Origin of the sequence: Brachybacterium endophyticum (assembly GCF_003130585.1) — a bacterium.
GTDB classification, from domain to species: Bacteria; Actinomycetota; Actinomycetes; order Actinomycetales; family Dermabacteraceae; genus Brachybacterium; species Brachybacterium endophyticum.
On the sequence record NZ_QFKX01000005.1, the window covers coordinates 283,812 to 339,445 of the forward strand.

The following is a 55,634-nucleotide window of genomic DNA, read 5'->3' on the forward strand; positions in this document are numbered from 1 at the left end:
AGACCCTGGGGCAGAAGCAGTACATCGACGCCATCGAGAGCAGCACGGTCACCTTCGGCATCGGCCCCGCCGGGACCGGCAAGACCTACCTGGCGGTGGCGCTCGCGGTGCGCATGCTGCTGTCCAAGCAGGTGGATCGCATCATCCTCACCCGGCCCGCGGTCGAGGCGGGGGAGCGTCTGGGCTTCCTGCCGGGTGGCCTCAACGAGAAGATCGATCCGTACTTGCGTCCGCTCTACGACGCCCTGCACGACATGCTCGACCCCGAGTCGATCCCGCGCCTGATGGGCGCGGGAACCATCGAGGTCGCCCCGCTGGCGTACATGCGCGGGCGCACGCTGAACGACGCCTTCATCATCCTCGACGAGGCGCAGAACACCAGCCCCGAGCAGATGAAGATGTTCCTCACCCGCCTCGGCTTCAACTCCACCATGGTCGTGACCGGGGACGTCACCCAGGTCGACCTCCCGGGCGGCCAGCCGAGCGGTCTGAAGGTGGTCGAGCAGGTGCTGCGCGGCATCGACGACATCTCCTTCTGCCGCCTCACCCCGCGCGACGTGGTGCGCCATCGCCTCGTCACCGACATCGTCGAGGCCTACGGACGCTGGGAGGTCGGCAGCAAGGGCGGCGGCCACGGCGAGGGCGGCTCGCGCCGCCACGGATCGAAGGGCGGTGCCCGATGAGCATCGAGGTCCGCAACGAGACCACCACCCGGGTCGACGAGCGGGAGTTCGTCGACCTCTCCCGCTTCGTCCTCGAGCAGATGCACATGCACCCGCTCACGGAGCTCTCGATCCTGTTCATCGACGAGTCGGCGATGGAGCAGCTGCACATCCAGTGGATGGACGAGCCCGGCCCCACCGACGTGCTGAGCTTCCCGATGGACGAGCTCAGTCCCGGCTCGGAGGACGCGCCCGCCCCGGAGGGTCTGCTCGGCGACATCGCGATCTGCCCCACGGTCGCCGCCTCCCGGGCCGCCTCCGCCGGCCACAGCGCGATCGAGGAGATGCTGCTGCTGGCCACCCACGGCATGTTGCACCTGATGGGCTACGACCACGCCGAGGAGGAGGAACGCACGGTCATGTTCGACCTCCAGCGCCGACTGCTGCTGACGTTCCTCGCCTCCCGCGGCAAGGACACCGAGTGACAGCACTGCTGCTGGTCCTCATCCCGCTGGCCGTCCTGGGCATGGTCTGCGGCGGTCTGCTCTCGGCCGCCGACGCCGCCCTGCTGGGCACCTCGCGCGCCGCCCTCGAGCGCCACCTCGAGGAGGCCGAGTCGCCCGAGCGGGTGCGTCGGCGCGTGCTGCACCAGCACGAGGACGCCCCGCACACCCTGGCCGCGATCAGCCTGGGCCGCGTGATCTCCGAGTCGATCATGGCGGTCGCGATCACCGCGATCGTGTTCGAGACCATGCACGGGTGGGTCCTGCCCACCCTGCTGTCGGTCGCGATCGCCGTCGTCGGCTCGTTCCTGGTGGTCTCCGTCTCGCCGAGGACCGTCGGCCGCAGGCGGCCCGAGCGCTTCTCGGTGCTGCTGTCCGGGCTGATCAGCGTGGCGCGGAACCTGCTGGGTCCGCTCGCGCGACTGATGATCCACGTGGGTTCCGCGTTCACGCCGGGCGGGAAGATCTCGGGCGGCCCGTACGCGACCGAGGCCGAGCTGCGCCAGTACGTGGACCGCGCCATGGAGAACGAGGAGCTCGAGGACACCGAGCGCGACATGATCCAGGGCGTCTTCGACCTCGGCGACACGCTCGTGCGCGAGATCATGGTGCCCCGCACGGACATCGTCACGGTCACCGCCGCGACCACCGCCGAGAAGGCCATGCGTCTGTTCGTGCGCTCGGGCTACTCGCGCATCCCGGTGATCGGCGAGACGGTCGACGACCTCCAGGGCGTCCTCTACGTCAAGGACGTCATGCGCACCATTCACTCGCCCTGGGACCCCAGCCCCGAACGCCCGGTGGACCAGCTCATGCGCGCCCCGATGGTGCTGCCCGAGTTCCTCGGGGCGGACGAAGTCCTGCACGCCATGCAGACCCGGCGCGTGCACATCGCGATCCTCGTCGAGGAGTACGGCGGGGTCTCCGGCATGGTCACCATCGAGGACGTCCTCGAGGAGATCGTGGGCGAGATCGCCGACGAGCACGACCGGGCGGAGCTTCGCATCGAGGAGCTCGAGGACGGCGTCTTCCGGGTCCCGGCTCGCGAGAGCATATCCACCGCGGGAGAGCTGTTCGGCCTGGACATCGAGGACGAGGACGTCGACACCGTCGGCGGACTCCTCACCAAGTCGCTCGGACGCATCCCCATCATCGGCTCGGAGTCCGACGCGCTCGGGCTGCGCCTGGTGGCCGACCGCACCGGCGGCCGACGCAAGCAGCTGGCGACCGTCCTGGTCAGCAGGACCCCCAAGGAGGAGCGGGAGGACACCCGGACCGGCTCCGTCCCCGTCGTCGACCCCGGGACGAGCAGCGAGACGACGGGGCAGAGCGCGTCCGTCCAGGAGGAGGAGCATGCCTGAGAGCACCACCGAGTCAACGCCCGCGGGGGCGCCGTCCGAGCATCGCGCCGGGTTCGTCGCCCTGGTCGGGCGCCCGAACGTCGGCAAGTCGACGCTCACGAACGCCCTGGTGGGCGAGAAGGTCGCGATCACCTCCTCGAAGCCGCAGACCACTCGCCGGGCGATCCGAGGGATCCTCACCCGTGAGGACGCCCAGGTCGTCCTCGTGGACACCCCCGGCGTGCACCGCCCGCGCACGCTGCTGGGGGAGAGGCTGAACGATCTGGTGCGCGAGACGCTCACCGAGGTCGACGTGGTCGGCTTCTGCCTGCCCGCCGATCAGAAGATCGGGCCGGGCGACCGCTTCATCGCCGAGGACCTCGCCGAGATGCGTCGCGGACGGCGGGGCCCCAAGTTCGTCGCCGTCGTCACCAAGTGCGACCTGGTGGGGTCGCAGCGCATCGCCGAGCACCTGATCGACGTGGACCAGCTCCTGGACGTCGACGCGATCGTGCCCATCAGCGCCGTCACCGGACGTCAGGTCGAGGACCTGGTGTCGGTGATCGCGGGACTGCTGCCCGAGAGTCCGCAGCTCTATCCCGACGGGACGCTCACCGAGGAGAGCGACGAGGACCGCATCGCCGAGCTGATCCGCGAGGCCGCGCTCGAGGGCGTCCGCGACGAGCTGCCCCATTCGATCGCGGTGGTCGTCGAGGAGATCGCCGAGACCGATCCCGACGGCGATCCCTTCGCCGAGGTGGAGCCCGGTCAGGGTCGACTGGTGGTGCGGGCGAGCCTGTTCGTCGAGCGGGACAGCCAGAAGGGCATCATCATCGGCCGCGGCGGCTCCCGCCTGCGAGAGGTGGGGGCCAGCGCCCGCGAGGAGATCAACGCCCTGCTGGGCCGTCGCATCCACCTGGACCTGCGGATCAAGGTCGCCAAGGACTGGCAGCGCGACCCCCGCCAGCTGGGACGGCTCGGATTCTGAGACGGTTCGAACGCCCCGTGAGCCGGGTGTACGGTGGCGCACATGCCGGGAACGATCCTCCTGCTTAGCCGCCGCGTCGAGGCCTGATCCGCCGGGACCTCGCCGCGGCCGCTCCTCTGCCCACCCGGCGACACGCTCCAGCAGTCGAAGGATCCCCCTGTGAACACCACTGCGACCACAGTCCCGACCGATGCCGCCCAGGCCGACGCCGGCTCCCCCCGCGCCGCGACCGCCGACCCGTCGCTCCCCGTCGTCGGCTGCGACGGCGACGCCCCCCAGCAGCCCTCGGGAATGCCCACCCACAAGTACCTGCCCTTCCACGAGCAGATCCGGGTGGAGCTGCCCGACCGCACCTGGCCCGACACCCGCATCACGCGCGCACCGCGCTGGTGCGCGGTCGATCTGCGTGACGGCAACCAGGCGCTCATCGACCCCATGAACCACGAGCGCAAGCTGCGGATGTTCGAGCTCCTGGTACGCATGGGCTACAAGGAGATCGAGGTCGGGTTCCCGGCCGCCAGCCAGACGGACTTCGACCTCGTGCGCGCCCTCATCGAGGAGGACCGCATCCCCGAGGACGTCTCGATCCAGGTGCTCACCCAGTCCCGTGAGCACCTCATCGAGCGCACCTACGAGGCGATCTCCGGCGCCCACCGCGCCGTCGTCCACCTCTACAACTCGACCTCGATCGTCCAGCGCGATGTCGTCTTCCGCTCCGACGAGGACGGCGTGCTGGACATCGCGGTGCAGGGCGCGCTGCTCTGCAAGAAGTACGAGGAGACCGTCCCGGACACCCAGGTCACCTACCAGTACTCGCCCGAGTCCTTCACCGGGACCGAGCTCGAGTACGCGGTGTGCGTGTGCAACGCCGTCGCGGACGTCTTCCGGCCCACGCCCGAGCACAAGATGATCGTGAACCTGCCCGCGACCGTCGAGATGGCGACCCCGAACGTCTACGCCGATTCGATCGAGTGGATGAGCCGCCACCTGGTCCCGCGCGAGGGCATCGTGCTCTCCCTGCACCCGCACAACGATCGTGGGAGCGGCGTCGCCGCCGCCGAGCTCGGGTACATGGCGGGCGCGGATCGCATCGAGGGCTGCCTGTTCGGCAACGGGGAGCGCACCGGCAACGTGGACCTGGTGACGCTGGGGCTGAACCTGTTCAGCCAGGGCGTGGACCCCCAGATCGACTTCACCGACCTCGACGAGGTGCGACGGACGGTCGAGCACTGCAACCAGATGCGCGTGCCCGAGCGGGTCCCCTACGGCGGCGACCTCGTGTTCACCGCCTTCTCCGGCTCCCACCAGGACGCCATCAACAAGGGCCTGGACCGGATGCGGTCCGATGCGGAGGCCGCCGGGAAGCAGGTCGACGACCTGGTGTGGAGGGTGCCCTACCTGCCCATCGACCCGCGGGACATCGGCCGCTCCTACGAGGCCGTGATCCGCGTGAACTCCCAGTCGGGCAAGGGCGGCATGGCCTACCTCCTGCGCACCGAGCACGGTCTGGACCTCCCGCGGCGCCTGCAGATCGAGTTCTCGGGCATCGTCCAGAACATCACCGACTCCGAGGGCGGCGAGGTCTCCGCCGCGGCGCTGTGGGACAGCTTCAGCGACGAGTACCTTCCCGCCCAGGACCCCGCCCGCACCTGGGGGCGTTTCGGTTTCCACGGCGTGCACCAGGAGTCCGCGGGCGAGGGCTCGGACCGGATCGCGGTCGAGCTGCGCGTGGACGACCACGAGGAGACGGTCGAGGGCTACGGCAACGGCCCGCTGGACGGCTTCGTCAAGGCACTCGCCGGCCAGGGCGTCCAGCTGCGGATCCTCGACTACGCCGAGCACGCGCTCACCGAGGGCGACGACTCCCTGGCCGCCTCGTACATCGAGTGCGAGATCGGCGAGCGGATCTTCTGGGGCGTCGGCGTCGACGGCTCCATCACCCGCGCATCGCTGCAGGCGATCGTCTCGGCGCTGAACCGGGCCGAGCGCTCCAAGCACTGAACTACGGGCCCGCGACACGCGGGTCGGGAGCGCACGAGGGGTCGACGGGCACGCACCGTCGGCCCCTCGCCCGTCATCGGGAGGGGACAGCCGGGGTGGCAGGGACGCAGGCCCGGGGAGAGCAGGAGCGCCGGAGCCCTGTTGCGCCGGGAGAACCCTCCGTATGCTCCGTGCATGGCCCACGTGGTGAAGACCCGACCGACCGACCAGGATCCCGCCGCCTACTGCACGCAGCTGCCCACGGCCCGGCGCCGCGAGGAGGGCGCCCGGCTGCTGTCGATGTTCAGGGAGGTGACGCGAGAGGATCCCGTCATGTGGGGCCCCAGCATGATCGGCTACGGGACGATGGAGTACCGCGGCAAGACCTCCCACGGCACCTGGTTCCGGGTGGGCTTCAGCCCGCGCAAGGCCGCCCTCTCGCTGTACGGGCTCCAGGGCGGCGAGGCGGCGGAGGAGCTGCTCGGACAGCTGGGGAAGCACCGACGCGGCGCGGGGTGCGTCTACGTCACCTCGCTGCGGGACGTCGACGAGGCGGTGCTGCGCGCGCTGATCTCCCTCGCCTGGCGGGGGGAGGACTCCGGTTCCTGCTGAGCAGGCCCGTCCGGATCCCCCTCCGCGAGATCCGGCGCGAAGAACTCCCCGGTGACCGCCTCCGGTTCGGCGATGGCCTGGACCGGAAGGACGGCGGGCGACTCCGCGTGACCCGTGGGATCCGCGGGACTTGCCGCCGCGCCGGGGGCGACGACCTCGGGCGTGGCCTCCGACTGCTCGGCACGCTCGGCGGTCAGGGTGGTGCCCGCGCTCGCGGCGACCACGAGGACGACGGCCGCCACGCCGTAGCCGCTCGGCATCTGCGCCAGCAGCAGGGCCCCCGCGATCGTCGCGATCGCCGGCTCGAGGCTCAGCAGGATGCCGAACACGTTGCGCGGCAGTCGGCGCAGCGCAGCGAGCTCGAGACTGTAGGGGATCACCGATGCCAGCAGGGCGGTCCCGGCCCCGAGCGCCAGCAGGGAGGGGTGCGCGATCGCCGTCAGCACGCCGCTCCCGCCCATCGGCGCGAGCACGAGCGCGCCGATGGCGACGGCCACGGCGAGCCCTCCCTGGCCGGGAACCTCCCTGCCCACACGTGCACTGGCGAGCACGTACAGAGCCCAGAACACCCCGGCGATCAGGGCGAAGAGCACCCCCAGCGGGTTGAGCTCCCCGATCCCCATCAGGCTCTCGACCCCGAACAGCCCCACCCCGAGCAGGGCCAGCAGCACGCAGAGGAGGTCGGCCCCGCGCCGGGAGAGGATCGCGGAGAGCACGAGCGGACCCAGGAACTCGATGGCGACGGCCGTCCCCAACGGGATCCGGTCGATGGCGGCGTAGAACGAGCCGTTCATGCCGCCCATGGCGAGTCCGAACAGCACCACGGAGCGCCACTGCCCACGACGCCAGCGATGCACGGCGGGCCGCACCAGCACGAGCAGGATCACAGCGGCGATGCCGAGGCGCAGCACGGTCACGCCCCACGACCCCAGCGCGGGGAACAGGTGGGCGGCCAGTGCGGCGCCGAACTGCAGGGACGTGCAGGATCCCAGGATCATCAGCACCGCGGAGCCGTGGGTTCCGGAACGAGTGGGGGAGGAGGTCACGCACTCAGTCTTCCCCGTTGCCACCCCGGGCGAAAGATCAGCAGAGTGAGAGTTCGTGAGGGATATCGTGAAGCAGAGCCGAACGATCCCTCGAGGGCAGGAGATCCCCGATGCTGCACCTCGCACGCCTGCGGACCCTCCACGAGTTCGCGCGCCTGGGCACCGTCCACGAGGCGGCCCGCAGCCTCGCCTACTCGCCGTCCGCCGTCTCCCAGCAGCTGACCCAGCTCGAGAGGGACGTCGGCATCGCGCTCACCGAGAAGGCCGGGCGGCGTCTGGTCCTCACTGCCGCAGGACGTGTGCTCGCTCAGCACGCCCGCACCCTGCTCGAGGACGTCGAGCGTGCGGAGGCCGATCTGGCGGCGACCAAGCCCGTGCTCTCGGGCGTGCTGCGCGTTGCCTCCTTCCAGTCCGTCATGCTCTCGCTGATCCCACCGGCCCTCACGATCCTGTTCGAGCGCCATCCCGAGCTCCAGGTCGAGGTCCACCAGCGCGAGGCCGAGGCAGCCTACGCCGGTCTGCTCACCCACGAGTTCGATCTGGTCCTGGGGGAGGAGTACCCCGGGCTCGACGAACGGCATCGTGCCGGGGTGCAGCGCGAGGCACTCCTCGAGGACCCGCTGCTGCTGGCGATCCCGCGTGAGGGCTCCTGGGCGGGCGCCAGAGGACTCGAGGATCTCTCGGAGGCCAACTGGACAGCGGATCCCGACACCGTCCTGCCCGGGATCTGGGTGCGCAGCCGGCTGCGTGCCCAGGGGATCGAGCCCCGCGTCCGCTTCGAGACCATCGACCTGCTTCTGCAGGCCCACCTGGTCCGCTCCGGGCACGCCGTGGCGATCATCCCCGGGCTCGTCGCCCGCGAGCACCTGACCGGCGCGGACCTTCTCGAGCTGACTGACTCCCCGCACCGCCGCCTCCACACGGCGGTGCGCACCGGACGCAGCGCCGATCCCGCCACGCGTGCCCTGCGCAGCGCCCTCGCGGAGGCCGCGGGCGCCCTGGAGGCCGTCCCGCCGGGGAGCTGAACGGGCACCGCGAGGGAGCTTCTCCTCCCGAAGCAGGAGGCGGCCCCGGGGGACCGTCGGTAGCGTCGACGCATGGCACCGGTTCCCGATCGGCATCCCTCGGCGTCCCCGCTCCACGACCCCTCCCCACGGCCGGGGTCGACGCGCTCCCCCGGCCAGCTCACGATCGCGCTGGTCGCCCTGGGCCCTCCTGCTCGTCCTGCTGCTGGTCGCGGGGCTCAGCGCCGTGGGCCGGGGACGACGCCGCCCCGCGGCGCCGATGGCCCCGCCGAGGCGTTCAGCAGCTCCCGCGCCGCGACGGCCGCCGCCCCGATCGTCTCCCGGCCGCGGCCGATCGGGTCGAGTGCGAACGACGCGGCCCGCGAGACGCTGTCGTCCCACCTCGAGGACGCCGGCCTCTCGGTCCGTGAGGTCGAGGGCATGGGCGACTTCGCCGCGCAGGGCGAGGGATCGGCCGGGTACACCCGCAGCCTCGTCGCCACGCGCCCGGGCACGGACCCCACGGGCACCATCGTGCTGGCCACCCACATCGATTCCGTCCCCGGCGCTCCGGGCGCGGCGGATGCCGGGGTGGGCATAGCCGTGATCCTGGAGTCACTGCGAGCTCTCGGCCCGGAAGCGGCGCGCAACGACCTGGTGGTGCTCCTGGTCGACGGCGAGGAGGACGGCCTGCTACGAGATCGCCGTGGACGGACACAGCCTCCGGGACGCCTCCGTGGACGGCCACGCGATCGGCGACGGGTCAGCGCTCTCTCGCCTGCGCGTGGTCGGAGTCCGTGACGGGCAGCAGGTCGTCGTCAGGCTGAGGTTGCCACGCGGCGCCGTCGTGCGCGTCGCGGACATCAGCCACGATCCCTCGGCGGCGGGAGGCTGGCGGCGGCCCGGCCAGGGTGTCGCCATGGTCCGCCCCGAGGTCCGGGTGGAGTCCTCCGTGCGGGTCTGAGCCGCACCGAGGCCGTACGCGGGCCCTGCGCCCGCACCCCGCTATGTATCTTGACGTCAAGATAGAGTGGGGTGCATCGGCCCGTGAGTGGCCGAGGGTGGTGACGGACGGAGAGTAGACATGGCCCACAGCTGGGATCCCACGCAGTACCTCGCCTTCGGTGACGAGCGCGGGCGGCCCTTCCTCGATCTCACCGCGCGGATCGGGGCCACCTCGCCCTCGCTCGTGGTCGACCTGGGAGCCGGGCCGGCCACGCTGACCGCCCTGCTGGCCGAGCGCTGGCCGGATGCCGAGGTCCTCGCCGTGGACTCGAGCCCCCACATGCTCGAGCGCGCACGCGGCGTCACGGGCGTGCGGGTCGAACAGGCCGATCTGCGCACCTGGCGAGCCGGCCGCCCGGTCGACGTGCTCGTGACCAACGCCGCGCTGCAGTGGGTCCCCGGACATCTGGCCCTGCTGCCGCATCTGCTGGAGCAGGTCGCGCACGGCGGCTGGCTCGCGCTGCAGGTGCCCGGGAACTTCGAGGAGCCCAGTCACGCGATCCGTCGCGAGCTCGCGGCCCAGGAGCCGTACGCGCCCCACCTGGCCGACATCGACGACCCCTCCTCGCACGACGCCGAGGACTACCTGCGCGTGCTCCAGCAGGAGAGGTGCGAGGTCGATGCCTGGGAGACCACGTACCTCCATGTCCTCCACGGCGAGGACCCGGTGTTCGACTGGGTCAGCGGCACCGGCGCCCGCCCCACGCTCGAGGCTCTGCCCGCCGATCTGCGCACCCGTTTCGCGGAGGAGTTCAAGCGTCGCCTGCGCGAGGCCTACCCGGATCACGGTCACGGAGTGGTGCTGCCGTTCCGTCGTGTGTTCGCCGTCGCCCACCGGGTGTGAGAGCGCCGTCCGTCGGCCCGCGGCGGTAGATTCGACCCATCATGCAGAAGCTCTATCGGGACGACGCGATCGTCCTGCGCACCCACCCCCTGGGCGAGGCCGACCGCATCATCACCCTGCTGACGCGCCGGCACGGGAAGGTGCGAGCGGTGGCCAAGGGCGTGCGCCGCACGGGCAGCCGCTTCGGCGCGCGACTGGAACCCTTCACCCTCGTGGACGTCCAGCTCCACGCCGGGCGGAACCTGCACACCGTGAACCAGGTGGTGACGATCGAGGGCTTCGCCGGGTCGATCAGCTCGGAGTACGGGCGCTTCACCGCCGCGACGGCGATGCTCGAGACCACGGACCGGCTCACCGACGACGTCGTCGATCCCTCCCAGCGAGGGTTCCTCCTGCTGGTGGGTGCGATGCGCACCGTCGCCGAGGGGCGGATCCCTCCGTCCCTCGTGCTGGACTCCTTCCTGCTGCGCACCCTGGCCCTCGCCGGCTGGGCACCGGAGCTGAGGGTGTGCGCGACCTGCGGGGCCGACGGCCCTCACCACGCGTTCGACGTCTCCGCCGGAGGCCTCGTGTGCTCGGCCTGTCGGCGTCCCGGCGCGGTCGCCGTGCGTCAGGCGGCGATCGAGCACATGATCTTCCTGATGGCGGGCGACTGGGAGAACGTGCTGGACTCCGAGCAGACCACACGGGACCAGGCCAGTCGGCTGATCGCCGACACCATCACCTGGCATCTCGAGCGTGCTGTGCGCTCGCTCGGGTACGTCGAGCGCTGAGCTCCCGCGCGGGGCCGTCGGCAGGGTCGTCATTGGCGGAGACGGCGTCGGCGCGGCGGCCGGGGTTCAGGCCTCGAACCGGCGAGTCGCTCCCGGGTGGTCGGCCGCCAGGTGCGGGCCGTCGCCGCCCAGTCGCTCGCGGAGCGTCCTCGGCGCCGTGCCCTCCACGGGCTCGGCCAGCACACCGCGGCGCCGCAGCTCCGGGGAGACCAGGCGCGCGACCCGCTCGAAATCGGCCGGCCGGACGGCGGCCGAGACGTTGAACCCGTCGATGTCCGCCTCCCGGGCCCAGCGTTCGAGCTCGTCGGCGACGGTCGAGGGCGAGCCGACGATGACCGGCCCGCGGCCGCCGATCGCCACGAACTCCGCGAGATCGGCGACGGTCCACCGGCGATCGCCCGCGAGGGTGGTGAAGGAGTCCAGTGCCGACTGGTTGGCGTCGGTGCGCACGTGCTCGATCGGGTCGTCGGGACGGGCCGAGGACAGGTCCACGCCCGTCCAGCCGCCGAACAGGGTCAGGGCCGACGCGGTGTCGACCCATTCCCGGTACTCCTCGAGTCGCTGCTCGGCCGCCTCGTCGGTCTCGTCGACAACGATCGTCGCGAGGGCGAAGACCTTGGCCGCATCGCGGGAGCGACCCGCCTCCTCGAGACCGTCGCGGACCGAGTCGACCCAGGAGCGCACCAGGGAGGGCGAACCGCCCGAGAAGAAGATCGCCTCGGCGTGCTCGCGGGCGAACCGCAGCCCGCGCGAGGAGGCACCCGCCTGGAACAGGAACGGGGTGCGCTGGGGGCCCGGTGCCGCCAGGGCACGCCCCGGCACGTCGAAGTGCCTGCCGTGGTGCTCGGCGTCCCGGACGAGGCCCGGGTCCACGACCACCCCCGCGTCACGGTCGAAGCGGACCGCGCCGTCGGCGAAGGACCCTTCGAACAGCTCGTACATGACCTCCATGTACTCGTCGGCCCGGTCGTAGCGCTCGTCGTGGGGGATCTGCGCGCTGCGGCCGAGGTTGCGGGCCGCGGAGTCCTGGTAGCTGGTGACGATGTTCCAGGCGACGCGTCCGCCGGTGAAGTGGTCCAGGGTGGTCAGGGTCCGGGCCAGCAGGTACGGCTCCTCGTAGGAGACCGACGCCGTGACACCGAAGCCCAGGTGACGGGTCACCGCCGCCATCGCCGGCACCGCGACCAGCGGGTCCAGCAGCGGGTACTGGACGCCTCCGCGCGCCGCGGCGTCGGGGCCGCCGCCGTAGACGTCGTAGACGCCCACCACGTCGGCGAGGAACATCGAGGCGAAGCCGCCCTCCTCGAGGGTGCGGGCCAGATCGGTCCAGTACTCGAGGCGGTCGTAGTCCTGGACGCGCGACTCGGGGTGGCGCCAGAGTCCCGGCGACTGGTGCACGGGGGTGAGCATGTCGAAGGCGTTGAGCAGAAGCGGTCGAGAGGTCATCAGGTCTCCAGGGTGACGCGGAGCTGTCAGGGTGGGCGGGGAGGGGTGGGCCGGTCCCGGTTCAGGAGCCGTGCTCGGGGCCCGCGGCTCGGCGACCCGCGAGCAGGCGGCCGTACGGATCCGCCGCGACCAGGGTGGCAGCGAGGGAGATCGCCGCGATCAGCGTGACGTAGCAGCAGATCAGCCAGGGGGTGCCGCCCCCGAGCTGGAACAGCAGGGTGGCGATCATCGGCATCACGCCGCCGCCGATGACCGATCCCAGCTGGTACCCGAGGTTCACGCCGGAGTAGCGCACCTCGACCGGGAACTGCTCGGCGAACCAGGCGGCCTGGGGCCCGTAGACGGCATCGTGGGCGATGTTCATCCCCAGCACCACCACCACGGGCAGCACGGCGAGCGGCCCGGTCCCGGCGAAGGCGAAGAGGATCCAGACGAACACGGCGATGGCGACGAAGCCGAAGACCGTCACCGGGCGACGCCCGACGCGATCGGAGAACCACCCCCACAGTGGCGCCGTGAACAGGCCGATCGCCGAGGCGATCATCACGGAGGTGACACCCGCGCTGTCGTCACCGCGGGTGCTCGAGAGGTAGCTCAGCAGGTAGACGGTGATCAGGAAGTAGATGCTGTTCTGGGCGATCCGTTGGGCCATCGTCACCAGCAGCGCGCGCCGGTGGCGGGAGAAGATCTCGCGGACGGGGGAGACCGCCCGGCGGCCCTCGGAGAGCACCGCCCGGAACTCGGGGGCGTCCGCGACGCCCAGGCGTATCCACAGCCCCAGGGCGACCAGCAGGGCGGAGAGCAGGAACGGGATCCGCCATCCGAAGGCCGCGAACTGCTCGTCGGTGGTGAGGGTGCGCACCAGCAGGAAGGCGCCGGTGGCCAGCAGCATCCCGGCTGCGGAGCCGACCTGGGTGAAGGACCCGAACAGCCCGCGCCTCTCGGCGGGGGCGTGCTCGACCGAGAGCAGTGCGGAGCCGCCCCACTCGGCGCCCGCGGCCAGTCCCTGCACCATGCGCAGGGCGACCAGGGCGAGGGCCGCCCAGATCCCGATGCTCGCGAACGTCGGCAGCAGTCCGATCAGCATGGAGCCGATCCCCATCACCAGCAGCGAGGCCACCAGCAGCGACTTCCTGCCGATGCGATCGCCCAGGTGCCCGGCGATCACGCCGCCCAGGGGTCGCATCAGGAAGCCGATGCCGAGCGAGGCGAAGGAGGCCAGCGTGCTCGCGAAGTCGCTGTGGCTCGGGAAGAACTGCTGGTTGAACACGAGCGCGGCTGCCGTGCCGTAGAGGTAGAAGTCGTACCACTCGATGGTGGTGCCCGACAGCGCCGAGATCAGCACGCGGCGCCGTTCACGGCGCGTGGCGAGCTGCTGCGGCGCGGCCTGTGGGGAGTCCAGGGTCGTGCTCATCAGCGGTCTCCTCCCGTGCTGCCGGTTCCGGAGGGTCCGGCGGCGGACCCCTTCGTGGCGTCGCCGATCGCGTTCAGTCCCTCCGGGAGCGCGCCGTTGATCCAGTAGTCGCCGAGCGCCCGTGCGCGGAACGCGATCGGGTTGTGGGTGGCGACGGTCTGGGCGTTGCGCCAGTGACGGTCCAGAGCCTTGGAGGTCGAGGTCGCCGAGGCGCCGACGGTGAGGAACAGGTCCTGGGCCGCGCCCAGGGCGAGCTCGGGCACCGAGATCTGGGCGTGCTCGACGGCGATCTCGGCGCGATCGACGCCCCGCAGTCCGGAGCCCTCGCCCCTCGCGCCCTCGCCGTACGGCGACGTGGCGGCGGCTGCCTCTGCCACGCCCTCGTCGAGGGCACGGGCGGTCTGCAGCACGATCGCCTCCGCGCTGAAGGCCTTCGCGGCGATCCGCCCCACGGCCTCCTGGATCAGCGGGTCCTCGCGGAAGGGGAGTCCGGAGCCGGTGTTGAAGGTGCGGGCCCGGCGGGCGACCAGGCCGGCCGCGTCCGCGCGGGCGGCCCCGGCGATGCCGGCGAGGACGACCAGCAGCACGTGCTGGAAGAACGCCGCTTCGTGGGCGGCCTCGACGCTCTCCGGTTCGCGTTCGAGCAAGGCGGTGCCCTCGACCGGGACGTCCTCGAAGATCGTGGTGCCGGTACCCGTGAGCTTCTGGCCGAAGCCGTCCCAGTCGTCGTGGATCGTGACGCCGGGGGCGTCGGTGGCGACGACGGCGAAGCGCCTGCCGTCGCCCTCCTCGAGAGCGGCCGAGACGCGCGTGTAGTCGGCGAAGATGGTGCCGGTCGTGTAGAACTTCCGTCCCCGCAGCACGGTGCCGTCGGCGGTCTCGTGCAGGGTGGTGGCGAGCGTGCCGAGACGGTTCCCGCCCTTCTCCGTCGAGGCGTTGCCGACGGTGGCGCCCGCGAGCACGCGCGGGTACCAGGCCTGCTGGATCCGCTCGGGCTGGAAGCGCAGCGACTCGAGGAAGCCGAAGTGCGAGCGGTACTGGTGGGCGACGTTGGAATCGGCTCGTGCCAGATCGATCAGCAGACGGGTGAGCGTCTCGATGCTGGCCCCCGGCCCGCCGTGCTCGCGGGGGACGCGGAGGGCGCCGAAGCCGGCCGCGTTCAGGCGGCGGATCTCCTCGCTCGGGAGGCGCCGCTCGGTCTCCCTCTCGACAGCGCCTGCGGCGATCTCCTCGAACAGGGGCGCGAAGGTCTCGTGCAGTGCTGGGTAGTCCGCGGCTGCGGGCATGGGGGCCTCCAGGGGCGCGTCGACGGGGTGGTGAGCGGCGTGGTCGCGATCGCCGCTCGGGCACCCGGAAGCCTAGGGATCCGAGAGGCCGCACTCCAAGCGCTCCGACATGCGCCGTCACATCCCTGGCACGGATACCATCGGCCGGGGTATGAGCGGGAAGAGGGCGCTCTACCCGCCGCCCGCCACCTGCCACCTGCCGTCCGTCCCGTCGTCGAGGAGTCAGTTCCCATGCCGCGAGCGTCACGCCGCTCTGCCCCGTCCGTCGAGGTCCGTGAGCCCTACGAGCACCCCAGCGGCGCTCGGGCTCCTGAGCTGCCGTCGCAGGTCGTCCCCGGTCACGTGGCCGTGGTGATGGACGGCAACGGCCGCTGGGCGAACCAGCGGGGCCTGCCGCGCACGGCGGGTCACGAAGCCGGGGAGGCGGCTCTGCTCGACGTCGTCGCCGGTGCCCTGCAGATCGGCGTCACCCACCTGTCGGCCTATGCCTTCTCGACCGAGAACTGGAAGCGCTCCCCGGACGAGGTGCGATTCCTCATGGGATTCTCCCGTGACGTGCTGCGACGCCAGCGTGACACCCTGCACTCCTGGGGAGTGAGGATCCGCTGGGTGGGGCGGGAGCAGAAGCTGTGGAGCTCGGTCATCAAGGAGCTCAAGGAGGCCGAGCGGCTGACGGAGGCCAACACGCGCATGACGCTGTACATGTGCGTGAACCACGGCGGTCGCGCCGAGATCGTCGACGGGATCCGCGAGATCGCGGCACGGGCCCGAGAGGGCCGACTGAGCCCGCGGGCGATCACGGAGTCGTCCTTCCGTCGCTACCTGAGCGATCCGGAGATGCCCGACGTGGACCTCTTCCTGCGCACGAGCGGGGAGCAGCGCACCTCGAACTTCCTGCTCTGGGAGGCCGCCTACGCCGAGCTGGTGTTCGTCCCCGAGCTCTGGCCGGACGTGGACCGGCGCGTGCTGTGGCGCGCGATCACGGAGTACGCGAGGCGGGATCGTCGCTACGGGGGAGCGATCGACCTCGCATCCCAGCAGGCCCCGGAGGATCCGCAGGACTGACGACCTCCTGCTCGGCGCCTTCCTCGGCGCGGCGACGGCGCCGACGGCGGACCAGCCCCAGCACGACGGCCAGGACGATGACGAGCACGAGCACGGCCACCCAGGGGCTGACCAGGAACAGCTCGATCCATGCGACGACGACCGCGAGCCCCACGGTCGCGTAGATCAGCGCCCAGGCGAAACCGCCGACCACCAGCGCCGGAAGGTAACGCACGAGCGGCATCCGGGTGAGCCCGGCGGAGAGGTTCGCGGCCGTCTGGAAGCCGATGGTCAGGAAGCTGAGGGCGACGACCGGCGCGCCGTATCGGTTGACGATGCCGATCGCCCGCTCGACCGAGGGGCTCTCGACCAGGCGGGCCAGGCGCCCGCGGTGCGCCAGGCGGTGGGCTCCCCGTCCCAGCAGGTACGTGCCGCCGGCGCGGCACAGCACGACCAACCACAGCAGCGCCACGCCGGGCACCAGGGGCAGGGAGAGGATCCAGTCGATCACTCCGTCACTCCTGCGGCTCCCCGCGGGCGGATGCACCGCGCGCCGTGTCGGCGTGCGAAGGACACAGGCCGAAGATCTCCATGGTGTGGTCGATGTCGACGAAGCCGTGCTCGTCGGCGACCCGGTGCGCCCAGTCCTCGACCTGCGGGGCCTGGAACTCGACCGTGCGTCCGCACTCCCGGCACACCAGGTGGTGATGGTGGCTGCTCTGCGCGCACTGGCGATAGATCGACTCGCCGTCGTCGGTCACCAGGACGTCGACCTGACCGCCGTGGGCCATCGACTGCAGGTTGCGGTACACGGTGGCCAGCCCCACGGTCTCGCCCTCGGCCCGCATCTGCTCGTGGATCTGCTGGGCGCTGCGGAAGTCGTCCTGCCGGCCCAGCGCGTCGAGGATCGCGGTGCGCTGCCGGGTGTTTCGCTGCATGGGAGCCATTGTCACAGGTGTCGATGGTGTGTGGACAGGTGCCGGTCCGGCTCCTGCGCCCCGCCGCCGGTGCCCGCCGCGCCGCGGCCGCGCAGACGCTGGACGACGGGGCGGATCACCAGCCCCAGTACGTAGAAGGCGATCGTCAGCAGCACGATCACACCACCCGGCGGGAGGTCCACGTAGGCGGTCAGCACGAGCCCGCCCAGGCTGCACACGACCGCGATGGCCATGGCCGTGCGCATCGTCCGGGTGAAGCCGACCACCACGCTCTGCGCGGCGGCCACCGGCACGATCATCAGGGCCGAGACCATCAGGGCGCCCACGATCCGCATCGCGAGGGTCACGGTCAGCGCCGCGATGACGGCGATCAGGATGTTCATCGCGCGCACCGGCAGTCCGGAGGCGCGCGCGAACTCCTCGTCGCCGGTGACGGTGTACAGCACGCGGCTGAGGCCGATCCCGACCACCATCACGATCACGGCGAGCACGACGGCGATCACCAGATCGGTCGAGGTGACGGTGGCGAGCGAGCCGAACAGGTAGCCCATCAGGCTCTGGGAGCCGCCGCCCGCCAGCTGGATGATGACGACACCGCCTGCGATGCCCCCGTAGAAGAGGATCGCGAGGGCGACGTCGCGGCTGGTGTGGCCGACCTCGCGGACGATCTCGATGACGACCGCGCCGACCACGGAGGCGACCAGCGCCCCGGGGATGGCGAGCAGGTCCTGCGGGGAGGCGCTGATCCAGGCGCCGACAAGCCAGCCCACCGCCACGCCGGTCAGGGCGACGTGGCCCAGCCCGTCACCCAGCAGTGAGAGCCGCTTCTGGACCAGGTAGGTGCCCACGATCGGGGCGGTGAGGCCGATCAGGACGGCGATGATCAGCGGGTAGCGCATGATCTCGCTGGTCAGCAGCTGCCAGGGAGTGATGGTCACGGGTGGATCTCCTGTCCCAGGCAGTCCTCGGGGAGGGCGCTGTGGTCGTGGCCGGGGTCGAACAGCGGGCGCTGCTCGGGCGGGCCGTCGTGGACGACGCGCCCGCGGTCCAGGACCACCGCACGGCGGATCCCCTCGCTGAGCGGCCCGAGCTCGTGCAGGACGACGACCACGGTGGTACCGCGCTGGGCGAGCCGGCGGAAGATCGCGGCGATCGACTCCTGGGTGGACACGTCCACCCCGGAGAACGGCTCGTCCAGCACGAGCAGCTGCGGCGAGCGCACGAGGGCGCGAGCGATCATCACGCGCTGACGCTGCCCGCCGGACATCTGCGTGACCGGGCGCTCGGCCTGGTCGCGGAGGCCGACGTCGGCCAGCAGGGAGTTGACGCGCGGGTCCCGCAGCCGGGAGAACCAGCGGCCCGGACCCAGCAGGCCGGTGGCCACGGTCTCCCGCGCGGTCGCCGGGATCGATCCCGATTCGGCGGAGAACTGCGGGACGTAGCCGATGCGAGCGCGGATACGCCGCTCCCGCACGGGCCGACCGAAGAGGTGGACCGAGCCGGCGCTGATCGACTGCACGCCGACCATCGCGCGCAGCAGGGTCGACTTGCCCGAGCCGTTGGCGCCCAGCAGGCCGACCAGCTCGCCGGGGGCGACGTCGAGCGAGACGCCGTGCAGCACCGGGGCGCCTCCGAGGTCGACCCCGAGGTCGCGGATCCGGACGGCCGGGGTCTCGTCCTCGCTCATGACCAGCTCTCCACGAGCTTGCGGCAGTTCTCACGCATGACCGCAGGGTAGTCCGCCTTCTCGGACAGCTGGGTCTCGAGGTTGTCGAGCTCCTCGGCCTTCGCGCCCACGTTCTCGGCGAGGGTCTCGGCGACCTTCGGGGACGCGGTGGTCTCGAAGAAGACCGTGCTCACGTGCTGCTCGCGGATGACCTTCTGCAGCTGCAGGAGGCGCTTGGGGGAGGGCTCGACCTCGGGATCGATCCCGGTGATGCCGATCTGTTCGAGGCCGTAGCGGTCGGCGAGGTAGGCGAAGGCCGTGTGGCTGGTCACGAACGGCTTCTTCCCCGACACCTCGTCGAAGGTCTTCTCGAGTTCGGCATCGAGGTCCTCGAACCGCTGCCGTGCTGCGGTGCCGGCCTTGGTGTAGGCGTCGGCGTTGTCGGCGTCGGCCGAGGCGAGACGCTCACCGATCGCCTCCGCGACCTTCCCCAGTCGCGCCGGGTCGTTCCAGAAGTGCGGGTCCAGGTCCCCGTGGGCGTGCTCGTGCCCGCCGTCCTCGGAGGAGTGGTCCTCGCCCCCGTGCTCGTCACCCCCGTGGGTGTGGGCGTCCTCCTCACCGCCGTGGAGCATCGTGACCACCGAGGAGATGTCCAGCGCCTTGTCCGTGAGGTCCTTGGAGGAGATCGCGTCGTCCAGGGAGGCCTGGAAGCCGGGGATCTGGAGGATCAGGGCGGCCTGCTCGACCTGCGCGACCTGGGCGACGGAGAGCTCGATGTCGTGGGGGTCGACCCCGGGCTGCGCGAGGCTCACGACCTCCGCGAGATCTCCGGCGACCTGCTGGGCGGCGTAGGTCAGGCCGTAGCACCCGGTGATGACGACCGGCTTCCCGCTGCCGCCCGCGCCCCCGTCGCCGCAGGCACCGAGCGCCAGGCCGCCCACGCCGATGCCGGCGAGCGTCAGGAGCGAGCGACGGGAAGGGCGGGGGACAGGGGGCGAATCGAACATGAGACTGATTATCAAGTGTGGGTCGCGCATCTCGCAAGGCGGGCGCAGCGCTTGTGGTGAGCATCGCGGATATGCTGGGCGCTCGTCCCGGCCCACCCCGAGCGCCGCCCGTCCCGGCGGACCCCGCCGCGAGCGGCACGGGAGGCCATCACCGTCGCATCGCAGGAGTTCCACCGTGGCCAAGGCCCCCGCCAGCACCCTGGACAACGTCATCGCCCTCGCCAAGAAGCGCGGATTCGTGTTCCCCTCGGGTGACATCTACGGCGGTACCCGCTCCGCATGGGACTACGGGCCCCTGGGTGTCGAACTGAAGGAGAACATCCGCCGCCAGTGGTGGAGGACGTTCGTGCAGGGGCGCGAGGACATGGTCGGCCTCGACTCCGCGATCATCCTCCCCACCCGCGTCTGGGAGGCCTCGGAGCACGTCAAGACCTTCACCGACCCGCTGGTGGAGTGCCGCAGCTGCCACAGCCGCTTCCGCGAGGACCACCTGCTGGAGGCCTTCGAGGAGAAGAAGGGGCGCGCCCCCGAGGGCGGCCTCGCCGAGGTGCCCTGCCCCAACTGCGGGACGCGTGGGGAGTTCACCGAGCCCCAGCAGTTCTCGGGTCTGATGAAGACCTACCTGGGCGCCGTCGACAACGAGTCCGGGCTGCACTACCTGCGCCCCGAGACGGCCCAGGGCATCTTCGTGAACTTCCTGAACGTGGTGACGGCAGCGCGACAGAAGCCGCCCTTCGGCATCGGCCAGGTCGGCAAGGCCTTCCGCAACGAGATCACCCCCGGCAACTTCATCTTCCGCACCCGCGAGTTCGAGCAGATGGAGATCGAGTTCTTCACCCCGCCGGCCGACGCGCAGGAGTGGTTCGACCGCTGGGTCGAGGACTGCTGGAACTGGTTCGTGGACCTGGGCATCGACCCCGACCACATGCGCCGTCTCGAGGTCCCCGAGGAGGACCGCGCCCACTACTCCGACGGCACCATCGACATCGAGTACAGCTTCGGCTTCCAGGGCTCCCAGTGGGGCGAGCTGATGGGCATCGCCAACCGGACAGACTTCGACCTGGGCCGTCACACCGAGGTCTCGGGCACCAAGATGCAGTACTTCGACCAGGCGAACGACGAGCGCTACACCCCGTACGTCATCGAGCCGAGCTTCGGGCTCACCCGATCGATGATGGCCTTCCTCGTGGACGCCTACCGCGAGGACGAGGCGCCCAACACCAAGGGCGGCGTCGACAAGCGCACGGTCCTCGGACTCGATCCCCGGCTCGCGCCGGTCAAGGTCGCCGTGCTGCCGCTGTCCAAGAGCGAGGACCTGGTCCCGCGCGCGAAGGCCCTGGCCGACGAGCTGCGCGGCCTGTGGAACGTGGAGGTCGACGTCTCCCAGGCGATCGGTCGCCGCTACCGCCGTCAGGACGAGATCGGGACGCCGTTCTGCGTGACGGTCGACTTCGACACCGCCGAGGACCAGGCCGTGACGATCCGCGAGCGCGACTCGATGGAGCAGAGCCGCGTCGCCCTCACCGAGGTCAAGGGCTTCCTGGCCCAGCGGCTCGCGGGAGCCTGAGACCGGGCTGCCCGGGGCCGGCAACGGTCGGCCCCGGGCAGGATCCGGCCCCGCGCTGTGCGGGGCCGGTCCGGTCAGGACCAGGCGGCTCGCAGCAGCGGCGCGACGGACTCCGCGAAGGTCGAGGCGAGACGCCGGACCACCGGGTAGGGATGACCGAAGGGCAGCGCGAGCACCGTCTCGTCCGCCGCCTGCAGCGCCACGTCCTCGGCGAGGAAGCGGGCGACCTCCTCGGGGTCGCCCGCGACCACGCGCCCGAAGGCCGCGGGGCGCCCGCCGATCACGGCCGTGCCCTCGCGCATCGCCTGCTGGCGGTCGCGATCGCGCGCGATCAGGTCCTCGAGCCCCTCGAGGTCCGCGGGATCGATGGCAGGGAGCATCTGGCGGCTGGCGGAGACGTGTCCCGCCCCGTGCCCGGACGCCCGGCTCGCCGCCCGGTAGGCCTCGATGAGCTCCGCCTGCAGTTCCTCGAAGGACCGTCCGGAATCGTCGGCCGGCTGCAGGGTCGAGACCTGCAGACCGATCCCCAGCCGCCCCGCGCGCTCTGCACTCGTGATCGAGCCGGCGCCGTAGGCGATGCGTGAGCGCAGGCCGGGCGCCTGCGGTCGCACACGCAGGGGAGTGCCCACCGCCTCCGTCTCGAAGAACTCGTCGGCCGTGGCGACGACCTCGCCGTCGACGAAGGAGAGCAGGTCCGCCAGGACGCTGTCCACGCGGGCACGGACGTCCCCCTCGAGGCTCCCGTAGGCCCGCTCGTTGACGGCGTCCTGCTTCGCGTAGCCCGAGCCGACGCCCATGTAGAGGCGACCGCCGCTGAGAAGGTCGACGCTCGCCGCGTCCTCCGCGAGCCTGCCCGGCTGCTCGAAGCGCAGCGGGATCAAGGCCGTGCCCAACGTCATCGTGCTGGTGCGCTGGGAGGCGGCGGCGAGGAACGGCAGGGGAGAGGAGAGGTAGTCCTGCAAGTGGCGGTGCCGCACGTATCCGGCATCGATGCCCAGGTCCTCCATCCGCTCGAAGAGGTCGAGTCCGTCGTCCAGACCCTGCGACCGTGCCCGGGCGATGCCGGTGTGGTCGACGAAGGCGAGGATGCCGAGCTTCCTCGCTGTGGGGGACGAGGCCTCAGCGGAGGACGAGAGGCCGTAGGGGTCGGGGGAGTCGTGGGCGTCGCGGGGCACAGGGCCTCCCGGGGAGAGGGGACGGTGACAGGACGCGGGGGCGCCTCGTCACGCTGGGCAGCCCCATCATCCTCCCGACCGGCCGCCCCCGCGTCCCTCCCCAGGCGCACCCGATGCACATCACCCCCCGGACCTCTCCCGAAGCCGCGCGGGGGATGGGACAATCGGCGGTGATGACCACGTTCGATGTTCCGCCCACCGTCCCCGACACCGTGCAGGCCATGGCGGGAACGCCCCCTGTCGCAGGCTCCTCCGCGGGAGCCCCGGCAGCCTCTCGGCGAACCCTCACGATCGGCCCGCACACCGTCGACACGCCCGTCGTGCTCGCCCCGATGGCGGGCATCACGAACATGGCCTTCCGGCTGCTGTGCCGCGAGTTCGGTGCCCTCCACTCCCAGGACGACGGCGGCCTGTACGTCTCCGAGATGGTGACGTCCCGCGCCCTGGTCGAGGACCATGCGGAGTCCTGGCGCCTGGTGACGATGGGCGAGCGCGAGACACCCCGCTCCGTCCAGCTCTACGGGGTGGACCCGACCACGGTGCGCCGCGCCGTCGAGATGCTCGTGGAGCGGGACCGCGCCGACCACATCGACCTCAACTTCGGCTGCCCGGTGCCCAAGGTGACCCGGCGCGGGGGCGGCGGGATCCTGCCCTGGAAGACCGAGCTGTTCACGCGCATCGTCCGCGGGGCGGTCGAGGCGGCGGGCGACGTTCCGGTGACCGTGAAGACGCGGATGGGCATCGACGAGGACCACCTGACGTACCGCGACGCGGGCCTGATCGCCCAGGAGGTCGGCGCCGCATCGATCGCGCTGCACGGGCGCACCGTCGTCCAGCACTACAGCGGCCAGGCGAACTGGGACGCCATCTCCGACCTCAAGGAGTTGGTCACGGACATCCCCGTGCTCGGCAACGGCGACATCTGGTCGGCCGAGGACGCCCTGCGCATGGTCGAGCAGACCGGGGCCGACGGCGTCGTCGTCGGACGTGGCTGCCAGGGTCGGCCCTGGTTGTTCGCCGATCTCGCCGCGGGCTTCGCGGGACTGCCCGACCGCATCACCCCGGACCTCGGCCACGTCTGCCGGACCATGCGCCGTCACGGCGAGCTCCTCGTGGAGTTCTTCGAGGACGAGGGCCGTGGCATGCGGGATCTGCGCAAGCACGTCGCCTGGTACTTCAAGGGGTACCCCGTGGGCGGCGAGATGCGGCACCGCCTCGCGACCGTGGAGTCCCTCGCCGATCTCGACGCCAAGCTCGCCGACCTGGACTGGGACGCCCCGTACCCGGGCGCGGACGCCGAGGGCCCGCGCGGACGCGCCGGGACCCCGAAGAAGGCGCACTGCCCCGAGGGCTGGATGGACTCCCGCGAGCTCTCCGACGAGCACCGTGCCCGCCTCCACGAGGCCGAGCTGGACACCTCGGGAGGATGAGCCCGTCCGTGGAGAATCCGACGCACCGGCGGGCGACCGAGTGCCCGGCCCCCGGTGAGCGGGCGACCCCGCCCGCCGGCTACGGCCCCGAGGACCTGGAGCGCTGGGGCCAGGAGCCGCCGAAGTCGAACTCGCGCACGCCGTTCCAGCGCGACCGCGCCCGCGTGCTGCACTCCTCGGCGCTGCGGCGCCTCGGTGCGAAGACCCAGGTGCTGGGCGCCGGGGCCAACGACTTCGTCCGCACCCGGCTCACGCACTCCCTCGAGGTGGCCCAGGTGGGCCGTGACATCGGTGCCGAGCTGGGCTGCGACCCGGATGTCGTCGACGCCGCCTGCCTCTCGCACGACCTCGGCCACCCGCCCTTCGGCCACAACGGCGAGAAGGTGCTGGACCGGCTCGCCGACGACATCGGCGGCTTCGAGGGCAACGCCCAGACCCTGCGTCTGCTGACCCGCCTCGAGCCGAAGATCATCGGGAGCGCACGCCCCTACGGACTGAACCTGAGCCGGGCCGCTCTCGACGCCGCGATCAAGTACCCCTGGCGCCGCGGGGAGGGACCGGATCCGACCTCCGCGAAGTTCTGCGTCTACCCCGACGACGTCGACGTCTTCGCGTGGGCTCGCTCCGGCGCCCCGGGCATGCGCAAGTGCTCCGAGGCGCAGGTGATGGACATCAGCGACGACATCGCCTACTCGGTCCACGACATCGAGGACGCCGTCACCGGGGGAGCCCTGGACCTCTCACGCCTGGCCGAGCCGATGGAGCGCGCCGCCGCCCTGTTCGTCGTCCAGGACTGGTACACCCCCGAGGACCCCATCGAGGTGCTCGACGAGGCCCTGCACCGTCTCGAGTCCCAGCCCTGGTGGGTGCTCGGCTACTCCGGCTCGATGCGGGATGCGGCAGCGTTGAAGAACATGGCCAGCCAGCTCATCGGCCGCTTCACCGGCGCCGTCGTCGAGGCGACGCGGGAGCGCTTCGGCACCGGGCCGATCGCGCGGTTCGCCGGGGAGGTCGTCGTCCCCGAGGAGACCCGGCTCGAGATCTCCGTCCTCAAGGGCCTCGCGGCGGCCTACGTGATGAGCTCGGCTGCCCAGAGACCCGTCTACGACCAGCAGGAGCAGATCCTGCGCGACCTCCACGCCCATCTGTGGAACACCGGCAGCGTGCATCTCAGCCCCCTGTTCGCCGAACTCTGGGAGGATGCCGAGGACGACACCGCGCGCCGCCGCGTGATCGTCGACCAGATCGCCTCGTTCACCGACGTCACGGCCCGGCGCCTGCACGAGTCGCTGTACCGGGGCGGGACCACGCACGTGACCGCGGCCGACACCCCGCTCCCGGGCCTGGGGTCCGATCTGTGAGCGGGAGGAGCAGTCGATGAGCCAGGGCAGGATCCGACGCGAGGACGTCGAGAAGGTCCGTGAGGCCGCGCGCCTGGACGAGGTCGTCGGCGAGCACGTCACCCTGCGCAGCGGCGGCATCGGCTCGATGAAGGGTCTGTGCCCCTTCCACGACGAGAAGACCCCCAGCTTCAACATCCGCCCCCAGCTCGGCCACTGGCACTGCTTCGGCTGCGGCGAGGGCGGGGACGTCATCTCCTTCGTCCAGAAGATCGACAACCTCAGCTTCGTCGAGGCCGTCGAGATGCTCGCAGGACGCTTCGGCGTCGAGCTCCGCTACGAGGAGTCCGGCGGCGGGCGCGGCGACCGCCCCGACTTCGGCACCCGCCAGCGGCTGCTGGATGCCCATGCGATCGCCGAGGAGTACTTCCGCGAGCAGCTCGCCACGCCCAGCGCCCAGGTGGGCCGCCGGTTCCTCGCCGAGCGCGGTTTCGACCGCGAGGCCGCCGACCGCTTCGGCGTCGGCTTCGCCCCCGAGGGCTGGGACAGCCTGATGAAGCATCTGCGCGGTCGCGGCTTCACCGAGCCCGAGCTGACCGCGAGCGGTCTGGTCTCCCAGGGCCAGCGCGGCGTCTACGACCGCTTCCGGGGGCGGCTGGTCTGGCCCATCCGGGACGTCACCGGGAAGACCATCGGCTTCGGCGCCCGCCGGCTGCTGGAGAGCGACCAGGGCCCGAAGTACCTCAACACCCCCGAGACGCCGATCTACCACAAGTCCCAGGTGCTCTACGGGCTCGACCTCGCTCGCAAGGAGATCTCCTCCCAGCACCGCGTGGTCGTCGTCGAGGGGTACACCGACGTGATGGCCGCCCACCTCGCGGGCGTCACCACGGCCGTGGCGAGCTGCGGCACCTCGTTCGGCTCCGAGCACGTCAAGGTGGTGCGGCGGATCATGGGGGACACCAATCCCTCGTCCGCCCTGCGCTTGAACGCCGACGGCCGCGGCCTGGGCGGCGAGGTGGTCTTCACCTTCGACGGCGACGCCGCCGGGCAGAAGGCGGCGCTGCGCGCCTTCGAGGAGGACCAGCGGTTCGTCGCCCAGACGTTCGTCGCCGTCGAGCCGGGCGGCATGGATCCCTGCGAGCTGCGCATCGCTCAGGGCGACGCGGCCGTGCGCGATCTCATCGAGACCCGCAAGCCGCTGTTCGAGTTCGCGATCCGCTCGGTCCTCGCCCAGGTCGATCTCGACACGGTCGAGGGGCAGGTCTCGGGGCTGCGGATGGCTGCGCCCGTCATCGCGCGGATCCGCGACCGGGCGATGCGTCCCGAGTATGCGCGGCGCCTGGCGGGGTGGCTGGGGATGGACGAGCGCACGGTGCTGCGGGCCGTCCACGACGCCGCCCGCACGTCCGCGCAGGAGGGACGGCACGCCGAACGCCCCGGCGAACCCGTCGGCTCGCCGTCCGGATCCGCCGGGAGCGCCTCGGGGGCCGGGCATCCCTCGGCGTCGGGCGGGGCGGGTCAGGGCCCGGCCGACGGCCCCGCCCCGATGATGCGTCTGGCCGACGTGGTCAGCCGCCGCGACCCCGTCGGACAGGTGGAGATCCAGTCGCTCGCGGTGATGCTCCAGGTCCCGCAGATGCTCGAGACCGAGCGCGTCGGCGCGCTGCCCGACGACTCCTTCCACGTCCCCGCTCTGCAGGGCGTGTGGGACGTGCTGCTGGCCACCGGCACCCTGCTGGACGCCGTCGAGGGCAGCCTGGGGCCAGCGCGCTTCATCGACCAGGTGCTCGAGATCGCCGGGGAGACGGTGCGACCGCTCGTGATCGAGCTGGCGAACCTCGCCCTGCCCGCTCGCGACGAACAGGATCTGCAGCGCCTGGCGACCTCGCTCCTGGACCGCCTCACCGAGCTGTCGATCACGCGGGAGTTCTCCGTGCTGCGCCAGCGTCTCCAGCGCACCGACGCGGGCGCCGACCCCGAGGAGTACCAGCGCATCCTCGGCCAGCTGACGGCAGCCCAGGAACGCCGCCGCGCCCTGCACGCCCGCGACGAGTAGACCTCCCGGCCGCCGGGGTCAGACCAGCGGTGGCGCGGTCTGCACCTCGCGGATGGCGGGCCGACCCTCGTAGTCCACGCCCGGGAAGCGTCCGAACTGGTTCGTGGTGCCCCCGGGCCTGTTCGCGTCGGCGGCCTCGAGCAGGGACAGAGCCTGCTCGGGCGTCGGGTAGCGATCGGAGAACGTGCTGCCCGAGGGCAGCGCGCCGACGAACCAGGCGCCCCGCGCCTCGCCGAACAGGCCCGGGCGGAACCAGAGATGGCCGGCACGACTCCGGTCCCGCAGGGCGTGGGTGCGCCAGGTGGTGATCGGGTGGTTCGCCTGCCAGTTGACGATGTGCAGCCAGAGGCCCTTCTCGGTCGCCGCGCGATCCGCGAGCTCGTTGACGTTGACGTCGGCGTTGAGGTACTTGCCGGCGCCCAGCACCGCCATCACGCCGGGGGCGCCCTGCGGGCAGAACGCGTAACCGAAGTTGTCGGCCGTGTACTCCTGGGAGCGTGAGAACGCCGTTCCCAGCAGCGGCACACGCGCGAGGATGTTGGTGAACAGCAGGCGGAAGTAGGAGACGTGCCCGGCGGCGAGGTGACCGACCTCGTGGCCGATCACGAAGCGCAGCGCGTCGGGATCGCGCACGGCGCCGCCCACCTCGAACATGTCGGAGTAGACGACCACGAAGCGCCGGAACCCGTGTCCCGAGGCGAACGCGTTGATCATGCCGTTCCCGAGCAGGACGTAGGCGTCGGGCACGCGCCGCATGCCGTGGTGACGCGCCGCCTCGGCCACCATCCGATAGCCCTCGGGGAATTGGGTGGGGCTCATGCGCACACCCTGGGCCCGCTGCTGGGCGTAGAGCAACGCGCGCTGGATCCACAGCAGCAGAGGCAGGAGCATGACCAGGGCGAACAGCTGGATGACGAGCGATCCGAACGGGCCGGTCTGCAGATCCAGGAGGGTCGGTCCCTGACCGCGGATCGCGTTGACGATGCTCATGATCACCAGGCCCAGCCAGAGCAGGTAGGAGAGCAAGGTGACGACGACCCCCACGGCCAGCAGCGGGATCTCCCACGGATGGCGCATGCCGCGCTGACCGAACAGCCCGTGGCGGGTCGATCCGTTCACGAGGTTCGGTCCGGCGGGAGCGCCGGGGCCGGCCGGGCCGACCAGGCCGTTGGGAGCCGCGGGGCTGCCTTCGCTCGGAGTCGGGGGAGGGCCGGGTGGCAGAGGCGGCTGTGTCATGGTGACTCCTCACGACGTCATGTGCGGCCTGCGCGGGAGGATGCAGGATCAGCTCACGGTAGCCCCGCAGTCCCTCGCCAGGGTGCAGACGATCGTCGATGACGTTCCCAGGGGACTGCGACGTGGGGATGACCCGTCCGCAGGGCCGGTGCCGAGCGGGCGAGCGGGGCCCGGACTCAGTCCGATCCGAGCAGATCGGGGTCGCGGGCGAGACGGACGAGGGCCGCGTCCAGCGCGGCGAGCTCCTCTCCGTCGACGAGGCGGGCGAGCTCCTCGACGTCCTCGGGGAGCCCTGCGACCCGCGCTCCTTCGTGCACGAGGGGGTCGGCGTAGGGGCGGACGGAGGGCCAGACCTGCTGTGCCTCACGCAGGAAGATGGAGGCGCCCGTCGGGCCGATGCCCTGGAACTCCTGCAGCAGCTTCTTCACCCGCCCGACGTCGCCGCCCGCCTCCTCGCGCAGGCCACGCAAGTCCCCGTCCCAGCGATCCTGGAGAAGGGTCGCGGCGTCCTCGAGGCGAGTCGCGGTGGACTCGTCGTAGCGCCGGTAGCCCCCGCGGCCGAGTGCGTCGACGCGCTGCTGCCACGTGCTGTCGAGGAGGTGCTCTGGTGTGCGCCAGCCGGCTGCCCAGAGCTCCCGCGCGGTCGCCAGGGCGATGTCCGAGCTGATCCGCGTCGAGAGCAGCAGGGCGAGGACCAGCAGCTGCCACAGCGGCGAGGGCTTGTCACGCAGGGTGATGCCCGCCTCCGCGGCGAAGGTGGTGCCGTGCTGCTCGAGCAGCCGCTGGGCGATCCGTCGCTGCTCCGCTGTGCCGTGGGAAGCCATGCGGCCACGGTAGCGAGATCGGCGGTGATGGTGAAGGGGTGCGGCGCCGTGGTGGACTGCTCCGGGGGAGGGTCGCTCACCTCAGACGCGGAACCTGACGTCGATCGTGTAGCTCTTCTTCTCACCGGGCTCGAGCACCGGGAGGGTACCGTCCTCTTCGGCTCGCGCCCGTCCGGTCATGGTCGGGCAGTTCGCGGGCTCGATGCCGAGCACGTACTGCTGGTGCCGCAGCACCTTCCAACTGTGCATCCAGGGCAGTGTGCCGGTGTCGAACGCGATCTCGAGCCTGACCCCGGTCATGTAGTTCTCAGCCGTCACCACGGCACGTTCCGCCTCGGGCAGGGCGTGGAGGAACACGAGGTTGCGGGCGTCCGCACGCGGCTGGGCCAGCGAGTTCCACGGGGTGCCAGCCTCGAGGGCCTCGGTGTACGCGGGGGTGACCGTGGACGAGGGGGAGCGCACGACGGCCTCGGGCCCCCGCAGCGGCCAGCCGAGGTTGCAGTGATAGCGCACCATGTGCGGCTGGGTCCGATCGGATCGGTTCGCGACCACGTCGTGCACGGTGAGGCGGTCGGCCCCGAGCGGGGTGCTGATCGTTCGCCGCACGACGAGGTTCTCCCCGTGAGCGGGGCGCCTTCGAAAGTTCCCGAACGACCGGCGAGTCGAGGATTAAGGCGCGGATGGCCATAGAGTCAAGCACCTTGAACTTGGGCACGTACTTCGACATGTCGAAGTTCCGAACCTCGATCTCCGCCGTGAACTTCACGTTCTTCCCAGAACCGAGTACTGCTCCTGGATGGTATCGATCAGGGGAGTGAAGCCGCTGCTGCGGACGTCCCAGTGGATGCGGAGGTACCCGTTTACCTTCTCGTGGCGGGGGTCGTCTGGGTCCTTGCTTATTCGATCGATCTCTTCGTCGCTGAGCTCGCCGGTCGCGTTGACCTCCTGGTCGTCGCTGAGCGGGTCCTAGTCCTTCGGCGTTGCTCCGGCAGCAGAGGGTCTGCAGGTCCGTCAGGTCGCTGAGGCCACCCTTGGAGACCGGAATGATGTGGTCGATCTCGAGCATGAGATGGGGCTCTGACTCCACGGAGATGCCGCACTTCTGGCATTCGTACCCGGCACGCTGCTTAATCCACTCGCACAGCTACGCGGTCATCAGCGAGCGCTGGCTGGCGAACGACTTCGCCCAGAGGTTCTCCGATCATCCAGTTCGCGGTGGTCTGGACAATGTGCGTGGTGGCGTCCACTTCGGCCTGATGATCCTGACGTCATCCTCTCTCGGCGGTGGATCGGACGCTGCCTCGTCAGAGCGGTAGAGCAGGGGGACGAACCCGACCGAGTACGTTAGCCGGCGTGTGGGCAGCCACTGGATGAATCCCTTGGCGCCGCCGGCCCTATCGGTGCGGATGAGGATCTTCGAGCCCCGCCCGCCGGAGGAGAACAGACCCGGTGGAAGCCGGGCAAGAGCCTCCGCGTCACGCTGATGTGATCAGCGGCCGGCCAGGCCGGTGGCGTGGATCGTGTCGGTCAGCGTGTCGGTCAGCAGCACCGCGCCGGCGCGCGAGACCGCCGGGACCTCAGCGACGTCGACGGACAAGGGGAGGAGAACAAGGTAGGTGGGGCACCTGGAAGGTGCACGTTCCAGTGGATCGATGCGAGATTCGACAAGCCGTACCACCCCTAGCCAGGAGCGCCTTTCGCTATCTGGCCCACCGTCCATGACCGCACTCCCGTGAAAATTTCGGGGCGAGAGCCAGGTGCGCGTCGATCATACGTCGGCAGGGTACGTGACCGTGTTGCCGGGGCCAACGGTGGCACCGTGGGTCAGTCGCGCAGGATCGACGTGATCGACACCGAGGATATGGTGCACCTGTTCGTCGTGGGCGAGCAGATGATCGGCGATGATGCGTCGGTGACACCGCCACCAGACGGCTTCAGAACACATCACAGCCGCACGCTGGGCGCTCCCCTGCTCCCGCACCTCTGTCAAAGCCTGCTTGAACTCATGGGACAACGCGTGGTCGGCGTAGTTGTGGAAGCTGCGGTTCTCCCACCAGCCGTTGACCTCGAACGGCACGTCCCGGCTTACTCGGCGACGACCAGTCAGACCACCGGCGCGCCGGTACCCGATCCCGGCCGCTTCGAGCGACGACGCGAGCACATCGTGGTCGAACTCGGGGTACCGAGTCGACCCCGGGAGCTTCCGCACATCGACGATCAGCCCGACGCCGTTGTCACGCAACAGTTCAAGAAACTCGTCCAGCGTTCGCGTCGAGTGCCCGATCGTGAAGAAAACGTCACTCATCGACCGGCGTCAGAACACTGCCTTTGTGGGCAGCGATGTGGTCGGTCTTGTCGCTCTTGATCTCGTATTGCGGGTCGTCCTCCGACGCTCGGTGAGTGTGGCCCTTGTAGTCGAAATCTTTTGTGTGCACCTTGGTCACCGTGCCAAAGACGAGTCCCGCCTCCGAGTTCCACGCGACATGGTCACCGACATTGAATCGGTCAGACATTCTCGTTCCCTCCGTGATCTGATGAAACGCCGACCGTTGCCAGGCAGAAGGTCAGCGGCGAGTACGGCAGGCCCACGCGCGGAGTGCGACCCCGCGCCCGAGGCGGAGCACAAAGAGGGTGCACCGACTCCATGGCAATCCTACGTGTCCACACCGGCCGAAGACTTTGTCGATGCCCCCCCCCAGCGGGGATTCTCGGAATCCCAAGTCTCTGACTTTGACGTTATCGTCCTGGGAGTAGCGGCGCAAGGCCTCGAACGACTGGTCGAGCGTTAACCTCGATGTCTTATCGGGCCGAGGAGCGGGTCATTAGCGTCATCACCCAGCAGATCGACGTCACCGACAGAGGCCTGATCGAGCGCACAGGCCACACCCACGGCGAGGGCCTGGGAGCCGTGGAGGAGGTCATCCGGGACTCCGTCCGTGACACCGCCATGCCCACGGGCCCCCGTCCTTGCCCGCCGAGCGGACCAGCCAGCACTCCGTCGAGCTGCTCTCCCGTACTGCGCAGGACGACATCACGGCGCCAGCGCCGCATGTGCTCGTCTCCCCTCAGCGACCGGTGCGGGTCGTGTCCAAGCGACCGTCGGTGGAGTGCCCGAGGCTCGGGAGAGGCCGAGTGAGTGGGTGAGGCCGCTCGACCTCTCGCGGGAAAAGCTGCAGGAGTTTGATCTCGCCACCACCGAGACACTCACCTACGCGATCGAACACGCCCGGCCGAAGCGGAACGTCGGCACGGTGCGGATCGACGCCGCACTCGGCGGGGCCGGTGTGCTCAAAGCATCCGTCGCCGACGAGGGATCTTGGAACGAGGGCGCCCAGCCGTCGGTCATCAGCGGGCTCGGTCTGTGGATCGTGGAGTCCGTCACCGATCGCCTGGAGATCACGCACCGCGGCCGCCCGGGCGACCTTGGGAGCCGCGGGGTGCTGCGCCGAGCGCCGGGGCACACGCCCCACCCCGCCGCACCCCAAGATCGCGTGCCGTCCGCTCCGGGCGCCGATCACGACGGGCTCAAGATCACCGAGGACGAGCACGATCCGTACCGTATCGCGCTCAGGGGCTCTGCCGACATCACCTCCACCGAGCACCTCACCGAGCAGCTCGGCCGCAGCGGTCGCGGAGGCTTCCCGTGACCTGACGCTCGGTCTCTCGGGCCTGCAGCTGCTCGCGAGCTCGGCCGTGCGGGTTCTCCTCGATCTGCGTGTGCGCCATGTCGCGCACGGTCACGAGCTCTGCCTCATCGCCGCCTCAGGGGCGCCCGCGCAGTTTGCCGTGGACACCGTCGGGTTGCCCTGGGGGCGCTCGGCGACCGTGAGAGACCCGTGGACACGCGACCGAGATCCGCATCCCAAGAAGCATCGCCCCATGGCATCTAACAGCGTCGAGCATCTGGCTCGGGAGTTCCGCGACCTCAGCGACTTCCTGCCCGGCGGCGGGGTTGCATCCACCGCGCATCAGAGGCTGGTGGACCTCGCCGTTGCCTCCATCGACGGCTGCGATTAAGCCGGATGACCCTGAGGGACCCGGAACCGATGTGTCGCACCGGGGTAAGGTCCATCACGATGGGGGCTTCCGGATCCAGCCGGCGAGCCTTGCCGATCTGCCGCGCGAGGGCGCTCTGGTTCTCCTCTGTCAGGCAGCCGTGCACGAGGACCTCGATGGTCTCGCGCCCGCCGTCGGCTCGGATGAGGAGGAGAGGGTGTGCAGCATGTTCGAGACCGTCGCGTCGTCGCGTCGGCCTTCGTTCGGGCCGCCTCGAGGCTATGGTCGCGCTGGCCCCGCCACAGGAGGGGGAGACGGGGCGACGCGACCAGCTGTGCGCGGATCGGGAGGCCTCATCTGCCCTCGCGCGAGACGACGTGCTTGGCCTTGGCGAACAGCTCCGCGGCGACGCTGCGGGCGGACTCCACGATCACCCGGCGCTCGGCCGGATCGCCCTTGAGCAGGGACTGCGCCATCGAGCGGGCCTGTTCGAGGGTGACGTGCGGCGGCAGCGGCGGGACGTCCGGATCGGTAAGTACGTCAAGCACCACGGGCCCGTCGGCCGCGAGTGCCCGGTTCCAGGCCGATCCGACGTCCGCCGGGTCCTCGATCCTGATCCCGGTGAGCCCCAGCAGCCGTGCATACGCGGCGTAGTCCATGTCCTCGACCAGCTGGCTGGTGTCGTAGCGGGGGTCGCCGGCCTCGCGCATCTCCCACGACACCTGCGTGAGATCGTCGTTGTGCAGCACCATCACGATGAAGCGCGGGTCCTCCCACTCCTGCCAGTGGCGCTTGACGGTGAGGAGCTCGTTCATGCCGAGCATCTGGAAGGCGCCGTCGCCGATCGTGCACACGACGGGCCGGTCGGGGTGGGCGAACTTCGCGGCGAGCGCGTAAGGCATCGCGGCGATCATCGAGGCCAGGCTCCCCGAGAGGCTGCCCTGCATGTCGCGGCCGAGACGGATGTGCTGGCCGTACCAGTCGGCCGTGCTGCCGGCGTCAGCGGTGACGATCACGTCGCGCGGCAGGCGCTCGTTCAGCTCCTGGAACACGAGGCGCGGGTTGATGGGGTCTGCCTTCGTCGCGGCCAGGCGGGCGGTGACCTGGTCCCATTCACGCATGCCGTCGACGATGCCCCCCTGCCAGGACCGGTCCGACTGGCGCTCGAGGAGCTCCAGCAGGGCGCCGAGGCTGCTGCGGGCGTCCCCGAGCAGGTTCACCTCCATCGGGTAGCGCAGGCTCAGGTTCTTGGCCTTAAGGTCGATCTGGACACCGCGCGCCTGTCCTGTGGCGGGGAGGAACTCGGTGTACGGGAAGCTGCAGCCGACCATCAGCAGGGTGTCGCAGTTCTTGAGCATGTCGTAGCTGGGGCGCGATCCCAGCAGACCCGCCTGCTGCGTGTGGTGGGGCACGTCCCCGGGTACGACGTCCTTGCCCAGCAGCGACGTGACGATGCCGGCGCCCAGTCGGTCCGCGACCGCGAGCACCTCGTCGGTCGCGCCCGCGGCGCCCGCACCCACGAGCATCGCGACTTTAGATCCGGCGCCGAGCACCCCTGCCGCGCGGTGGAGCTCGTCGACAGGGGGCAGCAGACGCGTCGAGGGACGGCCGATGCCGGTGCGGGAGACGAAGTGGGCGTCGGCCGGTTCCTCCATGGGCTCGTCCTGGACGTCGGCGGGGAGAATGACCACGGCCGGTCAGCGATCGGCCGACGCGATGCGCAGGGCGCGGTCCAGCACGGTCTGCGCCTGCATCGGCGTGGTGACGGTCTCGACGTACCCCGCGACGTCCTGGAACAGCCGCTCGAGGTCCAGCTGCTGCTGGAAGTCGGTGCCGATCGAGACCCGCGCCTGCTGGCCGACGATCGCGAGCACTGGCTGGTTGTCCAACCGCGCGTCGTAGAGGCCGTTCAGAAGATGGATGGCTCCGGGGCCGGACGTCGCGATGCACACGCCGGCCTCGCCGGTGAACTTCGCGTGGGCGGTCGCCAGGAACGCGGCGATCTCCTCATGGGTGGGCCGGATGTACCGGAAGTCTTTGCCGGAGCGCTCGGCGCGCTCGAGGGCTCCGTCGAAGCCTCCGATGCCATCGCCCGGGTACCCGAAGAACCGGTGGAGGCCCCAAGCGATCAGGCGATCGATGATGAAGTCGCTGACGGTGGTCTCGGCCATGATGCTCTCCTTGTCCGGTCGCGCCCTTGCGCGCCACCTGGTGTGCGGGTGGCCGGATGCCGGCCCTCAGTTGTCCTGCAGACTGCCTCGCTGTGGCTCCTCTGGGTGTGCCTCTGCCCGGTCGTCATCGCGGCGATGCCTGCGATGGCGCTGGTGTGCGGGGCGAGCGCCCCGGAAGCGGTGGGCCTCGGCGATCTCCCAGTCGTGGGCCCAGGCGGCGTCGCGGGCACCGTCGAGCAACTCGCCCTCCTCGAGCCAGGGGTAGAGCTCCTCGAAGGTCATCACGCGCGCCGGGTCGATGCGCCGCAGCACGTGGCGTGGGCCGAGGTCGTCGAAGGACTCGAGTCCCATCGCCGCCAGCAGTTGCATCGCCGAGAGCACGGTGGCCCGCTGGTAGCGCATCACACGGGGCCCCTTGTCCTGGACAACCACGGCACGTGAGCGGCGGGGATCCTGGGTGGCGACTCCGCTGGGGCACGTGTTGGTGTTGCAGCGCTGGGCCTGAATGCACCCGGTCGCCATCATCATGGGGCGTGCAGCGCTACAGAAATCAGCCCCCAGTGCCACGCGGCGGATGATGTCGTTGCCGCCTGCGATCTTTCCCGAGCAGCCGATCGCCACCCGGTCCCGCAGTCCCGTGCCGACCAGGGCGTTCTGCACGATCACCAGGCCGTCCGTGAGCGGGGTGCCGACATGATCCTCGAGCTCCAGGGGGGCGGCGCCGCTGCCGCCCTCCGCACCATCCACGGAGATCCAGTCCGGCGTGATGCCCGTCTCCAGCATCCCTTTGCACATCGAGAGCACCTCCGAGCGGTCTCCCACGCAGAACTTCAGGCCGATGGGCTTGCCGTCGGTCAGCTCGCGCAGCCGCGACACAAAGCGCATCATCTCCACAGGGGTGGAGAAAGCACTGTGGGCGGCCGGGCTGACGCAGTCGCGGTCCTGGGGGACATCGCGTGCACGTGCGATCTCCGGGGTGATCTTGGCAGCGGGGAGCACGCCGCCCACGCCGGGCTTCGCGCCTTGGCTGAGCTTGATGAGGATGCCCTTGACCTCGGGCTTCGCGGCCTTATCGGCGAACTCCTCCGGGTCGAAGCGGCCCCCGGGCGTGCAGCAGCCGAAATACCCGGTGCCGATCTCCCAGATGACGTCGGCACCGTGCTCGAGGTGGTATCGCGTGAGCCCGCCCTCGCCGGTCTCCTGGGCGAAGCCGCCCATCGCGGCGCCGAGGTTCATCGCCAGGACGGCGTTCGCGGAGAGCGACCCGAAGCTCATGGAGGACACATTGAGCATCGCCGTGTCGTAGGGGCGAGTGCAGTCGGGTCCGCCCAGGCGCACGCGCGGGGGATTTCTGCGCGGCTCGCGAGGGCTGGAGGCGTGCAGGATGTGGTCGTAGCCCGCACCAGTGATGTCGTTCTGGGTGCCGTAGGCGTCCTCCGCCCCGAGGCCCTTGGCGCGCTGGTAGATCATTGTGCGCGTGTCCCGATCGAAGGGACGGCCATCGGTGCTGCTCTCGATGAAGTACTGCTGGATCTCGGGCCGGATCGCCTCGAGGGCCCAGCGCGTGTGGCCCACCACGGGGTAGATCCGAAGGATCGAGTGCCTGCGCTGCAGGAGATCGCGCGCACCGAGCGCGGCGACCCCGGCCGCCGCCATCGCGGTGGTGGCGAGGCCGAGAGCGGCGCGGGAAGGGTGTCGGGAGCTCATGGGGCGTGTACCTCGTCCTCGGGGCGGAAGGCGCCCTAGAGCGCCAGGATGCCTTCGTTCGTTGCACAGGTCCGGTGCGTCCGGCGATGTCTGCACGAGAAGGTCCAGGGGAGACAGTCGCTCATGCAGCGGTGGTCGGGTCGTCGTGCTGGGCGTCGCGTGCATCGACGACGAGCGGCGATGCGGAGTCCAGCAGACAGGCCCGCTCGATCTGGCTTGCGAGCACCTCGCGCGTGGCGCCGGTGAGACAGCCGGTCACCAGGATCGTGACCGCCGCGCTGTCGACGTCAGCGCGCACCAGGATGGAGATCTTGTGGGGCACGTGGCAGCCGTCGTTCTGCTCGGAACGACGGCGTCCGCTCGATGGCGCGGCGACCGTGGTTCGAATCGTGGGCTCATGGCCGGGGTCTCGGCAACGCACTGGGCGCGGGCCCTCTGCACGGACGCGCCGGGCGGCGGACCGCTGTGCGGCCCGCCACCCGGCGCTCGACCGGAGCTCGCTACGGTTCAGGAACCCAGTCGGAGGGCCAGCGTGAACTCTCGTTGACGCTAAGGCTGCGAGGGAGGGCTCGGCAATGCTCGGGACCGAGCGGTAAATGGGGCCCTCGGCTCAGATCGTCGCGACCGACCCCGCGTCGACACGGTCGTTCGCCCTGTTTACGAACGAGGCGCGCTGCGAGCACAGGAAGGTCACGGCCCCGGCGACCTCCTCGGACGGAACACGTCGACGCAGCGCGAGATGAGGGCGCTCCTCCTCGAGAAACGAGCCGATCGCGTCGCCAAAAATAGCGCCCTCTGCTCGCCGCGGCGCGACATCATCGCGTCGGTCATAGGAGTCCGGACGAACGCGGAAGACATCGTGTTCACGAGCAGCCCTTCGGCCAGGTGGGATCGCGACAGCCCCTTCGCCGAGGCGAGTACGCCCGCATTGGTTGTGCGCGGACGTCCTAGACGCTGGTTTCTCGGCCCCCTGGTGGACCAGTCTGCCGGGCGGCGCCTGCAGGCCTCGCGCGGCGGCGTTGAGCCCGTCCTCCCCGACGTCGGTGAGGACGACGGTCGCGCTCTTCGCTAGGAGAAGCACGACGTGTGGTCGTTGGGGCGTCGTCTCCCGCCATCGACCTGCCGGCTGCGTCGCCCGATGCGCGGGCGAGGTCGAAGTTCTCGATCCGCGTGCGCCCGAGGATCGCATCGGGATAATCGGTGATGTCGCCGGCCGTTCAGTTCGACGAGCCCGACGTGCGCAGGCGGGTGTCCGCTACCCCCTTCCCGGACCTAGCGGCCCGCACGGGCCGCGAGGTCCACGCGCGGGGTCGCGCCGAGAAGAACCACGATGACGTTGGCAGCGAGCGCGGTGCCGTCGTCCAGCACGACCTCCAGGACGCCGTCTGCGCGGCGACGTCTCGCGTCCACCCGCCGACCAGGCATCAGATGCACGCCGGCATCCTCGAACGGTTGCAGGTGGCGCCGGGCAGTCCGGGTGGGCGCCTGCTCCCTCTCCATCATCTACTGCGGATAGCAGAGGCCGACTTCGGCACCGTTCTGGACCAGCGCGGCCGCGAGCTCCGAGCCGATGTAGCCCCTGCCGACGACGATGGCATCCGCTCCATGGATGCGGGCGTCGATCTTCGCGTGATGATGTCCGTCATGGGCCATGATCCGGCAACATCCTGGGCCTCGTACGTGGACAGCAAGAGCGTGGACACCCACGAGTCAGCGTCCGCTCTCGCTTGATCTGCCCGCCCGGATACCCCGTACTTAAATCGTACTTGGGTGGAGCCGAATGGTGACGGGGGTCTGAATGCCCTGGTCGAGTAGGCCAGGTCGGGCTTGAACCGACGACCGACGGATTATGAGTCCGCTGCTCTGACCTGCTGAGCTACTGGCCCTGGACGATGGCCACGAGCATAACCTCTCCGCGTGTCCGCTCCGCGCACCGATCTTGAGCGTGGCGACGCGGGCGAGGGCGAGTAGGGTGCCTCGCGGCCCTCCTCCTGATCGATCGGAACACCATGCACGTCCTCGTCGGCATCGCCGGACTCGTCGTCTTCCTGGCCCTCGCCTTCCTGCCCTCGCGTGATGTCGGCATGCTGAGGAAGAAGGCGCCGAACATCGCGCTGATGCTGGTCCTGCAGTTCGTGCTGGGCCTGCTGATGCTGCGCACCGGTGCCGGCCAGGCCGTGATCTCCGTGATCGCCTCGGTGTTCGAGGGGCTGCTGGGGTACGCGCGGGAGGGCGTGACGTTCGTGTTCGGCGGTCTCGTGGACGTCGAGGCCGATGGCTCCGGCCCCTTCATCTTCACCTCTCTGATGCCGATCATCGTGATCTCCGCATTGATCGGGATCCTGCAGTACCTGCGCATCCTGCCGCTGATCATCCGCGGGGTCGGGGTCGTGCTCTCGAAGATCACGGGCCTGGGCAAGCTCGAGTCGTTCAACGCGGTCTCCTCCGCGCTGATCGGGCAGTCCGAGAACCTGATCGCGATCAAGAAGATCCTGCCCACGCTGCCCGAGCACCGGCTCTACACGATCGCGGCCTCGGCCATGTCCACGGTGTCGATGTCGATCGTCGGCGCCTACATGACGATGATCGAGCCGCGCTACGTGGTGGCCGCGATCGTGCTCAACCTGTTCGGCGCGTTCATCGTGGTCTCCCTGCTGAACCCCTACACGCTCAGCGCCGAGGAGGACGTGATCGTCGAGCCGGAACACTCCCGGCAGTCGTTCTTCCAGGTCCTGGGGGAGTACATCACCGACGGCGGGAAGGTCGTCCTCTCGGTGGTCGCGATGCTGGTCGGCTTCGTGGCGCTGATGGCCATCCTCAACGGCGTCTTCGACTCGCTGCTGGGGATCAGCTTCCAGCAGCTGCTGGGCTACGTGTTCGCCCCGCTCGCCGTGCTCACGGGCGTGCCGATGGCCGAGGCGGTGGACGTCGGCCGGCTGATGGCCACCAAGCTCATCTCCAACGAGTTCGTCGCCATGCTCGCCTTCACCGACGCGAACCCGGGCGGGAAGCTCGAGCTGTCGGCCCGTGCGACCGCGATCGCGCAGACCTTCCTGGTCTCCTTCGCGAACTTCAGCTCGATCGGGATCATCGCCGGTGCCGCGAAGTCGCTGGCGCCGGAGCAGGGCGAGACCATCGCCCGCTTCGGTCTGCGCCTGCTCTACGGGGCGACCCTGGTGTCCTTCCTGAGCGCCACCGTGGTCGGGATCATCGTCTGACGTCGTCCTGGGCCGCCTGCAGCAGACGGCCGTGGGCCAGGGAGGCCAGCGCCGCGGCCTGGTCGCCCAGCACGGCGTCGTCGAACAGCACCTCGGGCGAGTGGTTGGTCGCGAGGTCGCCCTCGGGCAGCACGTCGGGGGAGCACAGCAGGAACACGTAGCACCCGGGCACCTGCGCGAGCACGTGGGAGAAGTCCTCCGAGCCCATCAGCGGCTGCGGTGACTCGTGGACGCGCTCGGCCCCGAACGACTCCCGCAGGGCGGCGACGGCGAAACGCTCCTCCTGCTCGTCGTTGACGGTGACCGGGTAGACGATGTCCCAGTCGACCTCCGCGCGAGCTCCGTGGGCGCTCGCGATGTTCTCGGCCAGACGCCGCGCGAGCTGCCCGAAGTGCTCCGTGGCCTCGGGGGAGAGCGTGCGCACGCTCGCCCCCAGCGCCGCCGAGTCGGGGATGACGTTGATCGCCGCGCCCGCCTCGAGCTGGGTGATCGAGGCGACCACGGGATCGGCCGCGGAGAACTCACGCGAGATCATCGTCTGCAGAGCGGTCCCGATCTCGAGCAGAGGCGGCACCGGATCGATCGCCCGCACGGGCTGCGAGCCGTGGCCGCCGGCGCCGTGGACACGCACCCGCAGGTTCGCCGACCCCGCCATCAGCGTGCCCGCGCGAGTGACGAAGGTGCCCCGCGGTCCGCGGCCGACGTGGATGCCGTATGCGGCGATCGGCAGCTCCCCGGCGACGCCGAGGACGCCCTCGCGGATCATCGGCTCGGCCCCGCCGGGGCCCTCCTCACCGGGCTGGAACATGAAGATCACCGTGCCCGGCAGCTCCTCGCGCTGCGAGGCGAGCAGGCGTGCCGCGCCCACCAGGGCAGCGGTGTGCAGGTCGTGCCCGCAGGCGTGCATGGCCCCGGTCCGCGAGGCGAAGGGGAGCCCCGTGCGCTCCTGGAGCGGGAGGCCATCCATGTCGGCGCGCAGCAGCACCGTCGGCCCGGGGCGTCCGCCCTCGAGGACCGCGATGACGCTGCTGAGGCCTGTGCCCGTCTGGATCCGCAACCCGAGTCCTTCGAGGGCCTCCAGCACGCGCTGCTGGGTGCGGGGCAGGTCGAGTCCGAGCTCGGGGTCCTGGTGCATCGCGCGGCGCAGAGCGATCAGGTCGGGCAGGTGTTCGCCGGCCAGGGACGCGTAGTCGGGTCCGGGCGAGGTGGTGGGGGCGTTCTGAGGTGTGGTCACCGGCGCACGCTACGCCTCCGCGCCGAGCGCGTGCACTCCTGCTGCGCGCGCCGTGCCCGGGCCGTTCCCGTCCGACGTGGACTGCGTCATAATCGCCCTGCGCGAGGGGCTCCGGAGGTGCGCGGCTCCGGTCTCCTTTGCTACAGTCGTGCAGGTCGCGATCCCGCGTAGCTCAATCGGCAGAGCATTCGACTGTTAATCGAACGGTTACTGGTTCAAGTCCAGTCGCGGGAGCCAGATGGAACAGGTCAGCCCCGGTCATGCCGGGGCTGACCTGTTTCGTGCACGCGCCCGGGAACCACTCGGACGCCGACGCGGCCCAGGCCGCCCGAGCCCAGGAGGCCACCGTGACGAGCGTTCCCGACGACACCTTCCCGCTCCCCGAGGAGTTCGGTGAGGGCAGCGTCTGGGCCGACCGCGTCGCCCAGCGCTCACTGATCGGCCGCAACCGCCGCGGCGTCGAGATCCCGATCGGCAAGGGCGAGGGTCAGATCGACCCCGGTGAGCTCCTGAAGCTGGCCCTGATCGGCTGCGCGGGCATGAGCATGGACATCCCGACCTCCCGCCGCCTCGGGGAGGACTTCCCGCTGCGACTGTGGGCGCACGGCACGTCCGACGAGACCAGCAACCGCTACGAGTCCGTCCACGAGCAGATCCAGCTCGACCTCGACGGGCTCTCGGCCGACGAGCTGCGCCGGCTGCGCACCGTGATCGACCGCTCGATCGAGGCCTCCTGCACCGTGCAGCGCACCGTCGTGCCGGGCACCCCGGTCGACCACGAGATCCAGGGCATCGACGGCGCGCGCGACGCAGCCGGCACCGGCGAGACCGGCGAGGCGGACGCGCGATGACCGTGCGGGAGATCAGGACCATCGGCGACCCGGTGCTGCGCACGCCGTGCGACCCGGTCCGCGAGATCACCGACGGCGTCCGCACCCTGGTGGCAGACCTCCTGGACACCGTGGACCAGGAAGGCCGCGCGGGCGTCGCCGCCAACCAGATCGGCGTGACCCTGCGTGCCTTCTCCTGGCGCCTGGACGACGAGGACGGCGGCCGTCACCACGGCTACGTGCTGAACCCCGAGATCACCGAGCTCTCCGAGGATCTCCAGGAGGACGGGGAGGAAGGCTGCCTGTCGGTGCCCGGCCTGTGGTACCCGCGGACCCGCGCCGCGTTCGCCCGCTGCGAGGGCACCGACCTCGAGGGGGAGCGCGTGGTGCTGGAGGGCCGCGACATCACCGCTCGCCTCATCCAGCACGAGGTCGGCCACCTCGACGGCGCCCTCTACATCGACGGACTCGAGCGACCCGTGAAGAAGCGGGCGTTGCGGGACATCCGCGAGAGGCTCTAGTCTGGACCCTGCACGACCAGGGACGACCTCCCTTCTTCTGCACACCGGTTCGTTGGGGAAGACGCATCGGTAACCGGAAGGGGCGTCATGACCCAGGGCGTGCTGTTCATCCACTCCGCTCCGCGAGCCCTCGCACCGCACATCGAATGGGCCGCGCACGGAGTCCTCGGCGTGCCCGCACGCCTGCGCTGGGAGGACCAGCCGGCCCACCGCGGGCTGGTGCGCGCCGAGCTCACCTGGCGCGGCCGCGAAGACACCGGAGCCCGTCTGGTCAGCGCGCTGCGTGGCATGGGCGACGTGCGCTTCGAGGTCACCCAGGAGGCGACCTCCCAGGCCGACGGGGCCCGCTGGAGCTGCACCCCGGACCTGGGTGTGCACCACGCGGTCACCGACCGGGCCGGCAACACCGTGCTCACCGAGGACCATCTGCGCGGCTGCATGGAGCGCGCGGGCATGGACCCCCAGCGGATGCGCCACGAGATCGGTGTGGCCCTGGGCGAACCGTGGGACGAGGACCTCGAGATCTACCGCTACGGCAGCGAGGGCACCCCGATGCGCTGGCTGCATCGCGTGGGCTGACACGCACCCGTGCGCTGCGCACGCCCCGACTGCGCGCCCATGAGGGTCCCTGACGACGAAGGGCCCGGCACCATCTGCATGGTGCCGGGCCCTTCGTCGTCAGGCGGGTTCGCGCCGATCAGGCGTTGGTGAAGACCACCGCGACGTCGTGACCGCCGAAGCCGAAGGCGTTGTTCAGCACGGCGATGTCGCCCTGGGGGAGATCGACGGGCGCGTTCTGCGCGATCCGGATCGGGGTCTCGGGATCGAGGTTCTCGATGTTGATCGTCGGCGGGGCCAGACGCTCGCGCACGGCGAGGACGCTGAACAGCGACTCGATCGCCCCGGCGCCGCCCAGAAGGTGGCCCGTCATGGACTTGGTCGAGCTGACCACGATCTGATCGGTCTCGTCCTCGAGCGCCTGACGAACGGCCTGCAGCTCGCCGATGTCGCCGAGCGGCGTCGAGGTGCCGTGGGAGTTGACGTGGCGCACGTCCTTCGCGCTCACTCCCGCGTCCTCCACCGCCTCGCGGATGGCGTGGGCCTGTCCGTCCTGCAGGGGAGCGGAGATGTGGTGGGCGTCCGAGGCCATGCCGCGGCCGCTCACGTAGGCGTGGACGTTCGCGCCGCGGGCCTTGGCGTGCTCCTCGGACTCGAGCACGAGGATCGCCGAGCCCTCACCGAGGACGAAGCCGTCGCGATCCACGTCGTAGGGACGGGAGGCGTGCTCGGGATCGTCGGTGCGGGTGGACAGCGCCCGGATGTTGGCGAAGCCCGCGAGCGGCAGCGGGTGCACGCAGGCCTCGGTGCCACCGCAGACCACGACGTCGGCGCGGCCCGAGCGGATCATGTCGAAGGCCTGGGCGATGGCCTCGGAGCCCGAGGCACAGGCGGAGACCGGGGTGTGGGCGCCGGCGCGGGCACCCAGCTCCATCTCGATGTGCGCGCTCGAGGAGTTCGCCATCAGCATCGGAACGGTGAAGGGGTTCACGCGGCGGGCGCCGCGCTCCTTGACGACGTCCCACTGGTCCAGGATCGTCCAGACGCCGCCGATGCCGGTCCCGACGACGACGCCGAGACGGTAGGGGTCGACGTCGGGGGTGCCGGCGTCGGCCCAGGCCTCACGGGCCGCGATCATGGCGTACTGGCCGGAGGGGTCGAGCTTCTTCGCCTCGGGGCGCGAGAGCTGGGCGAGCGGGTCCTCCGCCACGGTGCAGGCGAAGTCGACCGAGAGCCCGTAGCGCTCGGACCAGTCGTTGTCGAGAGTGTGGGCCGTCGAGGTGCCCGCGAGGGCGGCCTTCCAGGTCGAGGCGACATCCCCGCCCAAGGGGTTGAAGGTGCCCAGGCCGGTGACGGCGACGCGCGTGCTGTCAGCTGACATCGAGATGTCCTCCGGGAAACGAGGGACGCCCGGAGCATGCGGCTCCGGGCGTCCGAGGTGGGTCAGGCCTGGGCGCCGGTGATGTACTTGACGGCGTCGCCGACGGTGACGAGGTTCTTGACCTCTTCGTCGGGGATGCGCACCTCGAACTTCTCCTCGGCGTTCACCACGATGGTCATCATCGAGATCGAGTCGATGTCGAGGTCGTCGGTGAACGACTTCTCGGGCTGGACGTCCGAGGTCTCGACACCGGTCTCCTCGTTGACGATCTCGGCGAGGCCCGCGAGGATCTCGTCTTCGGTGTGAGCCATGGGGGTTCTCCTTCGGTCTGTGTACTTCTGGCAGGGAAAGACTACCCGTGACTCGCCGCGACCACGCGCACCTGCGGTGTGACGCACCCGCACGGTGCCGTATCTCGCGCCCGGGCACGGGCGATGGGGGTCAGGGGAGCACGAGCACCTGGCCGGCGAAGGCGAGGCCGGCGCCGAAGCCGAACTGGACCAGGACGTCGCCGCTCTTCGCGGAGCCCTCCTCGAGCAGGCGATGCGTGGCCAGCGGGATCGACGCCGCCGAGGTGTTGCCGGTCTCGGCGATGTCGCGGCCGACGACCACCGACGCGGGCAGCTCCAGCTGCTTGACCAGCTCGTCGATGATGCGCATGTTCGCCTGGTGCGGGACGAACACGTCGATGTCCTCGATCCCCAGGCCCGACTGCTCGAGCATCTCGCGGATCCGGGCGGCGGTGTGCCACACCGCCCAGCGGAAGACGGTGCGACCGTCCTGCTCCATCGTCGGCCAGGTCGTGCGACCGTCCCGGAAGTCGGTGAGCGAGCCGGTCATCCGGATGGTGTCCCAGTTCTCACCGTTGCTGCCCCACACCGTGGGGCCGATCAGCGGGACGTCCGAGGCGCCGACGACGGCGGCGCCGGCGCCGTCGCCCAGCAGGAAGGAGATCGAGCGGTCCGTGGGATCCACGAAGTCCGAGAGCTTCTCGGCGCCGATCACCAGGACGTGGCCGGCGCTGCCCGAGCGGATCAGCGCATCGGCCTGGCCGAGCCCGTAGCAGAAGCCGGCGCAGGCCGCCGAGATGTCGTAGGCGATGGCGGCGGGGCTGCCGAGCCGTGATCCCAGCAGTGTGGCCAGCGACGGGGTCGCGTAGGGGAAGCTGATCGTCGAGACGATGATCGCGTCGATCTGCTCCGGGGCGAGACCGCTGCGCTCGATCGCCTCACGTCCCGCGGCCTCGGCGAGGTCGGCCACGCCCACCTCGTCGCTCGCGCGTCGCCGGGTGATGATGCCGGTGCGCTGGCGGATCCACTCGTCCGAGGAGTCGATGGGACCGACGAGGTCGTCGTTGGGCACCGTGAGGTCACCGCGGGCCGCTCCGTAGGAGAGCACCTTCGAACCGGCGACCGTCGGCCGGGGACGCAGGGGCGGTGTCATCTCAGGCCACCGGTCCGTCGTGCTCGGCGACGAAGGCACGCGCGGCCTCGAGGTCCTCGGGGGAGTTGAGGTTCTGCAGGGCCACGCCCTTCAGCTCGCGCTTGGCGAGCCCCGTGAGGGTGCCGGCGGGATTCACCTCGAGGATGCCGGTGACACCGCGATCGGCGAAGACCGCCATGCAGGCCTGCCAGTCCACGGGGGAGGCCACCTGCCGCACGATCAGGTCGAGGTAGCGGGCGCCGTCCTCGATGACCTCGCCGCCCGCGTTGGAGACCAGCGGGACGAGCGGGGCGGAGGGAGACAGCTGCGGAGCGAACGCGGCCAGCTGCTCGCGGGCGCCCTCCATGTAGGGGGTGTGGAAGGCGCCGGCGACCTGCAGCGGGATCACGCGGGCGCGGGCCGGCGGGTTCTCGCCGAGCTGGGCGATGCCCTCGACGCTGCCCGCGGCCACGACCTGGGCGGCGGAGTTGATGTTCGCCGCGGTCAGTCCCGCGGCCTCAATCGCTGCGAGGACCTCCTCGCGCACGCCGCCGACCACTGCCGCCATCGACGTCGGCTCCTCGGCGGCGGCCGCCGCCATGGCGCGGGAACGCACGGAGACCAGGCGCATCGCATCGGCGGGGCTGAGCACCCCGGCCAGTGCAGCGGCGGTGAGCTCGCCGACGCTGTGGCCCGCCAGCAGCTGAGCGGGCGGGGCGCTCGCGAAGGAGCCGGCGGAGAGAGAGCCTGCAGCATCGCCGGCGGAGGGGGCGAGCGCGTCGGCGGCGAGGATGCCGGCCGCGACGAGGAGGGGCTGGGCGACGGCGGTGTCACGGATGGTGTCGGCGTCCGACGTGGTGCCGTGCGTCTCCAGGTCCACCTCCCCGGCCTCGCTCATCGATGCGAGCGCCTCACGGGCGCCGGGCAGCTCGAGCCAGGGAGCGAGGAATCCGGGTTTCTGGGCGCCCTGACCGGGGCAGACGATGGCGAGCACGGGAACCTCCGTGGATGGGTGGGGATCGGGTGGAATGAGGCGCGGGGCGGGGCGTCAGTCGCTACCGACGCTCGCGGCGGCCTCGTCGTAGACCGCCGCCAGCAGACGGGACGCGGCCTGGGCGTCGTAGCCGAGCTCGGCGACGGTGGTGGCGTAGGCCCGGGCCGCCCGCTCGGCGCGCGTGCCGGCGGTGTCCAGCGGGGCGACGACCGTGCCCGCACGGCCGCGGGTGATGACGAGTCCCGCCTCGCCGAGGCGGCGGAAGGCCTTGGCGACCGTATTGACGGCGACCTCGACCTCCGCCGCGAGGGCACGCACCGTCGGCAGGCGGGTGCCCGGGACGAGACGCCCGTCCTGGATCGCGCGGGCGATGCACTGATGGATCTGCTGGGCGGGGGAGTCCAGCGAGGTGCGGTCGACGCGGACGATCCCGGTCAGGACCGTCCGCGTCGAGGACGCTGCCTCGGGTACCCCCGCGGTGTCGGCCGAGGCGCTCAGGACTCTCCTCCGAACGATCCGGACTCTCCCGCGTTGCTGTTCAGCAGGTCGTACTGGCTGATCGCCTTCTGCACGAGCGACGGGTCGACCGCGCCGTCCTTGGCGAGCAGCTGGAGCGCCTTGACGACCATCGAGTGCGCGTCGATCTTCAGGAAGCGCCGCGCCGCAGGGCGGGTGTCGGAGAAGCCGAAGCCGTCCGCACCGAGCACGCCGTAGCGACCGGGGATCCACTCGCGGATCATGTCGGGCACGAGGTAGTCGTAGTCGCTGGTGGCGACGAACGGGCCCTCGACGCCCTCCAGCCGCTGCGAGATCCACGGGACCTGCGGGTCCTCCTCGGGGTGGAGGAAGTTGTGGTCCTCCGCCTCGAGGGCGTCCTTGCGCATCTCCGTCCACGACGTCACCGACCAGACCGCGGCACGCACGCCCCAGTCCTTCTCGAGCAGCTCGCGGGCGTGGCGCGCCCACGGCACACCCACGCCGGAGGCCAGCAGCTGCACGCTGGGTCCGTCGCCCTCGGGCGCCGGCTCGAGCTCGTACATGCCCTTGAGCAGTCCCTCGACGTCGAGCCCCTCGGGCTCGGCGGGCTGGACGATCGGCTCGTTGTAGACGGTGAGGTAGTAGAAGACCTCCTGCAGGCGGTCGTCCTCGCCGTACATGCGCTGCAGGCCGTCACGGATGATGTGCCCGATCTCGTACCCGTAGGCCGGGTCGTAGATGACGGTCCCGGGGTTCGTGTAGGCCAGGATCGGCGAGTGGCCGTCCATGTGCTGCAGGCCCTCGCCGGCGAGCGTGGTCTTGCCCGCGGTCGCGCCGATCACGAAGCCCTTGGCCATCTGGTCACCGGCGGCCCAGAAGAAGTCGCCGGTGCGCTGGAACCCGAACATCGAGTAGAAGATGTAGAACGGGATCATCGGCAGGTCGTGCGTGGCGTACGAGGTGCCTGCCGCGGTGAACGCCGAGGTCGAGGAGATCTCGTTGATGCCCATGTGCTTGATCTGGCCCTGCGCGGACTCCTTGTAGGCCAGCAGCAGGTCGCGATCCACCGAGATGTAGTTCTGACCGTCGGGGTTGTAGATCTTGGCCGTCGGGAACAGCGAGTCCATGCCGAAGGTGCGCGCCTCGTCGGGGATGATCGGGAACCAGCGCTTGCCGGACTCCTTGTCCCTCATCAGGTCCTTGAGCAGACGCACGAGGGCCATCGTGGTGGCGATCTCCTGCTTGCCCGAACCGCGCTTGACGACCTCGTAGGCCTTGTCGCCGGGCAGGTCGATGGCCTTGTGGGTGTCGTTGCGCGAGGGCACGCCACCGCCCAGCTCGGAGCGACGCTCCTTCATGTACCGCATGGCGGGGGAGTCGTCCTCGGGGACGTAGAACGGGGCGTCGTAGACGCTGTCCGACTCCAGCTGCTCGTCCGTGATCGGGATCTGCAGGGTGTCGCGCAGGGTCTTGAGGTCCTCGAGGGTGAACTTCTTCATCTGGTGGGTCGCGTTGCGTCCCGCGAAGCTCTTGCCCAGCCGGTAGCCCTTGATCGTCTGGGCGAGGATCACGGTGGGCTGCCCGGTGTGCTCGAGGGCCTCCTTGAAGGCCGCGTAGATCTTCTCCGGGTCGTGGCCGCCGCGGTTGAGCTTCCACCAGATGTCGTCGTCGCTCATCGACTCGACGAGCGCCTTCGTGCGCGGATCGCGCCCGAAGAAGTTGTCGCGGATGAAGCCGCCGGACTCGGCGCGGTAGGTCTGGAAGTCGCCGTCGGGGGTGGCGTTCATGAGGTCCACGAGCGCGCCGTCGTCGTCGGCCTGGAACAGCGGGTCCCAGCCGGAGCCCCAGACCACCTTGATGACGTTCCAGCCCGCTCCGCGGAACTGCGACTCGAGCTCCTGGATGATCTTGCCGTTGCCGCGCACCGGGCCGTCGAGGCGCTGGAGGTTGCAGTTGACGACGAAGGTCAGGTTGTCCAGGTGCTCCTTGGCGGCGATGTGCAGGGCGCCGCGGGACTCGACCTCGTCCATCTCGCCGTCGCCCAGGAACGCCCAGGTGTGCTGCTGGGAGGTGTCCTTCAGGCCGCGGTTCATCAGGTACTTGTCGAAGGAGGCCTGCTCGATCGCGTTGACCGGGCCGATGCCCATCGAGACCGTGGGGAACTCCCAGAAGTCCGGCATCGCGCGCGGGTGCGGGTAGGAGGGCATGCCGGTGTCGCTGGACTTCTCCTGGCGGAAGCCGTCGAGCTGCTCCTGGGTGAGGCGGCCCTCGAGGAAGGCGCGGGAGTAGATGCCGGGGGAGGCGTGGCCCTGGAAGAACACGTGGTCGCCGCCGCCCTCGTGGTCGCGGCCGCGGAAGAAGTGGTTGAAGCCGACCTCGTACATGGAGGCGATCGACGCGTAGGAGGAGAGGTGACCACCCACGCCGACACCGGGACGCTGGGCGCGATGGACGACCATCGCGGCGTTCCAGCGGATGATGTTGCGCAGCTCCTTCTCCAGGGCGAGATCGCCGGGGTACTCCGGCTGCTCGTCGACCTCGATCGTGTTGACGTAGTCCGTCATCAGCGAGTCGGGGAGATGCAGATCCGCCTGGCGGGCGCGCTGGATCACATGCTGGAGGACGTCCGTGGCGCGATCGTCACCGCGGTGCTCGATGAGCTCGTCGAGCGAGTCGAGCCATTCCTTGGTCTCCTCGGGATCCGGATCCTCCGCATGGACGGGGAGGTTGATGCCGATGGGACGCGGGGTGTCGTTCGTGGTCACGCTGTCCTTCTCTCTTCCGAAGCAGGGCGTGGATCCGGGGGTCGCGCCGATGCGAATCGCCGATCGGGGACAGACCCCGGACCTCGTCAGCGAACAGCGTACCCGCGGGGCAGGTGCCGAGCCCGCCGTCGGTGCCGGGTGTGGGTGATGCCTCGCTCACGTCCCGTCCACGGGGACTCGTGGGGCGAAGGGATGTGACCGGCGCGATCTCCTGGCATAGACTCACGGCCAGCAGGAGGGGGTCACGCCCCTCCGGAACGCTGTCCCCGTTCGTGAAGGAGTCTTCGTTGTCACCGTCGGTAGACGTCACCCCGTCCGGTCCCGCTGCAGAGGGCCTCGGGCTGAGCAAGGGCCAGGTGGTCCAGGAGTTCGGCTACGACGATGACGTCGACCTCGAGCTCCGCGACGCCATCGAGGACATCATCGACGCGGACCTGGAGGACGAGGACAGCCAGGAGATGGTCGACGCGGTCGTGCTGTGGTGGCGCGAGGGCGACGGCGATCTCACCGACGCTCTCGTCGACTCCCTGACCATGCTCTCCCCGGGCGGTCCGATCTGGGTGGTCACCCCCAAGACCGGCCGCGACGGTCACGTCGACCCGGCGGAGATCGAAGAGGCCGCGGGCACGTCGGGTCTGCGCACCATGGGCATCCTGAACCTCGCGCCCGAGTGGACGGGGACCCGGCTCGCCAGCCGCCCCTCCTGAGACGCCGCACGGATCGGTGGCGCGTCGACGCGCGCCGATCGGACGGAGCGCGGGAGCCGCGCCCCGCCCAGGGTCAATAGCTCAGCTGGTCAGAGCGCCACGTTTACACCGTGGATGTCGGGGGTTCGAGTCCCTCTTGACCCACCGGCAGTACCCCTTCCCACGACGGAGCGGAGGCTGCATGGATCCCGCGATGGCGCTTGCCGGCTGACCCGTCCCCGGCGCGCGCACCGATCGCCCACCGACAGCCGGACGACTAGCGTGCACTCCATGGGCACGACGAGAATGGGCGACTACCTGCGAGCCCGGCGTGGACAGCTGAAACCCGAAGACGTCGGTCTCCACTCCGGCGGGCGCCGCCGCGTCGAAGGACTGCGGCGGGAGGAGGTCGCGATGCTCGCGGGCATCAGCCCCGAGTACTACCTGCGGCTGGAACAGGGACGAGATCAACGCCCCAGCGATCAGGTGATCGCGGCCCTGGCTGGGGCTCTCCGTCTGGACGCCGACGGCATCTCGTACCTGGACACGATCGCGAGGCCCGCCCGACCGCCGTCGAGGGCGCCGACGGCGGAGACGGCGGGACCGCACGTGCAGTCGCTCATCGACGGGTGGCCGAGGACCGCCGCCTACGTGCAGGGGCGCGGGTTCACCGTGCTGGCGGCCAATCGTCTCGCCGTGGCGCTGACGGAGCACTTCGCACCCGGCGCGGTCCCTCTCAAGGCCGCTTTCCTTGCACCCGACATGCGCGCGCTCTACCGCAACTGGGACGCGATGACGGCCAAGACCGTGCCGTTCCTGCGCTCGGTGGCCGCCGGCCATGAGGACGATCCCGAGGTCGCTGCGCTGATCACCGAGCTCACTCAGGGCTCCGAACGGTTCCGGACGCTCTGGGAGCGGCATGACGTCAAGGTCCGCGACGAAGGGGCGACGGAGCTCGACCATCCTCTCGTCGGGCACCTGGACCTGCGGTACCAGAAGCTCGTGCTCCCCGAGTCCGATCATCTCCTGGTCACGTACCACGCCGAACCCGGCAGCCCCTCGGAAGAGCCCTTCCACCGGCTCGCCGACCTCGCCGCGCAGCGGGAGGCCGGCGAGATCCGGTAGCGGCGAGAGCCGGCGAGCCTCGTGGCCGTCGGCCGTGGATCGTGGGCAGCGGGCAGCGGGCAGCGGGCAGCGGGCCGTCGGGCTCCGGCCGTCGGACTCCGCTCACCCTGTCCCCGCGGGTACCAGGGTGAGCCCGGCCTGGAACGGGGTGCACCGGCGGCGGACCATGGGAGGCGATCATCGAGGTGAGCAGCGAAGGCGGGATGCGGAGCATGACGACAGAGGTTCTTGTCACCGGAGGGTCGGGCTTCCTGGCCGCGCACGTGATCGTGCGCCTGCTCGAGGGCGGTCACAGCGTGCGCACGACGGTGCGCTCGCGCTCCCGTGAGGCGGACGTGCGGGCGATGGTGCGAGCCGGGGGAGTCGACGCCGAGGACCGGCTGACGGTCGTCGAGGCTGACCTGACCGCCGACGCCGGGTGAGCCGAGGCCGTCCAGGGCGTCGAGCACGTCCTGCACGTGGCCTCGCCGTTCCCCTCCACTGCACCCGCGGACGAGGACGCGCTGATCGCGCCGGCCCGGGACGGATCCCTCCGGGTGCTGCGGGCCGCCCGTGACGCGGGCGTGCGTCGTGTCGTGCTGACGTCGTCGTTCGCGGCGATCGGCTACGGGCATCCGCGGCCCGGCGCGTTCGACGAGACGGCGTGGACCCCCACGGATACTCCGCTTCCCCCGTACATCAGGTCCAAGGCGATCGCGGAGCGCGCGGCCTGGGACTTCGTACGAGGAGAAGCTGCTGGACCGGAACTGGTCGTGATCAACCCGATCGGGATCTTCGGTCCCGTCCTCGGGCCCGACTACTCGGGGTCGCTCGGCATCGTGCGGGGGTTGCTGGAGGGTCGGCCGCGCGTGCTGCCCGACATCCGCTTCGGGATCGCGGACGTGCGCGACGTCGCGGACCTCCACCTCCTCGCCATGACCCACCCGGGTGCGGCCGGGGAGCGGTACATCGCCGCCGCCGGGTACTCCTCGCTCGCGGGCATCGCACGCAGTCTGCGGGCGGGTCTGGGGGACGAGGCGGCGAGGGTGCCCAGCCGGCGGATCCCGACCTGGCTGCTCAAGGGGCTCGCCGTGCCGGTGAGGTCCTTGCGCGGTCCGGCCGCCGATGCGGGGGTGCGCCGCGAGCCGCTGCTGGGCAAGGCCGCTCGCGAGCTCGGCTGGCGGACGCGACCGGTGGAGGAGACGGTCCTCGACACCGCACGGAGCCTGCTCGCCCTGGAGGCGGGCCGGACGGCGTGAGGTCGATGCGTCCGGGCACCCGCGCCGTGCGGATGCCCGGATCCTGTCAGCGGGCCGCGGTCAGCTGGCGCGGGCGGCGCGGACGGTGCTCGGAGGACAGGTCCACCTCGATCACGGGGTAGATCCTTCCGTCCTCCCAGGTGGTCGAGAGTGCGGTGGGCCGGGAGGACCGGCTGAGGTAGCGCATTCCGGCGCTCTGGTCGCGCACGACCACGGGGCGGGTGGTCGCGCGGTCCTGGGCGGTCCGAGGCGTTGTCGCGTGTCGGTCTCGTGTCGGGTTCTGCATGGTTCTTCTCCTTCGTCGTCGGCGCAGGGCCGACGGATGGCGACGCCGACCGGGGCCGACGTGATGTCTGTGGTTGCCGGGTTCTCACCGGCGGGTGCGGAGCGGCGGGAGCCTCGCCGTGGGGCGTTCGCCCCGGCGTCGCTCTGCGCTCGTGTGCAGCAGCTGCGGGAGTCGGGAGTCGCTCGCCGGACCGGCGCGGGGGACGGGGTCTTTCGCCGTCGTGCCCGTGGAAGGCGCCTGGTCCGTGGCTGCTGCAGCGCACCACTCTGGGACACAACGCTCGGGGATGCACGTCTATTCCCGCGGGATGTGACCGGGGACTCGGGACGGAGATGCTCATGGGCGGGGTGACGACGTCTCCGCCCGCACGAGGTCGAGCACGCCGGTGTGACCGTCGGCCCCGGTGTGGACGCGGGCGGCGGTGTACGGCGACGCGGAGCGGGCGAGGGCCTCGCGCTGGTCCCGTGCCTGTCCCGCGCTCATCTCCAGCAGCATCCGGCCGCCCGCGGCGAGCCAGACCTCACTTTCGTCGATGAGGCGTGCGATCACGCCCGTGCCGTCACTGCCGCCGAGCAGCGCACGGCGCGGCTCGTGCTCACGCACCTCGTGGGGCAGCAGGTCCATGGCGGAGTCCGGGACGTAGGGAGGGACCGCGACGAGCACGTCGACCCGTCCGCGCAGATCGGCTGGCAGACCGGCGAACAGGTCCCCTCGGTGGAGTTGTGCGGTGCCGGGCAGGTTCTCCCGCGCCCGGGCGAGCGGGACGGGGTCGATGTCGGCCGCGTGCAGCCGCGCGCCGGGCAGGGCGGCGTGCACGGTGGCGAGAAGGGGAGCGATGCCGGCGCACATCTCGAGGACCACCGGCGGCTGCGGGCTGCGCCGTCCGGCCGCCGTCCGGCTCGACGCGACGGCGAGCCGCGCCAACAGGCGGGACCGTCGGCGGGGCACGAAGCAGCCGGGGCCGATCCGGAGGGTCAGGTCGCCGAAGGCGACGCTGCCGATCACGTGCTCGAGCATCTCCCCGGCGACCCGACGCTCGGCCATCGTCTCGAGATCATCTGGATCGCGGGCGTGGGTCCGCAGCAGCCGTGCCTCCTCCTCGGCGAAGACGCTGCCCGCGGCACGCAGCCGTGCGATGAGGGCGTCCTGCCGTGGCGCGAGCATCGCTCAGCTGGGCAGATGAAGGAGCTGGTAGGCACCGAGCAGGACGGCGATCAGGATCAGGAGGGCGACGCCCCAGATCATCGCCGTGCGCCGGTCGCGGTCCTTCTCCTCCCCGCTGCGCGGAGGAGCGGGATGCGCCCGATCGTGCCGCACGCGCTGGACGAGGCGGATGATGGCCACGACGAGGCAGCCGAGGATGACGATGCCGAACACGAGATACAGGGACGAAGCCACGTGGTCAGCCTCTCACGTCCTTCGGCGCATGTCGCCGCATGTCGCGCGGCCCACCGCGCCCTCCCGGCGCACGTCCCCGGTTCCTATACTGGCGGGGCCCGGAACCCGGACCCGGTGGCGGGTCCGGCCCCACCATCGGAAGGCCCGCATGACCCTGTCGCAGGCGCCCGCCGCACCCGCCCCGCTCGATGTCTCCGCGATCCGCGGCGACTTCCCGATCCTGGATCGGATGCTCGACGCGGAGACCCCCTTGGTGTATCTGGACTCCGGCGCGACCTCACAGCGACCCCGGCAGGTGCTCGACGCCGAGATCGATTTCCTCACCCGCGACAACGCCGCGGTCAAGAGGGGCGCCCACCGGCTCGCCGAAGCCGCCACCGACGCCTTCGAGTCCGCCCGGGCCCGCATCGGCGCCTTCGTAGGGGTCGCCCGGCCCGA

The 55,634-nt window shown here is 70.7% G+C and carries 54 protein-coding genes, 3 tRNA genes and 4 pseudogenes (2 of these 61 cut by a window edge); 27 read left to right on the plus strand and 34 right to left on the minus strand.

Annotation, left to right across the window (positions count from 1 at the left end; genetic code table 11):
• The 6 genes from DEO23_RS13410 to DEO23_RS13435 form a co-directional block, all read left to right on the plus strand.
• Positions 1-683, plus strand: the 3' portion of a protein-coding gene (locus DEO23_RS13410; RefSeq protein WP_109276516.1) for a PhoH family protein. The gene continues 382 nt to the left of window position 1, outside the view; the window shows 683 of its 1,065 coding nt (coding positions 383-1,065); its start codon lies off the left edge, out of view; the stop codon is at positions 681-683.
• A complete protein-coding gene (gene ybeY / locus DEO23_RS13415; RefSeq protein ID WP_109276517.1) occupies positions 680-1,147 on the plus strand; it encodes an rRNA maturation RNase YbeY in 468 nt (155 codons plus the stop codon). Before DEO23_RS13410 ends, ybeY begins: the two co-directional genes overlap by 4 nt.
• Positions 1,144-2,526 carry a hemolysin family protein gene (locus tag DEO23_RS13420; protein ID WP_240613404.1) on the plus strand — a complete coding sequence of 461 codons (1,383 nt, stop codon included), beginning with the start codon at positions 1,144-1,146 and terminating at the stop codon, positions 2,524-2,526. Before ybeY ends, DEO23_RS13420 begins: the two co-directional genes overlap by 4 nt.
• On the plus strand, positions 2,519-3,493 hold the full coding sequence (gene era / locus DEO23_RS13425) for a GTPase Era (protein WP_109276518.1): 975 nt from the start codon (positions 2,519-2,521) through the stop codon (positions 3,491-3,493). The genes DEO23_RS13420 and era overlap by 8 nt, the downstream gene beginning before the upstream one ends.
• Before the next feature lie 291 nt (positions 3,494-3,784).
• Positions 3,785-5,494 carry a 2-isopropylmalate synthase gene (gene leuA, locus DEO23_RS13430; protein ID WP_165831852.1) on the plus strand — a complete coding sequence of 570 codons (1,710 nt, stop codon included), beginning with the start codon at positions 3,785-3,787 and terminating at the stop codon, positions 5,492-5,494.
• 174 nt (positions 5,495-5,668) lie between these two features.
• Positions 5,669-6,085 carry a DUF1801 domain-containing protein gene (locus DEO23_RS13435; protein ID WP_109276520.1) on the plus strand — a complete coding sequence of 139 codons (417 nt, stop codon included), beginning with the start codon at positions 5,669-5,671 and terminating at the stop codon, positions 6,083-6,085.
• On the opposite strand, the gene DEO23_RS13440 is transcribed toward DEO23_RS13435, so the two are convergent.
• Complete coding sequence (locus DEO23_RS13440) at positions 5,995-7,131, minus strand: EamA family transporter (RefSeq protein ID WP_240613405.1); 1,137 nt, start codon at positions 7,129-7,131, stop codon at positions 5,995-5,997. The two genes, DEO23_RS13435 and DEO23_RS13440, sit on opposite strands and share 91 nt — an antisense overlap.
• 110 nt (positions 7,132-7,241) lie before the next feature.
• Between DEO23_RS13440 and DEO23_RS13445 the strand changes: the two genes are divergently transcribed.
• The 4 genes from DEO23_RS13445 (at position 7,242) to recO (ending at position 10,757) form a co-directional block, all read left to right on the plus strand.
• The gene (locus DEO23_RS13445; protein ID WP_109276521.1) at positions 7,242-8,156 is read left to right on the plus strand and encodes a LysR family transcriptional regulator; all 915 of its coding nucleotides are present in this window, start codon (positions 7,242-7,244) and stop codon (positions 8,154-8,156) included.
• Between the two features lie 72 nt (positions 8,157-8,228).
• Entirely contained in the window at positions 8,229-8,936 is a 708-nt protein-coding gene (locus tag DEO23_RS13450; protein WP_109276522.1) for a M28 family peptidase, read from the plus strand.
• Positions 8,937-9,219: 283 nt separating this feature from the next.
• A complete protein-coding gene (locus tag DEO23_RS13460) occupies positions 9,220-9,984 on the plus strand; it encodes a methyltransferase domain-containing protein (RefSeq protein ID WP_109276524.1) in 765 nt (254 codons plus the stop codon).
• Between the two features lie 41 nt (positions 9,985-10,025).
• Positions 10,026-10,757 carry a DNA repair protein RecO gene (gene recO, locus DEO23_RS13465; protein ID WP_165831840.1) on the plus strand — a complete coding sequence of 244 codons (732 nt, stop codon included), beginning with the start codon at positions 10,026-10,028 and terminating at the stop codon, positions 10,755-10,757.
• A gap of 66 nt (positions 10,758-10,823) precedes the next feature.
• Here the strand turns inward: recO and DEO23_RS13470 are convergent, their stop codons facing one another.
• The 3 genes from DEO23_RS13470 to DEO23_RS13480 all read right to left on the minus strand — a co-directional run bounded on the left by DEO23_RS13470 (position 10,824) and on the right by DEO23_RS13480 (position 14,903).
• On the minus strand, positions 10,824-12,203 hold the full coding sequence (locus DEO23_RS13470) for an LLM class flavin-dependent oxidoreductase (protein ID WP_109276526.1): 1,380 nt from the start codon (positions 12,201-12,203) through the stop codon (positions 10,824-10,826).
• A gap of 61 nt (positions 12,204-12,264) precedes the next feature.
• Positions 12,265-13,617, minus strand: a complete 1,353-nt coding sequence (locus tag DEO23_RS13475; RefSeq protein ID WP_109276527.1) for an MFS transporter — start codon at positions 13,615-13,617, stop codon at positions 12,265-12,267.
• Complete coding sequence (locus DEO23_RS13480) at positions 13,617-14,903, minus strand: acyl-CoA dehydrogenase family protein (RefSeq protein ID WP_109276528.1); 1,287 nt, start codon at positions 14,901-14,903, stop codon at positions 13,617-13,619. The genes DEO23_RS13475 and DEO23_RS13480 overlap by 1 nt, the downstream gene beginning before the upstream one ends.
• A gap of 231 nt (positions 14,904-15,134) precedes the next feature.
• Between DEO23_RS13480 and DEO23_RS13485 the strand changes: the two genes are divergently transcribed.
• Complete coding sequence (locus DEO23_RS13485; protein ID WP_109276529.1) at positions 15,135-15,968, plus strand: isoprenyl transferase; 834 nt, start codon at positions 15,135-15,137, stop codon at positions 15,966-15,968.
• Here DEO23_RS13485 and DEO23_RS13490 read toward each other — a convergent pair.
• The 5 genes from DEO23_RS13490 to DEO23_RS13510 are packed head-to-tail and all read right to left on the minus strand — an operon-like array spanning position 15,883 to position 19,558.
• The gene (locus tag DEO23_RS13490; protein ID WP_109276530.1) at positions 15,883-16,458 is read right to left on the minus strand and encodes a DedA family protein; all 576 of its coding nucleotides are present in this window, start codon (positions 16,456-16,458) and stop codon (positions 15,883-15,885) included. The two genes, DEO23_RS13485 and DEO23_RS13490, sit on opposite strands and share 86 nt — an antisense overlap.
• Positions 16,459-16,462: 4 nt before the next feature.
• Positions 16,463-16,885 carry a Fur family transcriptional regulator gene (locus DEO23_RS13495; protein ID WP_109276594.1) on the minus strand — a complete coding sequence of 141 codons (423 nt, stop codon included), beginning with the start codon at positions 16,883-16,885 and terminating at the stop codon, positions 16,463-16,465.
• Between the two features lie 11 nt (positions 16,886-16,896).
• The gene (locus tag DEO23_RS13500; RefSeq protein ID WP_476695649.1) at positions 16,897-17,823 is read right to left on the minus strand and encodes a metal ABC transporter permease; all 927 of its coding nucleotides are present in this window, start codon (positions 17,821-17,823) and stop codon (positions 16,897-16,899) included.
• Positions 17,820-18,572, minus strand: a complete 753-nt coding sequence (locus DEO23_RS13505; protein WP_109276531.1) for a metal ABC transporter ATP-binding protein — start codon at positions 18,570-18,572, stop codon at positions 17,820-17,822. The genes DEO23_RS13500 and DEO23_RS13505 overlap by 4 nt, the downstream gene beginning before the upstream one ends.
• Positions 18,569-19,558, minus strand: a complete 990-nt coding sequence (locus DEO23_RS13510; RefSeq protein ID WP_109276532.1) for a metal ABC transporter substrate-binding protein — start codon at positions 19,556-19,558, stop codon at positions 18,569-18,571. Before DEO23_RS13510 ends, DEO23_RS13505 begins: the two co-directional genes overlap by 4 nt.
• Positions 19,559-19,733: 175 nt before the next feature.
• Here DEO23_RS13510 and DEO23_RS13515 point away from each other — a divergent pair, with 175 nt between their 5' ends.
• Positions 19,734-21,125, plus strand: a complete 1,392-nt coding sequence (locus DEO23_RS13515; protein WP_109276533.1) for a glycine--tRNA ligase — start codon at positions 19,734-19,736, stop codon at positions 21,123-21,125.
• Positions 21,126-21,199: 74 nt separating this feature from the next.
• On the opposite strand, the gene DEO23_RS13520 is transcribed toward DEO23_RS13515, so the two are convergent.
• Entirely contained in the window at positions 21,200-22,300 is a 1,101-nt protein-coding gene (locus tag DEO23_RS13520; RefSeq protein WP_240613406.1) for an LLM class flavin-dependent oxidoreductase, read from the minus strand.
• A gap of 221 nt (positions 22,301-22,521) precedes the next feature.
• Here DEO23_RS13520 and dusB point away from each other — a divergent pair, with 221 nt between their 5' ends.
• The 3 genes from dusB to dnaG are packed head-to-tail and all read left to right on the plus strand — an operon-like array spanning position 22,522 to position 27,129.
• Entirely contained in the window at positions 22,522-23,730 is a 1,209-nt protein-coding gene (gene dusB / locus DEO23_RS13525) for a tRNA dihydrouridine synthase DusB (RefSeq protein WP_109276597.1), read from the plus strand.
• An 8-nt stretch (positions 23,731-23,738) separates the two neighbouring features.
• Complete coding sequence (locus tag DEO23_RS13530; protein ID WP_276309459.1) at positions 23,739-25,091, plus strand: deoxyguanosinetriphosphate triphosphohydrolase; 1,353 nt, start codon at positions 23,739-23,741, stop codon at positions 25,089-25,091.
• A gap of 16 nt (positions 25,092-25,107) precedes the next feature.
• A complete protein-coding gene (dnaG, locus tag DEO23_RS13535) occupies positions 25,108-27,129 on the plus strand; it encodes a DNA primase (protein ID WP_109276535.1) in 2,022 nt (673 codons plus the stop codon).
• An 18-nt stretch (positions 27,130-27,147) separates the two neighbouring features.
• Here the strand turns inward: dnaG and DEO23_RS13540 are convergent, their stop codons facing one another.
• From DEO23_RS13540 to DEO23_RS13565, 7 genes and pseudogenes are all read right to left on the minus strand, one after another.
• Positions 27,148-28,365 (minus strand): M48 family metallopeptidase, encoded by a 1,218-nt coding sequence (locus tag DEO23_RS13540; protein WP_109276536.1) that lies wholly within the window; start codon positions 28,363-28,365, stop codon positions 27,148-27,150.
• Positions 28,366-28,541: 176 nt separating this feature from the next.
• Entirely contained in the window at positions 28,542-29,189 is a 648-nt protein-coding gene (locus tag DEO23_RS13545) for an endonuclease (RefSeq protein WP_109276537.1), read from the minus strand.
• A gap of 81 nt (positions 29,190-29,270) precedes the next feature.
• Positions 29,271-29,825 (minus strand): annotated as a pseudogene (locus DEO23_RS16430) (DUF4432 family protein); the annotation flags it as partial.
• A 361-nt stretch (positions 29,826-30,186) separates the two neighbouring features.
• Positions 30,187-30,333: pseudogene (locus DEO23_RS16630) on the minus strand (HNH endonuclease); the annotation flags it as partial.
• Positions 30,334-30,516: 183 nt separating this feature from the next.
• A pseudogene (locus DEO23_RS16635) lies at positions 30,517-30,686 on the minus strand (IS1380 family transposase); the annotation flags it as partial.
• A 271-nt stretch (positions 30,687-30,957) separates the two neighbouring features.
• Positions 30,958-31,494, minus strand: coding sequence for a DUF488 domain-containing protein (locus DEO23_RS13560; protein WP_109276539.1), 537 nt, complete (start codon positions 31,492-31,494; stop codon positions 30,958-30,960).
• Positions 31,487-31,702, minus strand: a complete 216-nt coding sequence (locus DEO23_RS13565; protein ID WP_109276540.1) for a hypervirulence associated TUDOR domain-containing protein — start codon at positions 31,700-31,702, stop codon at positions 31,487-31,489. Before DEO23_RS13565 ends, DEO23_RS13560 begins: the two co-directional genes overlap by 8 nt.
• A gap of 423 nt (positions 31,703-32,125) precedes the next feature.
• On the opposite strand from DEO23_RS13565, the gene DEO23_RS13570 reads away from it, so the two are divergent.
• On the plus strand, positions 32,126-32,836 hold the full coding sequence (locus DEO23_RS13570; RefSeq protein ID WP_109276541.1) for an ATP-binding protein: 711 nt from the start codon (positions 32,126-32,128) through the stop codon (positions 32,834-32,836).
• A 232-nt stretch (positions 32,837-33,068) separates the two neighbouring features.
• A complete protein-coding gene (locus DEO23_RS16130) occupies positions 33,069-33,206 on the plus strand; it encodes a hypothetical protein (protein WP_165831844.1) in 138 nt (45 codons plus the stop codon).
• A 332-nt stretch (positions 33,207-33,538) separates the two neighbouring features.
• Here the strand turns inward: DEO23_RS16130 and DEO23_RS13575 are convergent, their stop codons facing one another.
• From DEO23_RS13575 to DEO23_RS13600, 7 genes are all read right to left on the minus strand, one after another.
• Complete coding sequence (locus tag DEO23_RS13575; RefSeq protein ID WP_240613408.1) at positions 33,539-34,876, minus strand: thiamine pyrophosphate-dependent enzyme; 1,338 nt, start codon at positions 34,874-34,876, stop codon at positions 33,539-33,541.
• Positions 34,877-34,882: 6 nt separating this feature from the next.
• Complete coding sequence (locus DEO23_RS16435; protein ID WP_240613409.1) at positions 34,883-35,356, minus strand: thiamine pyrophosphate-binding protein; 474 nt, start codon at positions 35,354-35,356, stop codon at positions 34,883-34,885.
• Positions 35,357-35,422: 66 nt separating this feature from the next.
• On the minus strand, positions 35,423-37,063 hold the full coding sequence (locus tag DEO23_RS13580; protein ID WP_109276542.1) for an FMN-binding glutamate synthase family protein: 1,641 nt from the start codon (positions 37,061-37,063) through the stop codon (positions 35,423-35,425).
• A gap of 121 nt (positions 37,064-37,184) precedes the next feature.
• Positions 37,185-37,385, minus strand: a complete 201-nt coding sequence (locus tag DEO23_RS13585) for a hypothetical protein (protein WP_109276543.1) — start codon at positions 37,383-37,385, stop codon at positions 37,185-37,187.
• Positions 37,386-38,335: 950 nt separating this feature from the next.
• Positions 38,336-38,497, minus strand: a complete 162-nt coding sequence (locus DEO23_RS16135; protein WP_165831845.1) for a hypothetical protein — start codon at positions 38,495-38,497, stop codon at positions 38,336-38,338.
• Between the two features lie 69 nt (positions 38,498-38,566).
• Positions 38,567-38,716: an NAD-binding protein gene (locus DEO23_RS16140; RefSeq protein ID WP_165831846.1), complete on the minus strand. Its 150-nt coding sequence runs from the start codon at positions 38,714-38,716 to the stop codon at positions 38,567-38,569.
• Between the two features lie 159 nt (positions 38,717-38,875).
• Positions 38,876-38,949, minus strand: a tRNA-Ile gene (locus DEO23_RS13600).
• A 123-nt stretch (positions 38,950-39,072) separates the two neighbouring features.
• Between DEO23_RS13600 and DEO23_RS13605 the strand changes: the two genes are divergently transcribed.
• Positions 39,073-40,281 (plus strand): NupC/NupG family nucleoside CNT transporter, encoded by a 1,209-nt coding sequence (locus DEO23_RS13605; protein ID WP_109276546.1) that lies wholly within the window; start codon positions 39,073-39,075, stop codon positions 40,279-40,281.
• On the opposite strand, the gene DEO23_RS13610 is transcribed toward DEO23_RS13605, so the two are convergent.
• Entirely contained in the window at positions 40,271-41,515 is a 1,245-nt protein-coding gene (locus DEO23_RS13610; RefSeq protein ID WP_420808029.1) for a M20 metallopeptidase family protein, read from the minus strand. The two genes, DEO23_RS13605 and DEO23_RS13610, sit on opposite strands and share 11 nt — an antisense overlap.
• 161 nt (positions 41,516-41,676) lie before the next feature.
• Here DEO23_RS13610 and DEO23_RS13615 point away from each other — a divergent pair.
• From DEO23_RS13615 to DEO23_RS13630, 4 genes are all read left to right on the plus strand, one after another.
• A tRNA-Asn gene (locus tag DEO23_RS13615) sits at positions 41,677-41,752 on the plus strand.
• A gap of 110 nt (positions 41,753-41,862) precedes the next feature.
• Positions 41,863-42,366: an OsmC family protein gene (locus DEO23_RS13620; RefSeq protein WP_165831847.1), complete on the plus strand. Its 504-nt coding sequence runs from the start codon at positions 41,863-41,865 to the stop codon at positions 42,364-42,366.
• Entirely contained in the window at positions 42,363-42,866 is a 504-nt protein-coding gene (gene def / locus DEO23_RS13625; protein ID WP_109276548.1) for a peptide deformylase, read from the plus strand. Before DEO23_RS13620 ends, def begins: the two co-directional genes overlap by 4 nt.
• A gap of 87 nt (positions 42,867-42,953) precedes the next feature.
• A complete protein-coding gene (locus DEO23_RS13630) occupies positions 42,954-43,445 on the plus strand; it encodes a DUF3145 domain-containing protein (protein WP_109276549.1) in 492 nt (163 codons plus the stop codon).
• 118 nt (positions 43,446-43,563) lie between these two features.
• On the opposite strand, the gene DEO23_RS13635 is transcribed toward DEO23_RS13630, so the two are convergent.
• The 6 genes from DEO23_RS13635 to aceE all read right to left on the minus strand — a co-directional run bounded on the left by DEO23_RS13635 (position 43,564) and on the right by aceE (position 50,463).
• Positions 43,564-44,805, minus strand: coding sequence for a beta-ketoacyl-[acyl-carrier-protein] synthase family protein (locus DEO23_RS13635; protein WP_109276550.1), 1,242 nt, complete (start codon positions 44,803-44,805; stop codon positions 43,564-43,566).
• 62 nt (positions 44,806-44,867) lie between these two features.
• The gene (locus DEO23_RS13640) at positions 44,868-45,116 is read right to left on the minus strand and encodes an acyl carrier protein (protein WP_109276551.1); all 249 of its coding nucleotides are present in this window, start codon (positions 45,114-45,116) and stop codon (positions 44,868-44,870) included.
• A 130-nt stretch (positions 45,117-45,246) separates the two neighbouring features.
• Positions 45,247-46,248: a beta-ketoacyl-ACP synthase III gene (locus DEO23_RS13645; protein ID WP_109276552.1), complete on the minus strand. Its 1,002-nt coding sequence runs from the start codon at positions 46,246-46,248 to the stop codon at positions 45,247-45,249.
• A gap of 1 nt (position 46,249) precedes the next feature.
• Positions 46,250-47,221, minus strand: coding sequence for an ACP S-malonyltransferase (locus DEO23_RS13650; protein WP_109276553.1), 972 nt, complete (start codon positions 47,219-47,221; stop codon positions 46,250-46,252).
• 54 nt (positions 47,222-47,275) lie between these two features.
• The gene (locus tag DEO23_RS13655; protein WP_205678976.1) at positions 47,276-47,737 is read right to left on the minus strand and encodes a GntR family transcriptional regulator; all 462 of its coding nucleotides are present in this window, start codon (positions 47,735-47,737) and stop codon (positions 47,276-47,278) included.
• On the minus strand, positions 47,716-50,463 hold the full coding sequence (gene aceE, locus DEO23_RS13660; protein WP_109276554.1) for a pyruvate dehydrogenase (acetyl-transferring), homodimeric type: 2,748 nt from the start codon (positions 50,461-50,463) through the stop codon (positions 47,716-47,718). Before aceE ends, DEO23_RS13655 begins: the two co-directional genes overlap by 22 nt.
• 287 nt (positions 50,464-50,750) lie before the next feature.
• Between aceE and DEO23_RS13665 the strand changes: the two genes are divergently transcribed.
• The 4 genes and pseudogenes from DEO23_RS13665 to DEO23_RS13680 all read left to right on the plus strand — a co-directional run bounded on the left by DEO23_RS13665 (position 50,751) and on the right by DEO23_RS13680 (position 53,512).
• A complete protein-coding gene (locus tag DEO23_RS13665) occupies positions 50,751-51,170 on the plus strand; it encodes a DUF3052 domain-containing protein (RefSeq protein WP_109276555.1) in 420 nt (139 codons plus the stop codon).
• A 70-nt stretch (positions 51,171-51,240) separates the two neighbouring features.
• Positions 51,241-51,314: transfer RNA gene (locus DEO23_RS13670), tRNA-Val, on the plus strand.
• A 126-nt stretch (positions 51,315-51,440) separates the two neighbouring features.
• Complete coding sequence (locus tag DEO23_RS13675; RefSeq protein ID WP_109276556.1) at positions 51,441-52,274, plus strand: helix-turn-helix domain-containing protein; 834 nt, start codon at positions 51,441-51,443, stop codon at positions 52,272-52,274.
• 212 nt (positions 52,275-52,486) lie between these two features.
• Positions 52,487-53,512, plus strand: a pseudogene (locus DEO23_RS13680) (SDR family oxidoreductase).
• A 46-nt stretch (positions 53,513-53,558) separates the two neighbouring features.
• On the opposite strand, the gene DEO23_RS13685 reads toward DEO23_RS13680, so the two are convergent.
• From DEO23_RS13685 to DEO23_RS13695, 3 genes are all read right to left on the minus strand, one after another.
• Positions 53,559-53,798 (minus strand): hypothetical protein, encoded by a 240-nt coding sequence (locus DEO23_RS13685; RefSeq protein WP_109276557.1) that lies wholly within the window; start codon positions 53,796-53,798, stop codon positions 53,559-53,561.
• 336 nt (positions 53,799-54,134) lie between these two features.
• The gene (locus DEO23_RS13690) at positions 54,135-54,962 is read right to left on the minus strand and encodes a class I SAM-dependent methyltransferase (RefSeq protein WP_109276558.1); all 828 of its coding nucleotides are present in this window, start codon (positions 54,960-54,962) and stop codon (positions 54,135-54,137) included.
• Positions 54,963-54,965: 3 nt separating this feature from the next.
• Positions 54,966-55,196 carry a hypothetical protein gene (locus tag DEO23_RS13695; RefSeq protein ID WP_109276559.1) on the minus strand — a complete coding sequence of 77 codons (231 nt, stop codon included), beginning with the start codon at positions 55,194-55,196 and terminating at the stop codon, positions 54,966-54,968.
• A 148-nt stretch (positions 55,197-55,344) separates the two neighbouring features.
• Between DEO23_RS13695 and DEO23_RS13700 the strand changes: the two genes are divergently transcribed.
• A protein-coding gene (locus DEO23_RS13700) for an aminotransferase class V-fold PLP-dependent enzyme (RefSeq protein ID WP_109276560.1) crosses the window boundary here: on the plus strand, positions 55,345-55,634 show its beginning. Its footprint extends 1,003 nt past the window's final position; only the first 290 of its 1,293 coding nucleotides appear in the window; it begins with the start codon at positions 55,345-55,347; the stop codon falls past the right edge of the window.

What these genes read in the sequence shown, in the direction of transcription:
- DEO23_RS13690 (WP_109276558.1), bottom strand. Translation starts at nt 54,962, where the DNA reads ATGCTCGCGCCACGGCAGGACGCCCTCATCGCACGGCTGCGTGCCGCG.
- DEO23_RS13675 (WP_109276556.1), top strand. Translation starts at nt 51,441, where the DNA reads ATGGGCACGACGAGAATGGGCGACTACCTGCGAGCCCGGCGTGGACAG.
- DEO23_RS13635 (WP_109276550.1), bottom strand. Translation starts at nt 44,805, where the DNA reads ATGTCAGCTGACAGCACGCGCGTCGCCGTCACCGGCCTGGGCACCTTC.
- DEO23_RS13485 (WP_109276529.1), top strand. Translation starts at nt 15,135, where the DNA reads ATGCCGCGAGCGTCACGCCGCTCTGCCCCGTCCGTCGAGGTCCGTGAG.
- DEO23_RS13560 (WP_109276539.1), bottom strand. Translation starts at nt 31,494, where the DNA reads ATGAGTGACGTTTTCTTCACGATCGGGCACTCGACGCGAACGCTGGAC.
- DEO23_RS13545 (WP_109276537.1), bottom strand. Translation starts at nt 29,189, where the DNA reads ATGGCTTCCCACGGCACAGCGGAGCAGCGACGGATCGCCCAGCGGCTG.
- DEO23_RS13565 (WP_109276540.1), bottom strand. Translation starts at nt 31,702, where the DNA reads ATGTCTGACCGATTCAATGTCGGTGACCATGTCGCGTGGAACTCGGAG.
- leuA (WP_165831852.1), top strand. Translation starts at nt 3,785, where the DNA reads ATGCCCACCCACAAGTACCTGCCCTTCCACGAGCAGATCCGGGTGGAG.
- DEO23_RS13475 (WP_109276527.1), bottom strand. Translation starts at nt 13,617, where the DNA reads ATGAGCACGACCCTGGACTCCCCACAGGCCGCGCCGCAGCAGCTCGCC.
- DEO23_RS13460 (WP_109276524.1), top strand. Translation starts at nt 9,220, where the DNA reads ATGGCCCACAGCTGGGATCCCACGCAGTACCTCGCCTTCGGTGACGAG.
- DEO23_RS13505 (WP_109276531.1), bottom strand. Translation starts at nt 18,572, where the DNA reads ATGAGCGAGGACGAGACCCCGGCCGTCCGGATCCGCGACCTCGGGGTC.
- DEO23_RS13580 (WP_109276542.1), bottom strand. Translation starts at nt 37,063, where the DNA reads ATGAGCTCCCGACACCCTTCCCGCGCCGCTCTCGGCCTCGCCACCACC.
- DEO23_RS13470 (WP_109276526.1), bottom strand. Translation starts at nt 12,203, where the DNA reads ATGACCTCTCGACCGCTTCTGCTCAACGCCTTCGACATGCTCACCCCC.
- DEO23_RS13640 (WP_109276551.1), bottom strand. Translation starts at nt 45,116, where the DNA reads ATGGCTCACACCGAAGACGAGATCCTCGCGGGCCTCGCCGAGATCGTC.
- dusB (WP_109276597.1), top strand. Translation starts at nt 22,522, where the DNA reads ATGGCGGGAACGCCCCCTGTCGCAGGCTCCTCCGCGGGAGCCCCGGCA.
- DEO23_RS13630 (WP_109276549.1), top strand. Translation starts at nt 42,954, where the DNA reads ATGACCCAGGGCGTGCTGTTCATCCACTCCGCTCCGCGAGCCCTCGCA.
- DEO23_RS13445 (WP_109276521.1), top strand. Translation starts at nt 7,242, where the DNA reads ATGCTGCACCTCGCACGCCTGCGGACCCTCCACGAGTTCGCGCGCCTG.
- DEO23_RS13540 (WP_109276536.1), bottom strand. Translation starts at nt 28,365, where the DNA reads ATGACACAGCCGCCTCTGCCACCCGGCCCTCCCCCGACTCCGAGCGAA.
- DEO23_RS13645 (WP_109276552.1), bottom strand. Translation starts at nt 46,248, where the DNA reads ATGACACCGCCCCTGCGTCCCCGGCCGACGGTCGCCGGTTCGAAGGTG.
- DEO23_RS16130 (WP_165831844.1), top strand. Translation starts at nt 33,069, where the DNA reads ATGGCATCTAACAGCGTCGAGCATCTGGCTCGGGAGTTCCGCGACCTC.
- DEO23_RS13480 (WP_109276528.1), bottom strand. Translation starts at nt 14,903, where the DNA reads ATGCCCGCAGCCGCGGACTACCCAGCACTGCACGAGACCTTCGCGCCC.
- era (WP_109276518.1), top strand. Translation starts at nt 2,519, where the DNA reads ATGCCTGAGAGCACCACCGAGTCAACGCCCGCGGGGGCGCCGTCCGAG.
- def (WP_109276548.1), top strand. Translation starts at nt 42,363, where the DNA reads ATGACCGTGCGGGAGATCAGGACCATCGGCGACCCGGTGCTGCGCACG.
- DEO23_RS16435 (WP_240613409.1), bottom strand. Translation starts at nt 35,356, where the DNA reads ATGGCCGAGACCACCGTCAGCGACTTCATCATCGATCGCCTGATCGCT.
- DEO23_RS13685 (WP_109276557.1), bottom strand. Translation starts at nt 53,798, where the DNA reads ATGCAGAACCCGACACGAGACCGACACGCGACAACGCCTCGGACCGCC.
- DEO23_RS13495 (WP_109276594.1), bottom strand. Translation starts at nt 16,885, where the DNA reads ATGCAGCGAAACACCCGGCAGCGCACCGCGATCCTCGACGCGCTGGGC.
- DEO23_RS13605 (WP_109276546.1), top strand. Translation starts at nt 39,073, where the DNA reads ATGCACGTCCTCGTCGGCATCGCCGGACTCGTCGTCTTCCTGGCCCTC.
- DEO23_RS13510 (WP_109276532.1), bottom strand. Translation starts at nt 19,558, where the DNA reads ATGTTCGATTCGCCCCCTGTCCCCCGCCCTTCCCGTCGCTCGCTCCTG.
- DEO23_RS13450 (WP_109276522.1), top strand. Translation starts at nt 8,229, where the DNA reads ATGGCACCGGTTCCCGATCGGCATCCCTCGGCGTCCCCGCTCCACGAC.
- dnaG (WP_109276535.1), top strand. Translation starts at nt 25,108, where the DNA reads ATGAGCCAGGGCAGGATCCGACGCGAGGACGTCGAGAAGGTCCGTGAG.
- DEO23_RS16140 (WP_165831846.1), bottom strand. Translation starts at nt 38,716, where the DNA reads ATGGCCCATGACGGACATCATCACGCGAAGATCGACGCCCGCATCCAT.
- ybeY (WP_109276517.1), top strand. Translation starts at nt 680, where the DNA reads ATGAGCATCGAGGTCCGCAACGAGACCACCACCCGGGTCGACGAGCGG.
- DEO23_RS13435 (WP_109276520.1), top strand. Translation starts at nt 5,669, where the DNA reads ATGGCCCACGTGGTGAAGACCCGACCGACCGACCAGGATCCCGCCGCC.
- recO (WP_165831840.1), top strand. Translation starts at nt 10,026, where the DNA reads ATGCAGAAGCTCTATCGGGACGACGCGATCGTCCTGCGCACCCACCCC.